Consider the following 57,671-nt stretch of genomic DNA (forward strand, 5'->3'; position numbering starts at 1 on the left):
GTAACGTACCATAAGCTCATCGGGCAGGGACATGGTTTTCCCGTACATTTCCCGGGGCGGCTCATCGATGCCAATGTAGTTCCCCAGGCTCTTGCTCATCTTCTGCACGCCGTCCAGACCTTCAAGAATGGGCATCATGATGGCTACCTGGGGTTCCTGACCGTATTCCCTTTGCAGCGTCCTGCCCATGAGCAGGTTAAACTTCTGGTCTGTTCCCCCCAGCTCGATATCCGCTTCCAGGGCTACCGAATCATAACCCTGCATGAGGGGGTAGAAAAATTCGTGAATGCTGATGGGCAGACCTTCCCGGAAGCGGCGGGCAAAATCTTCCCGCTCCAGCATGCGGGCGACAGTATACTTTGCCGCCAGTTCAATAACCTGGGCAAAAGTAAGGGGTGCCAGCCACTGGCTGTTGAAAACCAGTTTGGTTCGCTCTGGATCTAAAATCTTGAAAATTTGTCTCTCATAGGTGCGGGCATTGGCCAGCACCTCTTTTTCGCTGAGCTGTTTGCGGGTTTCGGTTTTCCCCGTGGGATCGCCGATGCGGGCGGTATAATCCCCCAGAATAATAATCGTTTCGTGACCCAGTTCCTGGAACTGCCGCATTTTTTGAAGCACTACGGTATGGCCAAGATGAATATCGGGAGCCGTGGGATCCAGGCCCAGCTTTACCCGCAATGGACGGCCCGTGGAGAGGGACCGCTTGAGCTTCTGCCCCAGCTCTTCCTCGGAAATGATCTCCGCGGCACCCCGCTTGATGATTTCTAGCTGTTTATCTATACTGAGCATCTTACTTCTCCTTTCCCTTTCCCTTTCCAGGTCCCTACATTATATCAAAACGCAGAGCTCCCTGACAAGGCAGTCTCTTGCCGGACTTGCCGGGGATGGGGGTCAAACTTTGTGCCGGTTATGTTATAATGCTGGTATGAAAGTCAGTAGGAGGCATGCACGTTGGCTAGAAGAAAGAAAAGAAGGTTGAATATCTTTCGCCTGATCATTTCTTTATTCCTGTTGCTCATGATTGCTGGCGGTGTGGCGGCACTTGGGCTGGTTGTCGTCAGCATCAAGGACCTGCCCGCCTGGAGTGAAGAAAAATTGCTCTCCAGTGCATCCACTTCCCTTTACGATCAAAATAAGGAGCTGATCACCAGGGTAGGCGAGGAAAACCGCGTACCGGTAGACCTCAAGGACATACCCAAACATGTCCAGGAAGCCTTCCTGGCCATTGAGGACGTGCGCTTTTACCAGCATCGTGGCGTGGACCTGCGGGGGATCGCGCGGGCGGCCTGGACGGATATTACCGGCGGCCGCATCCAGGAAGGCGGGAGCACCATTACCCAGCAACTGGTCAAGCTGTCTTTCTTGAGCCACGAACGGACTTTTAAAAGAAAGATTCAGCAGGTTATCCTGGCCGTCATGGTGGAAAGGCGCTACACCAAAGACGAAATCCTGGAGATGTACTTAAACAAGGTGTATTTTGGCGAGGGAGCCTATGGCATTCAGTCTGCCGCCGAGACATACTTCAATAAACCAGCCAGGGAGCTTACCTTATCAGAAGGTGCTCTTTTAGCCGGTTTGGTCCAGGCACCCAGCGCCTACAGCCCTTTCCGCAACCCCGAAGGGGCCACCAGGCGACGCAACCTGGTTCTGAACAACATGGCCCGCTACGGGTTTATTACTGCCGAACAGGCGGCCCAGGCCAAGGCCATTCAACTGGATGAGATGCTCAAGCCGGGAAAAGGGCGGCAGTACCCCTATCCCTATTTTGTGGACTATGTAACCGAACAACTGGTCAACAAGTATGGGACAGAACAGGTTTTCAAGGGGGGGCTGCGGGTATACACCACCCTGGACCCGGTAATACAGGAGGCTGCTGAGAAAGCCCTGTCCGACCCGCGCAATTTTCCGGCCTCGGCACGGGACAACCAGGGTATTCTTCAACCCGAAGGGGCTGCAGTGGTACTCGATCCCCATACGGGGTACATAAAAGCCATTGTAGGCGGCCGGGAGCACACCCACCGGCTGCAATGGAACCGGGCAACCATGGCCCCGGGGAGGCAACCAGGTTCCACTTTCAAACCAATCATTGCCTATGGCCCGGCTATTGAATACAAGGGGATGGCCCCAGCCTCGGTAATTGACGACATCCCGGTAAAATACGGCAATTATACCCCCCGGAATTACGACGGGCGTTACCGGGGCCTGGTTACCATGCGTACCGCTATAGCCAAATCCATCAACGTGGTGGCCGTCAGGGTGCTCATGGATCACGTGGGAATTGCCAACGCCCTTAAGTTTGCCCGGGGGCTGGGCATCAACCTCAACCCCAGCACCCACGGCCCCAGCATGGCCCTGGGAGGCCTGCACGAGGGCGTCACCCCTTTGCAGATGGCCGCCGCTTACGGTGCTTTTGCCAACCAGGGCATATACCTGGAGCCCACGGCCATCACCCGGGTGGAAGATGCCAGCGGCCACGTTATTTATGAATACCAGCCAAAACCTGTCCAGGCTATGAGGGCAACCACCGCATACCTTATTACTGACATGCTCAAAACCGTTATAGAAAGCGGCACCGGCACTAACGCCAGAATAGGTCGTCCCGCGGCGGGCAAAACGGGTACCTCAGACCAGGGTAAGGATCTGTGGTTTGCCGGATACACCCCGGAGCTGGTAGGGGTGGTGTGGATCGGCTACGACAAGCCCAGGGCCATGCCCCACGAATTCGGCGGGCGCTACCCGGCCCTTATCTGGCGTCAAATCATGACCCAGGCTCTTAAAAACACACCGGTACGGGACTTCCCCAGGCCCGGGGGGATCGTCAGCGCCACGGTGGACAGCAAATCGGGGCTGTTACCGGGTCCCAATACGCCTCCTTCCGACCTGGTTACCGATCTTTTTGCCCAGGGAACCGTACCCACCCGGGTTGATGATACCCATGTGCTGGTAGAAGTATGTGCCACTACCGGTCAGCTCCCCAATCAGTATTGTCCGGACCGGATCACTAAAGTGATGATCAAACTGCCCTATAACGTACCCAGCTTTGTCGAGGACTATGCCCAGCGGGTACCCACGACGGTCTGCACGCTGCACACAGCCGAAGAACCGGCACCACCTCCGGCGAGCCCGGGTCAACCAGACCAGCCGGGCCAGCCCGGACAACCCGGAGAGGTAATTCCGGCTCCGCCCGGCCAGCCCAATCCGCCGGGCCAGTCCGACACGGGGTTAAACCAGCTTCCGGAACCACAGGGACAAAAGGGAAACGGCCAGGGACCGGTAAGGGTGCTGAGGGAAGAAATTAACCCCGGCCTGGATTGGTTCCGCAATAAAAAGTGGGCCGAATAAGAGAACAAAAAGTCAAGGGGCCGTTGCTGCCGGATAACAGCCGGCCCCCTTACCCTTTATCAAACCAGCTCCACAACGGTAACTCCCGCACCCCCTTCACCATGTTCGCCCAACCGGAAGGATTTTACGCGCCGGTCTGTTTTCAGCTGCTGCTGGATGGCGGCCCGCAGGGCTCCGGTACCCTTGCCGTGAACCAGGTAGACCCGGGATAACCCGGCTAAAGTGGCATCGTCCAGGTACTTCTCCACCTCCTGCAGGGCTTCTTCGGCCCGCAGGCCCCGCAGGTCAAGCCTGGTGGAAATGGAGCGGGTTTTATCCTGTACCAGTGAAGCCACCCGCACCTCCCCCCGGGAAGTCTCATCTTCTGCTGGCAAGCGCAGTTCTGCAAGGGGAACATTGATTTTGATCATACCTACCTGTACCTGTACCTCCCCTGCCTCCGGCAGGGCCACCACAGTACCCCGCTGGTTAAAGCGGGGCAAAAAGACCGTTTGACCCACGCTCACCGATTCGGGAATCACACCCGGCTCCGGCTTAGGGCGAGGAGCCCCGACCTGCAGGCGCTCCTGCATTCCCGCCAGCTTCTCCCTGGCCTCCCGGATGGCCTCCTCCCGTACCCTGGCCGCTTCATCGGCCAGCCGCGCCCGCAGTTCCCTTATGGCCTCCTCTGACTCCTGCCTGGCCCGTTTAACGAGCTGCCGGGCCTCTTCCCGGGCCCGGGCCAGAATGCTTTCCCGCCGCGCTGCCAGCTCATCCCTTAAGGCCCGATACCGTTCTTTCAAGCCTTCTGCCTCCTGCCGCATGCGCCGGGCCTCTTCCAGCTCCCGTTCGGCCTGCTGGCGGGCTCGTTCCAGTTGTTGCATGAGGTCGGCCACCTGTACTTGCTCTGCGGTCATGAAGCTCCTGGCCCGCTCGACCAGGTCCGGGGCAAGACCCAGCCTGCGTGCAATCTCAAAAGCGTTGCTCGAACCGGGCTTGCCAATCAACAGCCGGTAGGTGGGTTTCAACGTGACGGCATCAAATTCCACGCTAGCGTTCTCCACCCGTTCCCGGGCATAAGCAAAGTTCTTTAATTCGCTGTAGTGGGTGGTGGCCACGGTCTTGGCGCCCATTTCATGCAGCCTTTCCAGGATGGCCTGGGCCAGGGCCGCCCCTTCGGCTGGATCGGTACCGGCGCCCAGTTCATCCAGGAGAACCAGGCTGCCCTGGCCGACCTGGTTTAAAATTTGTACAATGTTGGTGAGATGAGAAGAAAAGGTACTCAGCGATTGTTCAATGCTCTGTTCGTCCCCGATGTCTGCAAAGACTTCATCAAAAACGCCCAATTCACTACCCTCGCCGGCGGGGATGTGTAAGCCCGACTGGGCCATCAGGGCAAGCAGGCCGACCGTTTTTAAAGTCACGGTTTTTCCGCCGGTGTTGGGGCCGGTGATAACCAGGGTATCAAACTGGTAACCCAAGTGAATGGATATGGGAACCACGCTGCCGGAGAGCAACGGGTGCCGGGCCTGCCTTAAATTTAGCCTGGGCGCCGGGAGCAACCGGGGCTCCACGGCATCCAGATGCTCGCTGTAACGGGCCCGGGCCATGATAAAGTCCAGCTGCCCCAGGGCCTCCAGGGACAGGGCCAGCTCCTCACCCCTTGCCGCCACGGCGCCGGAAAGCTCGCCTAAAATCCTGGCGATTTCCTGTTTTTCCGCCACCTGCAGGCGGCGAACCTCATTGTTGCTTTCCACCACGGCCATGGGCTCGATGAAAAGGGTGGCGCCGCTGGCCGACTGGTCGTGAACTATTCCCGGAACCTGGGCCCGGTATTCCTGCTTCACGGGCACCACGTAGCGCCCTTCCCGGATGGTCACTATCGGGTCCTGCAGGTACTTCTGGTAGGCAGGGGAACGGACGATACTTTCCAGCTGCTCCTTCACCTGCTGCTGGGCGCGCTGGAGCCGGCGCCGGATGGTGGACAGGGCAGCGGAGGCGTCGTCGGCTATCTCCCCTCCGGGTAGAATGGCCCTGGTGATTTTTTTCTCTAATTCTGTAAAATTACCTATGGTTAAGGCAATTTCTTCGAGGAGAGGATAGCGCCCCGGGCGTTCGGTAAAAAACTTCCTGATGCGCCGGCAGGCTCCCAGCGTTTGGCCTGTTTCAAAGAGTTCCTGGGGTTCCAGCACAGCACCCCGGACAACCCTCTGGAGGTACTGGCGAATGTCATGCCACCCTCCGAACTCGGTGCCGGGCTCAAGACGCAGGAGATCCCTGGCCTGGGTGGTTTGGGCCAGCATGGTATGAATGGCCTGCCTGTCCGTTACCGGGCGCAAGGAGAAGACCCGTTCCCGGCCGAGGGGAGAAATGGTGTACCGGGCCAGGTGTTCCAGCACTTTGTCGTATTCCAATCGTTTTAGTGTGCGCTCATCCATAGTTGATCCCCTATTATCATAGCACTTCCGTCAGTTAATTGCACCCTAGAAAATAAAGGCTAAGGTCTTGCTAAGTTTGGCATCTGCTCGGCTCAATGTCGCTCGCTTACGTGCAGAACGGCAGCGAGTTTCAACTTCTCTTGGTGACTGAAAGCGTCATGGGTGTCTACTTAAAAGTTAAGGGGGGGTTATTCCACCCCCCGGTAGTAATGGCCCCTGGTGAGGCCGGCGGGACTGTATTGCTGCAGGCGTTCCCGCAGCCGGGAAAGCTCGCCGGCATCCCCGGCCGGATTCAAGGACAGGGCCCGGCGGTAGGCGTCCACGGTGACCCGGGCATACTCCGCTCCCCGCCCCCGGGCATCAATGCGCAAAGAGGCCACCCCGATCTCCACGAATTTATGCACCTCATCCACCAGGCACAGGTCCCGGGAATTAAACAGATGCATGCGGCAAAACTGATCCACTTCCAGGGGGAAAACGGCCCCCACCCGGTCCTTCAGGGCACAGCGCCGGCCCTGGCAGGGGCCTGCGCAGTTGCGGCCGGCAGCCAGGCCTCCCAGAAGGCTCCCCAGGGCGCAATACCGGGAAACCATTAACTCCACCGCCCCCTGGACCAGGACCTCGGCGGCAAAATGACCGCCGCTCACCAGGGCGGTCACCTGCTCCATGGTCAATTCCGGGGAAAGGGCCAGCTGGACGGCACCCTGGTCTAAAAGATAAGCGGCGGCACGAAGGTTGAAAACATTAAAGGCCAGGTCAGCATACAAGGGCAGGCCCGTGCGGGCCACCCGGTCAATCAGCCCGAGGTTCCCCGCCAGTACGCCCTTGGCCGGCAGGTTTGCGGCCAGATCCAGCAGCCGCTCCACGGCAGCCATTTCCGGGTCATGGATTATCCGGGGCGTGGAAAGGATAAAGCGAACGCCATGTTTTTTGCAGATTTCCGCCCCCCGGCGGATTTCCTCTTCCCCCACGGGAGGCCCGGATCGAAAACTTTCTCCCCCAAAATAGACTTGATCCGCTCCGGCAAAAACGGCGGCCTCCAGGGAAGCCAGGTCGGTAACCGCTATGGAAAGCAAAGGCCGCTTGCCGGGAGACCAGCCGGCGGGCAGGGCCCGGCCCGTGGCCTTCACCCGGGCCCCCGCCAGCCTGCGCGCAAAGACATCCTCCGGTAAGGGAGGTGCCGGCCGGGCCGATTTGATAATGGCCGCCTCCATCTCCTCTATGGCCCGACGACGGGCCTCGTTAATTTCACCCACGGGCACAATGACATTATCGTCCAGATCGCAGCGCACATCCTTCAAGGCAAAGGGGGTATTCCCCAGGCGGTCGAGCTGTTCTTTTAAAAACCCGGGGGTCAGGGGTCTTTTGACCGCCGGCTGAGCGGGAGTAAGGCCGGTTCCCAACCCGCTGTGCCCGGCACCGTCCTCGACCCGCACCCGGAACGGCTCCCCCAGCCGGACTCTCACGTGGAATGTCACCGGGCTCTTGCGCACCTCCCGGGGGGAAGCAAAAGTAGCCCGGGCCCGTTCCATTAAAAACGCATCGTGGGTTTTGAACAGGCGGTCCTGGGGCCGCACCTCCCGGGGCAGGGAAATCTCCACCACACTACCGGCCGGGGCCTGTTCCACCTGCCGACCCTTCTCCCAGATGGCATGCACTTCCACACCCACCCGGCCGCCCCGGCTCACCCAAACCTCCACCCCGTCCCCCACCCGCAGGGGCTCCTCCAGGGCCACTTCCGCCCGGCCGGTACCGGGATGGTAGCGAACCACCCGGCCGAGAAACAAACCCCGGTTGTTGGGCCGCTTATAACTCATCAGCTCGTATCCGGGACGGTTAAAGAAATAGCCGGTAGTAAAATCCCGGTTGAAAATCTGGGCCAGATCCCTGGCCTCTTCCGGCGTAATGTAAAAATCCTCATCCACCATGGCCCGGTCGATGAGGTTCCGGTAGACCCGCACCACTGTAGCCACGTACTCCGGACGTTTCATGCGCCCCTCAATTTTAAAGGAGTTGATGCCGGCGTGGATGAGATCGGGCAGGTGTTCCGAGAGGTTGAGATCCCGGGGGCTTAGCAGGTACTCCCCAACCTCCCGGGGATCCACCACCGGTCGCCCTTTTTCATCCACCAGGGTATAGCGCAGGCGGCAGGGCTGGGCACAGCGGCCCCTGTTACCGCTGCGGCCGCCGATCATACTGGACAGAAGGCACTGGCCGGAGTAACAAATGCAGAGGGCACCGTGGATGAAAACCTCCAGCTCGGCGCCGGTAGCCTCCTTGATATCCCTGATCTCTTTTAAACTCATTTCCCGGGCCAGCACCACCCGCCGGAAACCCAGGGCCAGGAGTTTTTCCACCCCCGCCCGGTTGTGGACGGTCATCTGGGTGCTGGCATGCAGGGGCAACTCGGGAAGCACCTGCCGGGCCAGGTTCGCCAGCCCCAGATCCTGCACGATCACCCCGTCGGCCCCGGTCTGCTGCAGAAAATGGAGAAAGCGAGCCGCATCTTCCAGCTCTTCATCCGACAGGAGAATATTGACGGTAACGTAGACCTTTACACCCCGGATGTGGGCATAATCAACGGCCCGTTGCAATTCCTCGCGATCAAAATTGGCCGCACCCTGCCGGGCGTTATACAGCTTGCCGCCCAGGTAAACGGCGTCGGCACCATTTTGTACCGCCGCCACCAATGCCTCCCAATCACCGGCTGGGGCCAGCAGTTCGGGTTTAGACGACCGGGTCAAAGGCTGCTCCCTCCAATGCTAAGACCGGCGGCTGAATCTTAAAAGCCCCGCGCAGGGGATGATTTCCACGCCCCTGGCCTCCAGTTCGTCCAGAAACAGGTTCATGCCCAGGGAATCGCTGGCCATGTGGCCGGCAATGATCACGTTGATGTGGTTTTTCTCCGCCTCTTTGCGGTGCTTTTCGCCCATATGCATGACCAGAAGCGTTCCCACCCCGGCCTGGGCCAGCTTGGCGTAGGCATCCTCCGAGCCGCTGGTGCCCCCGGTCATATCCACCATGATCTTGCCGGCACGGCGTTCCCTGGCTCCCACCACAATGGTCGGGCCGGCTTTATATTTTATGGCCTCCCTGTATTCGGGCTGTTCTTTGAGCAGTTTTAAAACATCCCCCAGCGTTTCCGGCTGCTTTTCATCCATCAGCTTCTGCAGGTAGGAAGCCACCAGGTTATCGGCGGCCGTGTGCACGCTCATGAAAGCCAGCCCTAAAATCCGGGCGGCATCCACGGCCCGGTTATGGTTCAAGGGCAGGATGCCCCGCTTGACCTCGGCAATCCGGGAGGACATGATTCCCTCGGCCACGTTAATGGGCACGCCAAAGCGGGCCAGCACATCCTCCTGCAGGTGCATCACCTGGTAGAGGGAGGCCATGGCCTTCCCTTCCGGGTGATGGGAGATGATCAGGTCCACCGGTCGGCCCTTTTCCCCCAGGCGGTCAGCCAGCAAAACTTCCCCCACTTCCATATCAATACCCACCAGCACCCGGCGCACTTCCCTTTCCGGGTCACCCACCAAAACGCGGGTGTCATCGTAGGGGTTGACCAGCCGCTCCAGGTCATATTCCTCTTTCTCATCTTCCTTCATTTTTTCGTACTTTTCCTTTTCCCGGGCCAGGAATTTTTGCACGGCCTCCAGGCCGCGGGGGTCGCTTTCCATACCTTTGGCAATAGCCAGTTCGTAAATTTCCCGGATCTTCATCTGCATCCTCCTGTTCTTTATATTCGGGGTCTTCTATATTTATCTTTCCAATGGCGCTTAACAAAAATCTCCCGGCTTTAATTGCCAATTTCCTTACGGCTATTTTGTGAACCAACTTAAGTATCATTTTAATACCCCAAAAATTCTTGGCAGTTTCTAAACTTCGCCCTGACCGTGGTAATTTCCTGCGTTAAAAAAGCCGGGCGCATAATTAAAAGCGCCCGGCCTGGGAGGTCTTAGCTGTTATGAGGCATCATAGGGGAAGAATCCGCGGCCAAAGAACAACAGGATCAGAATCAGGAAGAGGATGAAGGAGAATCGGCCATAGTAATAGTAACCGGGATCGGGAGCCATATGTTTTCCTCCTTTCTTCTGAGGGTTATCAGCTTTAATACAAGGTATGCACAGCTACTGGTAAAATGTTCCATGACACAGAAGATATTTTCTATATGTATGGCATGTCAATGGAAAGGATTTCATACGGCTCCCGTAAATACAATATCCCGTCGTAGACACCCTCTACTTATTCTTTACGCAGCTCTTCTTTCAGCCGGTGGTATTCTTCAGCAGAAATTTCCCCCCGAGCATAGCGCATTTTTACAACTTCCACTGGATCCGGACCGGTTGTTACCACATTGTTTTTGTTGCGCCGTTCCCACAAATAAAAGCCCAGGTAAATTAAACCTAAAAGAAGGGCCAGGGGGAGGAGCATGTACAGCAACATAGCCAGACCCCAGCCAAGGTTGCCAAGCCAGTTGCCAAATCCATAGTGCATCATTTTTTTCTCCCTCCTTTGCTCATTTTAATGCGCGGGAAGGTATAGCCACCCCCGCGCGGGTTCTGGCTTAGTATGGAAACATCCACTATCAGCAGGCTAACGCCTTTATTATTCTTTCCTTAGAAGCCACCTATCATGCCGTCCATCATGGGACCCATGCCGTATTGGTTATGAAAATCCCTCATGTACTGAAAGTGCTGGCGCCAAGCCCTGGCCTGATCCGGTGTTATCTGACCACTTTGCTCAGCCTGGTCAACCCAGAATGTTAAAAAAAAGCCGGCTAGCGCAATCATTTTTTTGAAACGTAAGCACTGTCCCGCAGATAGAAACGCAAAGGCAAATCAGATCCTTCTTTTATGCCGATGCGGGTGGTGGTGACCACCGGGAGAGGTTTCCCCTCCCCCCGGCAGAGGAAAAGCGGGCCTTTAGTTAAATCGCAACCGTTATGCTCCCGGGTGATGCCCATGGCCTGTACCAGGCGGGCCGGCCCGCTGCATAACTCGGCCAGTTTTTCCCGCCCCCGCCTGGCCCGCATGAGCTCAATCCCCGCCACCGGCTCCAGGGCCCTGATGAGCACCGCCTCCCCCACCCCTTCTTCCCGGGTGACCACGTTAAAGCAGTAGTGCATGCCGTAAATAAAATACACGTAGGCATGGCCGGGCGGGCCAAACATCACCCGGTTCCGCGGGGTCATCCCCCGGGAAGCGTGACAGGCAGGATCCCCCTGCAAATAGGCCTCCGTTTCCACAATCAGGCCGGCCGTCAAGCCTTCGCCGCTGTCATGAACCAGGTAGTGCCCGAGCAACTCCCGGGCCACCAGAACGGTATCCCGCTCGTAAAAAGAGCGGGGCAGGACCAGTGAGAAATCGATTGTCTTTTCCCCCATACTACCCCCTACTGCTTCCCCAGCAGCTTTAATAAATCCGGCAGGTCCAGGGTGTTCACCACATCCTCCGGACCCAGCCAGGCCCGGCGGGCCACGGCCACCCCGTAGGGTATCTCATCCAGGCGCCTTAAATCGTGGGCATCGGTATTCACGGCCAGCTTCACGCCGTAGTCCCGGGCCAGGCGGGCATAGTGCTCGTTGAGGTCCAGGCGGTCGGGAGAAGAGTTGATTTCCAGGATCTTCCCGTATTTTGCCGCCGCTTCCAGGATTCTTTCCACGTCCAGGGCGTAGGCCTCCCGCTCGCCCAAAAGGCGGCCGGTGGGGTGCCCGATAATGTCCACGTGCTCATTTTCGATGGCCTGCAGGACCCGGCTGGTCAGGGTCTCTTTATCCTGGCGAAAACCGCTGTGCACCGAGGCCACCACCACGTCAATTTCCGCCAGAACCTCGTCGGGAAAGTCAAGACCGCCCCTGGCCAGAATGTCCACTTCAATCCCCGTGAGGATGCGAAAGTCCTTCTCCTTTTCGTTCAGTTCCTTTATCAGGCTGTGCTGTTCCTGCAGGCGCTCCAGGGACAGGCCCCGGGCAACAGTAAGGGAACGGGAGTGGTCGGTAATGGCCAGGTAACGGTAACCCTTCTCCTTGGCCCGCTGCACCATCTGGAGGATGGAATTGGCCCCATCGCTCCAGTCGCTGTGTACGTGCAGGTCACCCTTTACGTCCTCAACCTCTAAAAGCCGGGGCGGAACCCCTCCGGCGGCCAGTTCCACCTCTCCCCGGCCTTCCCGCAATTCAGGCGGCACGGGCCATAACCCCAACCGGCGGTAGATGTACTCTTCCTCCCGTGGCAGGGGTGCCCCGGGAACCGGGGGAACGGGGGCGGGAGCATCTTCAAGGACGGGCTCATCATTGCCCGAAGGAAAATCTGCACCAGCCAGTCCCCGCATATCCAAATGATAGCCCCTTTGGGCGGCCAGGGCCTGTAACTGGCGCCAGTGTTCGGCGCTTCCCGTAGCCCACAACGAGGTAGCCCCGTAGGCCGGCAAGCCAACCACGCGCAGTTCCACGGGCACCCCCCACCAGGTCTGGACCCGCATCCTGTCACTCTCCCGCACCAGCACTTCCCTTACCCGGCGATATACCGCCAGGGCGTTCAACAATGGCTCCGGATCTTCAGCCGCGGCCACCAGCAGGATTTCATCGACCGTTTCCTGCCAGCGCCGGATTCCGCCCGCCACTGTTACCTTATACACACCTGGGGTATCCTGAATGTAGGAGGCCAGCTCACCTGCTATTTCCCGGGCCAAAGGCAAAAGGATGCGCCCCCGCCGGCTGCGCACCAGTTCAATGCTGCGCAGGATTTCCTGCTCGGTTTTGACCCCCATCCCTCTAAGAGCCCGTACTTTTTTCTGGCGGGCCGCCTCTTCCAGCTCAGCCAGGGAGGTGACACCCAGCTGTTCGTGTAAAAACCGCGCCCGTTTCGGTCCAATGCCCGGCAGGGCCATCACTTCCAGAATTCCCGGAGGCCATTTCCGGCGGAGCTCCTGCAGTTTTTTCATCTCACCGGTAGTAATTAACTCACCAATCTTGGCCAGGATGTTTTTGCCGATCCCCGGAACCCTGGCCAGGGTACCCCGCCGGTACAGCTCCACAACCGGTTCTTCAAGGCCGGCGATCACTTTCGCCGCCCGGCGGTAAGCCCGGATTTTGAAAAAAACCTCGCCCTCAAATTCCAGAAGATCTGCCAGCTCCCGGAAGGCCCAGGAGATTTCCATGTTTTGCATGTTCCATAACTCCCCAGAAAGCAACGGCTGTATTTAGCTGACCGTTCCAGCATTTTTTACTCCGACATATTTACCATACCAGGAAATTTTCCTTCCGGCAAACCGTAATTGGTTTGTCCGTGTCAAGCTCCAGTAGGTGTCTCGTTCGTATTAAGATTCAGTAGGTAACTCTGTACTCGCCTGCCGTTTTGCACGCGCTCGCTCCGTTCGCCTCGCAGGCCAAACTAACACTCGACCTCGGACTCCGGCGGGGTTCCCGGCCCATTCGGCATCCATGCCTCAGGGGCCGGCCTCGGGCATCCATGCCCTCGGCCCCGCCTCCGCCCTCGGTCTCGCTAAGTTTGGCACCTGCTCGGCTCAAGGTCGCTCGCTTCGTGCAAAACGGCGGCCATTTTATCCGCTGTTAGTGGCGCTGAATGCGTCATGGGCGCCTACTTAGGTTTTTCAGTTGCACCTGGCTAAATTTTTGACACATATATAAAAACTTTACCCGGCCAGGACCTGGTGCTGCAACTCCCACAGGCGGCGGTAGAGTCCATTGTGCCGCAGAAGATTCTCGTGCCGCCCCCGTTCCACCACACGCCCGCCATCGAGAACCAGAATCTCGTCCATAACCTCCAGACCCACCAAGCGGTGGGTGATTACCAGAGTGGTGCGCCCCTGCATTAATGAATAGACGGCATCCATTACCTCCCGCTCCGTTACCGGGTCAAGACCGGCCGTAGCCTCGTCCAGCACCAGGATGGGCGCATTTTTCAGCAGGACCCGGGCAATGGCCAGCCGCTGGCGCTGACCGCCGGAAAGTTTAAAGCCCCCTTCCCCTACACAGGTATCGTACCCCCGGGGAAGGGTTTGAATAAAATCGTGAATTCGGGCCCGACGGGCAGCCGCAATGAGTTCCTCCTCGCTGGCTCCAGGCCTGGCCAGCAGGAGGTTTTCCCGGATGGTGGCGTTGAAAAGGTGGGTGTGCTGGGTGACCACCCCCAGCAGGCGCCGCAGATCCTCCGGGGAATACCTCTTAAGCTCGTGTCCCCCCAGGTAAATGACCCCTTCCCGGTAATCCCAGAAGCGCAGGAGCAGGTTTACTATGGTGCTTTTCCCCGCCCCGCTGGGGCCGACAATGGCCAGGCGCCCCCCTGCCGGCAGTACGAAATCCACCCCGTCTAAAACATAGGGTTCGCCTTCGGTATAGCGGAAGCGCAGGCCCTCCACCCGCAGGCCGTACCCCTCAGGAGCGGGCGAGGTTCCGGGCGGCCCGGCAACCACCGGCCCCGTGTCAGCAAGGGACAAAAGCCTTTTTCCTGCCGCCAGGCTTTCCTCAAGGTGCTGAAAAACCATGGGCAGGGGCAGAACGGCTTCGAAACTGCTCAGGGCTCCCAGGGCCAGCACGGCCAGGTAGATCCCGTCCAGCTTACCCCCGGCCACCAGGGAAATGGCCAGCAACAGGATCGACCACAGGGCCAGGTTCATGGCCAGGCTCAGGGTGGCATTGGAAAGCCCGCCAAGACCGGCCACCCGTCCCTGCAGCTCCAGCAGCTGCCGGCCCAGCGCCCTGACCCGTTTCTTTTGCCGCTCTTCCTGGCCAAAAGCCACAATCTCCGTCATCCCACCCACGACGTCCACCAGATAGGCGTTAAGTTCTGCCCTGACCTCCACCATCCGCCAGCCCAGGCCCCTGCTAAACCTCCTGTTTAAAAGGGGCGCTACCACACCGGCAAACAGGTAAAACCCCAACAGGATCAAGGCCAGCCTGAGCTCAAAGCGGGCCAAAAAGGCAAAGGTTCCCGCCAGCACCATCAGGGCCACCAGCGTCGGCGCCAGCACCCGCAGGTAAAAGCGCTCCAGAGTTTCCACATCGGCCACCATACGGGCCAGGAGGTCGCCGTCGCGGTAATCCACCAGCCCGGCTGGAGCGAGAGGTTCAATGGCCTGGTAAACCCATGTGCGGAGGCAGCCCAGCACCCGGAAGGTGGCATCATGGGTAAGATAACGTTCCAGGTAGCGGCACACCGCCCGGGAAATCCCGCAGACCCGCACCCCGGTGGAGGCCACAAGTAATTCCGATACCGGTGGATGCAGGGCGGCACTGGCAATTAAAAACGCCGCGGTAACCATCAGGGCGACGCTGCTGCCCACGGTTAAAAAACCCAGGATGACCCCCAGGAGCATGGCCTTCCAGTGTGGGGCAATCAAGACCAAAAGGCGGATAAAAACTCCCATCACTGGACACCTCCGTAGGCGCTGACCAGGCGATGGTATACTCCCTGCCGCTTTAGCAGTTCCTCGTGCTGCCCTGTTTCCACCACCCGCCCTCCTTGCAGGACCAGGATGCGGTGGGCCCGGTAAACGGTGGCCAGGCGGTGGGCAATAACCAGCACCGTGCGCCCCGCCATCAGGCTTTCCAGGGCCTGGTGGATCAGTTCCTCCGTGGCGGGGTCCAGGGCGGCAGTGGCTTCGTCCAGAACTAATAAGGGGGCATTTTTGAGAAAGGCCCGGGCTATAGCCAGGAGCTGTGCCTGCCCGCCGCTCAAGCGGATCCCCCCTTCGCCCACCGGGGTGTCATATCCCCGGGGCAGGCCCTGGATAAAGCTGTGGGCACCGGCACGCTTTGCCGCAGCCATCACTTCATCCAGGGATGCCTCCGGGCACCCCAGGCGGATGTTCTCGGCTATGCTCCCGTAGAAAAGGTAGGGATGCTGGGGTACCAGGGCTACATAACGCCGCCATTGATCCGCGGGAATCCGGTCCAGGGGGACGCCGTTCACCGTAATCTGGCCGCCCTGGGGCTTTATAAAACGTAAAAGCAGGCTGGCCACGGTGCTCTTCCCCGCCCCGCTGGGCCCGACCAGTGCCACCCGTTCCCCGGGTGCCAGGTCAAAAGAAACATCTTCCAGGGCGGGATGTTCTTTATCACTATAGGTATAGTACACCCCTTCAAAAGCCACATGCAACCCGGCGCCCGGCGCCAGGTGGACCTCCCCGAAGGACCGTTTCTGAGGCAGGGGAGTCTCCAGAATTTCAAATATGCGCCCGGCAGCACTGGCCCCGGCCATACCGGCATGAAAGTGGGTGCCCAAAAGTCTTAAGGGCAGGTAGAATTCCGGGGCCAGGAGCAAAAGAAACAGGGCCTCTTCATAGGGTATGCGCGCGTAGACCAGGCGCAGGGCTACCGTAACCGCCACCAGGGCGGTACTGATGGTGGCCAGGAACTCCAGCACCAGGGCGGAAAGAAAGGCCACCCGCAATACACCCAGGGAGGTTTTCCGGAAACGATCGCTAATCCGGGCCATGACCCGGGCCTGGGCCTTGCTCTGGCCAAAAATTTTCAAAGTAGTGAGACCCTGCAAAACGTCCAGGAAGTGGGCACTCATCCGGCTTAAAGTTTCCCATTGCTGAAGGGTGAGGGTCTGGGCCCACCCGCCGATCAGGTACATAAATAAAGGAATGAGGGGAGCGGTAAAAAACAGAATAAGTCCCGCCGTTAGATCTATGGGAAAGACAAACCCCAGTATGGCCAGGGGGACCAGAGCGGCCAGGGCCAACTGGGGCAGGTAGCGGGCGAAATAGATTTCCACCGCTTCGACTCCCTCCACCAGGAGATTGACCAGTTCCCCGCTGTGCTCCCCCCGCACATAAACCGGACCCAGGGCCAACAGATGCTCCAGGAGACGCTGGCGCAGGTCGTATTTGATCCGGGCGGCCACCCGGAAAGCCATAACTTCACTCACCCAGGCCAGCACAGCCCGAAAAATAATGACCCCCAGGAGGGCCAGTAGCAAGAGCCATACCCCGCTTAAGTCCTGCCCCTCGAGAAAAACCCGGTTCACCACCCGGGCGAGATATCCCGCCTGTACCACCGCTAAAAGGCCGGCCCCCAGGCCCAACCCTACGGTCAGGGCCAGCAAAAAACGTACTGCCCGGGCCTCCCGCCAGAGCCTTTTATCCACCACTTTTAATTCACTCTCCCCCTCAAGTTGAACGAAAAGGCTCAAACTACCTCTATGTTAATGTTAAAAATAGACGGGGCGGATTTAACTCCGTCCCGTCTGGGCTTTTTTAGGGGCGTTCAGTACTCCAGGTGCTCCTTGCCTACCCGGTGGCGGAATACCCAGTACGTCCAGCCCTGGTATAAAAGCACGACGGGCACCAGGATCAGGGCCACGATAGTCATCATCTTGAGGGTATAGGGGCTGGAAGAGGCGTTGTAAATGGTCAGGCTCCACTTCGGGTTCAGGCTGGAAACCATTACCCGGGGGAAAAGGGCGCTAAAGAACGCCACAGTTGAAAAAACAATGGCCAGACCGTTGCCCACAAAAGCCAGACCGTAACGGCCGGTGCGGGAAAGCCAGTAAGCAGCCAGCAAAAACACCACCGCACCCCAGGAGGCAACCGCAGCACCCGCCCTGCCTGCAAGGCCGATTTGACTATAGCTTAAGAACACCAGGAGAACAAGGGCCGGTACGGCCACGGCTCCTACCCGCACGGCCGCCCGGCGGGCCCTCTCCTCCAGTTCCCCCCTGGTTTTGAGGGCCAGGAACAGGGCGCCGTGGAGGGTAAAGAGCAGGAGCGTCACCAGCCCTCCGGTCAGGGTATAGGGAGACAAAAGATGCCAGAAGGTACCCACGTACTGCATCTGCTCGTTTATGGGCACTCCCCGGATCAGGTTGGTTATGGCCACGCCCCACAGCAGGGCGGGCAAAAGGCTGCCCGCAAAGATCAGCCAATCCCACAGGCTGCGCCAGAATGGGCGGTCATCCTTGCTGCGGAACTCAAAGGCTACCCCCCGCACAATCAGAGCCAGTAGCATCAAGAATAGGGCCAGGTAAAAACCGCTGAAAAGGGTGGCGTACCAGTGGGGAAAGGCAGCAAAGATGGCCCCGCCGGCGGTGAGCAGCCACACTTCGTTGCCGTCCCAGAAGGGGCCGATGGTATTGATGAGCACCCGGCGCTCGCCGTCGTCCTTTCCCAAAAAGGGCAGCAAAATGCCCACGCCGTAATCAAAACCTTCCAGGAAGAAGTAGCCAATAAACAAAACGGTGATGAGAACAAACCAGAGAGCGTTCAAGTCCATAATGACACCCCCTTAACATCCTCCACCGGTGGGATTGCAGGCGTTTCGCCGGGTCCTTCTTTCACCGCTCTGGCGATGAGGTACACGTCCACCACCGCCAGAACTCCATACAGCAAGGTAAAAGCAATCAAAGTAGTTAACACGGCACCGGCGGAAACCGCGGGAGAAACAGCCTCCTCCACCCGCTGGAGCCCGTAGACGATCCAGGGTTGGCGGCCCACTTCAGCCATATACCAGCCGCTGGTGTTGGCAATGTAGGGGAGGGAAATGCTGAACAAGAGCGCCTTTAAAACCAGCGGCTTTGTTTCCAGCCTCCCCTTTTGCCACAGGTACAGGCTCAGAAAGGCGAGCAACAGCATCAACGACCCGGCGGCCGCCATGATGCGAAAACTCCAGAAAACGGAAGTTACCGGCGGTATGTAGTTGCCGGGTCCATACCTGTCTTCGTACGCCGCCTGAATTTCCTTGATTCCCTTGACCTCTCCGCTGAAGGAATTATAAGACAAAAAGCTCAGCAAGTAGGGAATCTGGATCTCAAAGGGGTTGGCCTGTTGTTTCTCGTCAATTACAGCCACCAGGTTCATGGGAGCCGGGTCCCGGCTTTCCCACAGGGCCTCTGCCGCGGCCATCTTCATGGGCTGGGATTTAACCAGGTGCTGCCCCTGGAAGTGTCCCACCGTAACCACCAGAAGGACGCTGATAACGCCGAAAATCAGGCCGAGCCGGAAAGAGCGGCGGAAAAAGTCCAGGTGGTTCTTGCGCAAGAGGTGATAAGCGCTGATGCCCATGACGAAAAAGGCGGCGGTGGTAAAACCGGCCAGAACGGTATGGGGATACTGATAGAGCACATGGGGGTTGGTCAGTAAGGCAAAGAAATCGGTCATTTCCGCCCGGCCGTTGCGGATCACGTAGCCCACCGGTTCCTGCATAAAGGAGTTGGCCACCAGGATCCAGAAAGCCGAGAGGTTGGACGCCAGGGCCACCAGCCATATGGCCGCGGCGTGGAGGGATTTGGAAAGTTTATCCCACCCAAAGATCCATACGCCCAGAAAGGTGGATTCAAGGAAAAAGGCAGCCAGGGCTTCAACCGCCAGGGGTGCACCAAAGATATCACCTACGAAGCGGGAATACTCCGACCAGTTCATGCCGAAATGAAATTCCTGCACGATCCCGGTTACCACTCCCATGGCAAAGTTAATCAGGAAAAGCTTCCCCCAGAACCGGGCCATTTGCTTGTATGTTTCATTACCCGTCCGGACGTAGATGGTTTCCATGATGGCCACCAGCACCGAGAGTCCCAGGGTCAGGGGGACAAAGAGGAAGTGGTAAACGGAGGTAATGGCAAACTGCCACCGGGCCAGCAAAAGCGCATCCATACATTTCCCCTCCCTAATTAATTAACTACTTGCTAACTACTTGCTCTGCCAATAAACCACCTTTCCAATAACGTAAACCGGAACCCTTTGAAGTCCCACCCCCTCCACTTGACGGGTAACCCGGTAAGTCCTAAAAGAAACGATTATATATACTCTTTAAGTATACTTTTGACGTCCCAATTCCCCTTTAATCCATGGTGGTTGAACGTTGAATCTTTGGACACACCGGAAGCAATGGAGCTGCCGACTAATAAGCGAGGTTAATAGTAACCAATTCTATATTATATACCCGACTAGTATAGATTTACTTTATTATAACCTCCCCTGGTAGGTCTGTCAAGTTTTTCCCTAAACTAAAACCGCCTGCCATATAAGGATGGCAAGCGGTCAATCCCAGAGCCAAAGCCTATTTTGCTTTTCTGTCCATCTCCAAAAGTTCGGCCAGCTCGTCGTATTCCTTCTGCAGTTTCATCAGTTCATCGGCAATGTTTAGGGCAGTGAGCAGTGCTGCTTTAGACAACCCCAAGCGAGGGTTGCGGGTAACTACCTGGCGTATTTTCTTATTGACGTATTGAGCCAGCATACACAGGTATTCCTCCGGTTCATCGCCCTTTAAAACATAGTATTCGCCAAAAATCTCCACCTCGACCCGGGTTTCCTGCTTGCCCATAGCCGTTTCCCCCTGGTTTTCAAATTCTTACTCTTTTCGGCGTTGACCGGGGAAACTCCTGCCAGTGCGACAATTTTTCTGTTGTGAATACCTGATCTGCTCGGCTCAATGTCGCTCGCTTCCGTGCAAAACGGCAGTGACGCAAAGCGTCACAGGCGTCTACTTTCTCAACTCAGCTCCCAGCTCTTTAACCAGGGCGGTAGATATGACCTCGGTTTGTGCAGCCACTTCCGCATCGGTCAGGGTGCGGTCGTCAGCCTGGAAAAGCAGGGAAAAGGCCAGGCTGCGGCAACCCTCCCTCACCTGCTCTCCTTCATAAACATCAAACAGTTCCACCGATCGCAGCAGATGGCCGCCGGCCCGGCGAATCACCCGCAGCACATCTGCAGCCGTAACTTCTCGGCTCACCACCAGGGCTATATCCCTCTTCACGGCGGGGAAACGGGGCAGGGGACGGTATTGGGGCGGCTTACCAGCCAGGGCAAGCAACGCGGCCAGGTCCACCTCAAAGGCACACACCCGCACCTCCAGCTCATATGCCTCCAGCACATCGGGGTGCAGCTCCCCCACTATCCCCAGCGTTTTCTCCTGCGCCCTGATCCGGGCGGCGCGACCGGGATGGAAGGCGGGGTTTTCCTTTTCCCTCTCGAAGATCAGGCCGGGCAGGCCCAGTTTTGCGGCCAGCATTTCCAGAACCCCTTTGAGGTAATAGAAATCCAGGGGAGTAGCCGGCCGGTTCCACCCCGCGGCCCCCTCGCCCATGGCCGCCGCGGCCAGCATCGGGCGTTCCTCGGGAAGGGCTTCCCCGCCCCGGGGAAGGAATACCCGGCCCACCTCAAAAATGGCCCCGCTGGTTACCCGGCGGTTGAAATTGCGCTCCAGCACCTCTAAAAGGCCGGGCAGGAGCATGGTGCGCATGACCGATTGTTCCACGGAAAGGGGGTTTTGCAGTTTCAACGTATGGCGCAAGGGGCTGTCCGGTGGCACTTTAAACCGGTCAAATACCGCGGGATTCACAAAACTGTACGTAACCACCTCGGTCAGGCCGCACTCCACCAGCACCTCTTTTAATCGCTTGAGCAGTGACTGCTCCTTTGTCCTCGCTCCCCGGGTGGTGGCCCCAAAGGGCAGGGTGGCCGGTACCCGGTCATAACCGTACAGCCTGGCCACTTCTTCGATTAAATCGATTTCCAGGTTGATGTCCACCCGGTAGCTGGGCACGTTTACCAGCAGGTCCTGACCGGCGTCCTGTACCGTAAAGCCGAGCCGGGCCAGGAGGTCAGCCGTCTCTTCCCGGGGAATGTCCGCCCCCAGTATGTATCCCACCCGCTCGGGACGCAGGATGATGGGCTTTCTGGCCACCGGGGAGGGGTAATTGTCCACCGCACCGGCCACCACATCCCCGGCACCAATTTCCACCAGCAGGGAGGCAGCCCGGTTGGCGGCAGCCAGACATCCTTCCAGATCGATCCCTTTTTCAAAACGGGTTGAAGACTCGGAACGCAGGCCCAGGGCCCGGGATGTGCGGCGGATACTGGTGGGATGGAAGTAAGCCGATTCCAGCAGGACAGTGGTGGTATTCTCCGTGACCTCGGTATCCAGCCCTCCCATGACCCCGGCCACGGCCACCGCTCCACCGGGATCGGCTATGACCAGCATTTCAGGTTCCAGGTGCCGTTCCGACCCGTCCAGGGTAACGATTACTTCCCCCGGATGGGCCCGGCGGACAATGATGTGGCCGTCCCTCAACTTATCGTAGTCAAAGGCATGCAGGGGCTGGCCCAGCTCCAGCATGACATAGTTGGTAATGTCCACGATATTGCTGATGGGGCGGATGCCGGCGGCCCGCAGGCGTTCCTGCATCCAAAGGGGTGATGGTCCCACCCTCACATTGGTGAAGAGACGGGCCACGTAGCGCCGGCAGAGCACGGGCTCCATAATGTCCACCCGCACCCTCCCCTCAAGGGAGCTGCCCGGTATTTCTTGAATTTCCAGCCGGGGGAAACGTAGGGGCTGCCTCAATAAGGCGGCCACTTCCCGGGCTACACCAATCATGGACAGGCAGTCGCCCCGGTTGGGGGTAAGATCCAGCTCAAAAATGACATCATCCAGCCCGAGGACCGGCCGGATATCCAACCCCAGGGGGGTATCTGCAGGGAGGATCATAATTCCGTGTGCCTGGTCGGCGGGCATGGTTTTGGGGTCAAGACCGAGCTCCTGGCCGGAACATAGCATACCCCGGGACTCCACCCCCCGCAACCTGGCCCGCTTGATTACCAGCCCCCCGGCCAGCCGCGCCCCTTCCAGGGCTACGGGAACCACGTGCCCTTCCCGGACGTTGGTAGCACCGGTAACGATCTGCCGGGGCTCCGGCTCACCGGTGGCAACCAGACAAATCACCAGCTTATCGGCATTGGGGTGAGGTTCTATTTTGACAATGCGTCCGGTAACCACGTTGCTGATCTCTTTTCCCGGCTCCTCCAGGCCTTCCACGGCCAGACCGGCCATGGTCAGCCGGTCGGCCAGTTCCGCCGGGCTGATGGGTATATCCACATATTCTTGCAGCCATTTAAACGAAACCCGCAAAGCTTAATCCTTCTCCTTTCAACTAAAACTGGGCCAGGAAACGCAGGTCGTTGTCAAAGAATAGGCGCAGGTCATCTATGCCGTATTTGAGCATGGCGATACGCTCGATACCCATGCCAAAGGCAAAGCCGGTAACCTCGGCGGAGTTATAGCCGGACATTTCCAGAACCCGGGGATGCACCATGCCGCAGCCCAGGATTTCCAGCCAGCCGGTGTGGGAGCATACCCGGCACCCCTTACCGCCGCACATGACACAGGAGATATCCACCTCGGCACTTGGCTCGGTAAAGGGGAAGTAACTGGGACGAAAACGCGTCCTGGTGCTCTCGCCAAACATTTCCCGGGCAAAGACATCCAGCACCCCTTTTAAATCGCCAAAGGTTATCCGCCGGTCCACCGCCAGCCCCTCCACCTGGTGGAACATGGGCGAGTGGGTGGCATCGTCATCCCGCCGGTAAACTTTCCCCGGGGCAATGATTTTCACCGGCAACGCCGGCGCAGTACGCTCCATGGTACGCACCTGCACCGGAGAGGTATGGGTGCGCAGGAGCACCTCGGGACCGATGAAAAAGGAATCCTGCATGTCCCGGGCCGGGTGGTCCTTGGGCAAATTCAGGGCCTCAAAGTTATAATAGTCCAATTCCACCTCGGGCCCCTCGGCAATGGAAAACCCCAGTCCCAGAAAGATTTCCTCGATTTCCTCCTGCACGGTAGTAAGGGGGTGCTTTTTGCCCGGCAAAAAGGGCGTCCCCGGGAGGGTTACATCGATGCTCTCAGCCGCCAGGCGCGCCTGTTTGACCCTGGCTTTAACTTCCGCCGTGCGCTCCGCCAGTTCTTTTTCCAGGACTTCCCGGATGCTGTTGGCCAGCTGGCCGATCCTCGGCCTTTCTTCGACCGGCAGGGCGCTCATTCCCCGCAGCACCCTGGTAAGTTCACCCTTTTTGCCCAGGTAACGGATGCGGATTTCCTCCAGGGCTTCCAGGCTATCCGCCCGGGCTAAGGCTTCCTTTGCCTCGACCGCCATTTTATGTAACTGTTCTTCCAAGACTAGTCCTCCTTTTTACCCTCTTTCTCTCTAAAAGATACTGTCGCATAACTATCGGGACGGCGGTCGTCCCCCGTCGCTCCGTGCTACGGGCCGGACGAAACATCGGCTTGCCTCGGAGCGAACCTGGCAGCGCTGCATATGCGCCGGAAGTCTACTTTCCTCATGAATAGTTTCAGTCTAAGTAGCCCAATCATTATATCGATACTGCTACCAGCGCGATTCGCGCTGCCGGTTCGCTAACCTCGGCAGCGCCGTGTTTCGTATCCGGCCCTCCGCAATGTCGCTCCTTAAGGGACGACCGCCGCCCATCTAGTTTCTGGTTTTGCGACAGTATCTAAAAAAACATAAAAACCGCCCCTTTTTCGGGACGGTAATTGTTCCTTGTCGCGGTACCACCCTTATTGTTTATGCCCGGACTAAAACTTAGATCCACACAATGGAGAATTGAACTGCCATGCGTCCCATAATGTAACCTTACTGTGAAAGGGGTGACCGTTCAATTATATTATTTTCAAACCAGGCCTTTAGTGTACGGCTAACCTCCGGTACAGGATGTAGGCGCGGATTGAACCAGTCGCCTCGAACAGCCTCCAAAAAAATTCGGCGGTTAAAAACATTTAACCACGACCTTTCCCTGTTTTTTGGGGACCCTTCGGTGTTGATTATATCACAAGCCCCCGCTTAAAACAAGGAAGTTTCCAGAAAAATTCGGGAACAGGCTGTTACCGTAGGCGGGCTTTAAAGCCTGGGTGAACTCTGTTGGATGCGGTGCTGTCCTCGTCATAATGGTTTTGATGAACACTTACAAACCCGGCCTGGTCTTGACCGCAGCTCATCCGCTGGCGAACCACTTCATAAAGCATGATGGAGGCGGCTGCCGCTACATTCAGGGACTCGGCCCGCCCGGGCATGGGGACCGTGGCCAGCAAATCGGCGCGGGCCAGCAGTTCCGGAGAAAGACCCCGGGCCTCATTGCCTACCGCCAGGGCCAGGGGACGGGTCAGAGCCACGGCGGGGAGAGGCATGCCGCCTGCGGGAACACCGGCCACCAGCATAAGGCCGGCCGCGTTTAACCGGGTCAACGCACCCTCCCTTTCCCGTACGGCCACAACGGGCAGGTGAAAAAGGGAGCCCATGGTAGCCCGGATGGTCTTCGGGTTGTACAAATCCACCGTCCCGGGAAACAAGATCACTCCACCGGCACCGGCGGCATCAGCACTGCGGATCATAGTGCCCAGGTTGCCCGGGTCCTGAACGCCGTCCACCAGCAACAAAAGGGACGGCCCTGGTGCCAGGATCTCCTCCAGGGTATAGCGGGGCCTTTCCACCACTGCCAGCACTCCCTGGGGAGTTTCCGTATCCGCCAGCTCATTAAGGAGCCCTTCTTCCACCTGTAAGATCTGAATCCCCCGCTCCCGGGCCAGCTCAAAAAGGGCACCGGCCCGTTCCCACGCAGACGGGGTGTAGACGAGCATTTTTACCGGCCACCCGGTATAAAGGGCTTCCTCTACCAGGCGCACCCCTTCCAGGAGAAAATGGCCTTCTTTTTCCCGCTGGCGCCGGCGGGCCAACCGGCGCAGGTATTTTATATGCGGGTTGGTTTTGCTGTGGATCATAATTTAGCCCCCGAGGGTTCTCAGCTTATCGTTGCGCCCCACGACCACCAGGATATCACCTTCATTAATGACCTGCCTGGCACCGGGGGAAATGATAATCTCCTCACCGCGACGGATGGCCAGGACCGTAACACCGTATTCCCTGCGCATGGCCGATTCCTGCAGGGTTTTGCCCACAAACTCGGGGGGAGCCATAAGCTCAATAATGCTATAATCAGGAGAAAGATTGATCTGGTCCAGGATATTTTTGGAGACCAGGGCGTGGGCCACCCGCACCCCCATATCCCGCTCGGGGAAGACCACCATATCAGCCCCCACCCTTTGTAACACTTTGCCGTGAAGTTCGGTAACTGCCTTGGCCACCACCCGGGGAACACCCATTTCCTTGAGCATAACGGTAACCAGAATGCTGGACTGTACTTCCTGGCCGATGGCCACGATGACCACATCAAAATTGCGCAGGCCCAGGGATTTCAGCGCCTGCTCATCCATGGCATCCACACAGACGGCATAGGTAACCTCGTCGGTAATGGCATTTACCCGCTCTTCGTTGGTGTCCACCGCCAGGACGTCATAACCCATGCGGGCAAGGGTCCTGGCCACGCTGGAACCAAACCGCCCCAGCCCGATAACGGCAAATTGTTTCATAATCCACCCCTACCCCACCATAATTTTTTCTTCGGGATATCGAATAGCAGTTTTGCGCCGGCGCTGGGCAAAGGCATAGGCCAGGGTCAGGGGACCCAGGCGGCCGGCAAACATGGTGAAAATAATAGCCACCCGGCCCAGGGGAGTCAGGTCCGGGGTCAGCCCCATGCTCAGGCCGACGGTACCAAATGCAGAAACCGTTTCAAATAAAGCGGCCAGGAAATTACCGCCTTCAGTAACACATAAAAGCAGGGTTACCGTGCTTACCAGCAGAATGGCCCACAGGGTAACCGAAAGGGCCTTATAAACCTGCCACGGGGGGATGCGCCGGCGGAAAATTTCCACATCCTCCTTCCCCTCGCTTAAAGACCAGAGGGTGATTCCCAGAAGGGCAAAGGTAGTGGTTTTGATCCCTCCGCCGGTGGAACCGGGAGAGGCCCCTATAAACATCAATGTAATTATGAGAAACTGGGTGGCTGCATTTAAATGCCCAATGTCCACAGTGTTAAAGCCGGCTGTACGGGGGGTAACGGACTGAAAATAAGAGGCCAGAATCTTACCGGATAAGGGTAAATCACGCAGGATATGTCCCCACTCCAGCAGGCCAAAGAGCAGGGCACCGCAAAGAATGAGCCCTCCCGTTACCCGGAGTACAAGCCTGGTGTGCACCGAAAGACGCCGGGTGCGCGGGTAGTTGTAGAGTTCCATAACCGTGGAAAAACCCAGCCCGCCCAAAATAATGAGAGTGGTCACGGATAGTGTGACTACCGGATCGCTTACGTACCCGGTAAGGCTTCTGAAATCTCCCATCAGATCAAAACCGGCGTTGTTAAAGGCCGAAACAGCATGAAAAATACCTAACCACAGACAGCGGGGGAAGCCGTAGTCAAAGTAAAACCGCAGGGATAATACTAGAGCAAAAAAACCTTCGGTAAGAACGGTAAACAGGAGAACAGCCCGTACCAGCCGGACCACTCCCGCCACCCGCAGCTGGTTTAAAGACTCCTGAATGATCAGGCGCTCTTTGAGGCCGATGCGCCTGCCCATGAGGATAAAAAAGAAGGTGGCCATGCTCATGAACCCGAGCCCGCCAATTTGAATCAGGGCCAGGATCACCGCCTGCCCGAAGGTAGACCAGTAAGTGCCCGTATCCACCACCACCAGGCCGGTGACGCACACCGCCGAGGTGGCGGTAAACAGGGCGGTGAGAAAATCCGTTACCTGACCCGAACGGCTGGATACCGGCAGCATGAGAACAAGGGCGCCGGCCAGAATCAACGTGGCGAATCCCAGCACCAGCACCTGGGGCGGGCTGAGCTTCAATGGAAACCCCTTTTTTGTATACATACGGACCGTTTTACGCCTGAAGCCCAAAGAGATCGACCTTCTCAGTAATTTTATACAAAGGATATTATAGAAAAGTGCTGGTAAAAAGTCCACAAAAAACTAAGAGCATGGTTGCCACCATGCTTAGTTTTTGCGTTGGGAATTTAAAAATACTGCTGGATTATTAAGTTAAGAGCCCACCTTTGATTTGGCCACTTCCACCAGCTTCCCGAAAGCCCGGGCATCATTAACGGCCAGGTCGGCCAGCATTTTGCGGTTGATTTCCACCCCGGCCTTACGCAGGCCGTTCATCAAACGGCTGTAAGTGATGCCATTCATCCGGGCGGCAGCATTAATGCGGGCTATCCACAGCCTGCGGAAATCCCGCTTTCTGGCCCGCCGGTCGCGGTAGGCATAGGCCAGGGACTTCATGACCTGCTGCCGGGCTATCCGGTAAAGCTTGCTTTTCGCCCCCCGGTACCCCCGGGCCAGTTTAAGAATCTTTTTATGTCTTTTACGGGATACCACACTGCTTTTGGCGCGTGGCATGGTCATCTCCTCCTCGAAAATTCTTGAACTTAGTAGGGAAGCAGCCTCTTAAGCCTCCTCATATCCGCGGCGCTGACCAGGGCAGTCTGAGCCAACCGGCGCTTGCGCCGGGCACTTTTTTTACCCAGCAGGTGACTGTGAAAGGCATGCATGCGCTTTACTTTGCCAGTACCGGTCTTTTTGAACCGTTTAGCTGCACCACGATGTGTCTTGATCTTGGGCAAGGAAGGCACTCCTTTCTATTCCTGATTAACTTCTTGCTGAATTTCCTGTTTAGTTTCCTGCTTGCTTTCCTGTTTATTTTCCGGTTTTATATCCTGCCGCGGGGCCAGGATCATGACCATATTTTTTCCTTCGAGCTTGGGCTGTCTTTCAATAATGGATAAGTCCTTAACCTGTTCGGCCAGGCGCAATAAAAGCTGGTGCCCGAGCTGGGTATGCATAATTTCCCGGCCGCGGAACATAATGGTAGCCTTTACTTTGTCGCCCTCTTTTAAAAACCGGGCTGCATTCCTGGCCTTGACCTGAAAGTCGTGTTCCTCGATGCTCGGCCGCAGCTTGACTTCCTTGATGTTTATGATACGCTGCCTTTTCTTGGCCTCTTTTTCCCGCTTGCTCTGCTCATACTTATACTTGCCGTAATCCATGAGCCGGCAAACCGGAGGTTTGGCCTGGGGGGCAATTTCCACCAGATCCAGCTGCCGTTCCTCTGCCAGCCGCAGGGCTTCCCGCACGGGCATGATACCGAGCTGGTTACCCGAGGGGTCAACGACCCTTACTTCCCTGGCCCGAATTTCCTCATTCACCCGGAAGTTTTTGGTAATATTTATGCACCTCCTGGAATTGATAAAAACAAAAACGGGCGCACCCCACCCGCTTAAAACAATGGAACCTATGTCACAACAAACCCCGAGACAGCCTACCAAAGGGCGTCATGGGGTGAGAAGCGGATGGCTTCTTCTTACAGGCAGTTTTATCCTTGCAATTATAGCATGGTTACAAGTTCCCCGTCAAGGGGCCTGAAAACAACCCACCCCTTCATACTTTCCTAGGTACAGTCGCAAAACCAGAAACAAAACAGGCGGCGGTCGTCCCATAAGGAGCGACATTGCGGAGGGCCGGATACGAAACACGGTGCTGCCGAGGTTAGCGAACCGGCAGCGCGAATCGCGCCGGTAACAGTATCGATAGAATGATTGAGTTACTTATGCTATAACTATCCCTGAGGAAAAAAGACTTTCGGCGCATATGCAGCGCTGCCAGGTTCGCTCCGAGGCAAGCCGATGTTTCGTCCGGCCCGTAGCACGGAGCGACGGGGGACGACCGCCGCCCCGGGTAGTTATGCGACAGTATCTCCTAACCAATAGCTTTAGTACGAATTTCCTCCAGAATGCGGGCGACAAATTCCTCCAGGGGCTGGGTCCCCTCGTCGCCCCGGGTGCGGTGGCGAACCGCCACAGTGCCTTCCCGGGCCTCCCTGTCACCCACCACCAGCATATAGGGTATTTTTTGTGCCTGGGCCTCGCGGATTTTGTAATTCACCTTTTCATTGCGGGCGTCCAGCTCTACCCTGATGTTTTCCTTTTCCAGCCGCTCCACCACCTGACGGGCGTAATCGGCATGGCGGTCGGCAATGGGCAGAACCCTGACCTGGACCGGGGCCAGCCAGGTGGGAAAGGCGCCGGCAAAATGCTCGGTCAGGATGCCGATAAAACGTTCAATGCTGCCGAACACCACCCGGTGGATCATCACGGGGCGGTGCTTCTGGCCGTCCTCGCCCACATAGGTGAGGTCAAACTTCTCGGGCATGAGGAAATCCAGCTGAATGGTGCCGCACTGCCAGGTGCGCCCCAGGCAATCCTCCAGGTGGAAGTCAATCTTCGGCCCGTAAAAGGCCCCGTCCCCTTCATTTACTTTATACTTCATCCCCTTGGCCTTCAAGGCCTCCTCTAAGGCGGTGGTGGCCATCTCCCAGATTTCGTCCGAGCCCATGGACTTTTCGGGACGGGTGGAAAGTTCCACCTTATAGTTGAAACCAAAGATGCCGTAGAAATAATCCACCAGGTCAATGACCCCGATGATCTCTTCCCGGATCTGGGAGGGCAGCATGAAGATGTGGGCGTCGTCCTGGGTAAAGCAGCGCACCCGCATGAGCCCGTGGAGCACCCCGGAAAGCTCGTGGCGGTGCACCAGGCCCAGTTCCGCCAGGCGTATGGGCAGTTCCCGGTAGCTGTGCAGGCGGCTCTTGTACACCAGGATGCCGCCCGGGCAGTTCATGGGCTTGATGGCGTATTCCACGTCATCGATGCGGGTGAAGTACATGTTTTCCCGGTAGTGCTCCCAGTGCCCCGACCTTTCCCACAGGGACCGGTTTAAGATAATCGGCGTGCGGATTTCCTGGTAGCCCCGCTTGTAGTGCTCTTCCCGCCAGAATTGTTCCAGCTGGTTGCGCAGGACCATGCCCTTGGGATGGAAAAAGGGAAAGCCCGGTCCTTCCTCCTGGATGCTGAACAGGTCCAGTTCCGCACCCAGCTTCCGGTGGTCCCGGCGTTTGGCCTCTTCAATCCGGAAGAGGTATTCTTCCAGCTGGGACTTCTTGGGAAAAGCGGTGCCGTAAATGCGCTGGAGCATCTTGTTTCTTTCGTCGCCCCGCCAGTAAGCCCCGGCCACGGAAGTGAGCTTGAAGGCTTTCAGCCGGCCGGTGGAAGGAATGTGGGGACCGGCGCACAGGTCCACGAATTCCCCCTGCTGGTAATAAGAAATCACCGCATCTTCCGGCAGCTCATTGATAAGCTCCACCTTGTATTTTTCCCCGGCGGCAGAAAACCGCTCCAGCGCCTCCTCCCGGGACACTTCAACCCTTTTAAAGGGAAGATCTTCCTTCACAATGGCCTGCATTTCCCTTTCAATTTTCTCCAGGTCCGCAGGCGTGAAGGGCTTTTCCGCATCAAAGTCATAGTAAAACCCCCCGGCAATGGCCGGGCCGATGGCCAGCTTGACTTCCGGGAAAAGACGCTTCACGGCCTGGGCCATGACGTGGGCGGCGCTGTGGCGGAAAGCATCCCGCCCCGGCTCATCTTCAAAGGTGTAGAACTCAACGGCGGCATCCCTGTGTAGAGGGTAACTCAAGTCCACCAGCCGCCCGTCCACCGCCGCCACCAGGGCTTCCCTGCCCAGGCGGGGGCTGATGTCCTGTGCTATGCGCACCAAAGGAGTACCGGGTTCGTATTCCCGCACGGAACCATCTTTTAAGGTTACCTTAACCATAACAAGCAGTCCCCCTTCCGCTAAAATTTAACTTCCGATGTCCCTCAGCTTACTTCTGACCCAAAATAAAAAACGCCCCTTTTCAGGGACGAAAAATTCCGCGGTTCCACCCTGCTTGGCAGCCGGACAAAAGCAATATACCGGCCCGCCCGCTTTAAAGGCGATAACGGCACCTCACCGGCCCCGCTTAGTAACCGCTCCCGGCGGCGTTCGGCAGGGCAGCTCCGGGGTGGTTTTCAGTCCCTACCCTCCAGGGATGCTTTCAGCCGCGGCACCCCCTCTCTGGGGATGGGCGTTTTAGGGCCTACTCTTCCCCTTCATCACCGTTGCTTTATGCTTCGTTCGTTATTATATTGGGAATCTATACTTATGTCAACCGCAAGGCACCCAGAAGGTTTCTGGTACAGTGACTATCTATAAAACCAAAAAATGCCCACCTGCAAAAGGCCAATCATAAAACCCAAAAATCCTCCCAGAATTTCGATATGTTTTAGCTCCCGGGAAGCGACGGAGGTGATGATTTTTTCCAGTTGCTCCAGGGAAAAACTGTTAACCTGATCCTCCACTACCTCCGACAAACAAAAATCTACTTTCAGCTTTTCCCCAAAACGGTCTATCAGTCCCTCAACCAGGGGTGGCAATTCCCTTCTGATCTGTTCAGCCAGGGCATCAGAAATAATTCGCCGCAGGGACAGGGGTAAGAAACCGGGCAACCTGTCCATCACCCGGACACGGACTGCCGTATTCACGGAAGAGATCAGGTCCTCGTTTAATTGTTCTGAGCGCAGGTAGTTGAGGAGTCGTTCCTTGGGAAGCAGTTGCTCCTCAATTACCTTGCCGATAACCCTGGCCAGCTCACCACGCCTTTTGGGCACTACCCCCTGGATGGTGTAACCAAGCACACGAACTGGTTTGTAGGGACGAAAAATCAGCCGTACCGCCAGCCAGTTGGTCAGCCACCCGATCAGCGCCCCTACTACCGGCAACAGCACGGCCTGCGTCCAGTGCAAATCCTTCTCACCTCGTTCTGGTCCTCAAAAAACTACATCAGAACAAATATACCAGAACAAAAAAAAACGGGCAACAAACTATTTTTTTTGACATAAGGGGCAACCGGTACATTCCCGTACCCGGCCCCAAAAGACAAGGTTGATCGTTTCCATGACGGTATTTTTTTGCCCGGAATCCTTATTGTGAATAACAATATGTTTGGGCGCCAGGGTAATCAAGGTGCTGATCAGCATGTCCTCATAATTAATTTCCCTATCGGTTAAATCCATAAACAAATTTTCCAGGTAGTCTACCCTGAGAACCTGTTTTTGATCGTCTAAAAGTCTAAACGCCCCACCGGGCAGCCTGAGCACATGCACCAGTTCCACACGGGATTCCTGAATTTCCACAAAATATTTAAGCAGCTGGATAAATTCCTGATACTCCCTCTCCATCAGGAAGTCGTCCACTGCCCTTTCCACGGCCTGCTCCAATTCTTCCACGTAATCCTTCAGCCGGAAACGGATAAAGCCCTCTACGATGATCTGGTTGTTTTGCCGCAAAAAATCTAAAATCCTATCCATAACCTTATTCTTAAACAGGCGCTGGTAAACCGCTTTTTGACCGCCCTTGCCGTAACCCAGGTGACCAAGGGCATACTTGAAAATGTTTTGCCGCTCCTCCTCGTTAAAATAATAATAGTTCTCCCTGATCATGTCTTTGAGCAGCAACTGTTGCCACTGGCCCAAAATTAAATCGGAGAGAGAGCGGGCGATATGGTGGCGAAAAATGGCCTGAATGTCTCCCCTTTGCCCTCCACCGGGCATTACCTGACAGGATACAAAGTTAAACCTGCCGGCCGAGCTTTCTTTCAAACTTACTTTTAACCCCTCTTTTTCTAAATTTTTCATTTCCCGCCCCAACCGGAACTTAATGAGATCTATATGCCGGGCCGTCCCGATGGAGATATCGGTCATCAATTTCACCGTCCTTTCCGTTCTAGTATATGTGCGGCTAAAAACCGGTATACAACCAGCCTTTCCCGTAATGTTGTGGGGAAACTATCTTTAAGCGTTTAAACCCCGGCCATTTATTTAAAAATAAGGATATGACCAGGAAAAAGCAGCTTTCCGTTTTTACAATCGCCGCAACTTACATAGGAACAGTGGTGGGGGCAGGTTTTGCTTCCGGCCAGGAAGTACTGCAGTTTTTCGGTTACTTTGGCCTGCCCGGAATACTGGGACTGGTATTGACGACCATTCTTTTGGCTTTTTTTGGTTACCTGATTTTGGACCTGGGGAGGAGGCTTCACGCGGATTCCCACCTGCCCCTTGTGCGTTATGCCGGCGGGAAATGGATAGGTACGGCCGTAGATTGGGTAATTACCCTTTTCCTGTTTGGCGGCCTGGTGACCATGGGCGCGGGAGCCGGGGCAATTTTTACGGAACAATTGGGGTTGCCCTTTCTTTGGGGAAGCCTTGCAATGATCGTTATTTCCCTTGTCACGGTACTTACCGGGATTGCCGGAGTGGTTACTTCCATCAGTTTCGTAGTGCCGCTTCTTCTGGCCGCAGTTTTTGGGGTGGCTATTTACACCATCGCCACGGACCCGGGTGCCCTCCTTTCCACGCTCCGGGTTTACGCCAATCCGGGGAAAGCACCGGTACCCTTCTGGCCCTTAACCGCCCTTTTATATGCCTCCTATAACCTGGTGCTTTCAGTGGCCATACTTGCTCCCCTGGGCAGCATGTCCGATGCCCGGAGATTGAAAATAGGCGCCATTCTGGGAGGAATTGGCCTGGGAGCGGGGGCCACCGCCATCAATCTTTCTATTTTAACGCATATCGGCCGGGCGGCAAACTTTGAAATACCAATGATCTACGTGGCCGGCACCATTTCACCCCTGGCCCGTATCGGGTATACCATGGTGCTTCTCGCCGAAATTTATACCACAGCAGTTAGCAGTCTTTTCGGCTTCGTAGCCAGGATGGGCAAACAGGGTACGGCAAAGTACCGCTGGATTACTTTAGGGGCGGGAGCGGCTGCTTTCGGCCTGGCGCAATTTGGTTTTTCAAATCTGGTGGGCACGCTATTCCCGACGGTGGGCTTCGCGGGGTTTTTACTCCTGGGTTCCCTGGTATACGGTTTTATTAAGGATAGAAAGGTAAAGCCAGCAGTGGAGGCTAGAGAGGCCGTACTGGCCCGCCAACCCACCCCGGCCATGGCCTTCGAGGTGGCTGAGGAGTTGGCTGGGGAGGGAAAGGATGGTAATGAATCCAATTAGAAGTTACGATTCACCGCTCCAAAAAAATTGAAAAATTACAAAAAGTATCAGGCTTGCTCCGCCAGGGATTTCTGCAGCCGCATTGCCTTACGGTAGTCGCCGTGTAACGGGGTGAAATACGGGGGCGACCAGCGCCGCCCCCTGCTCAGATCCTAAAAGCTTTTGCGTTACTCAATCCCCACCGGCGGTCGGGGACCCTACACGCGGAAGCGTGCGGCTAACCTGTCCAGTTCGCCAGCCAGCGCGGTAAGCTCTTCGGTAGAGGCAGAGACTTCCTCCATTGCCGACGTCTGCTCTTCTGTTGTCCCGGCAACATTCTGCACGCCAGCCGACATTTCTTCCGCAGCGGCGGCCACCTCCTGGACCTGCCGCGCAACATCCTCGATGGCAAGGTTGATGGCCTTGATATTGGCCCCCACCTCGTTGATCACCTTGCTTCCCTCTGTAACCTCCGCCGCCCCGGCGGCCATGACTTCGACCGCCTTCCTGGACTCGTCCTGGACCGTGCTGATCAGCTCGTAGATCTCTTTGGCGGCGTTGGCCGACTGCTCGGCCAGCTTGCGGACTTCCTCGGCGACGACGGCGAAGCCGCGGCCCTGTTCCCCGGCGCGGGCGGCTTCAATGGCGGCATTCAGGGCCAGCAGGTTCGTCTGGTCGGCGATCTGGGTGATCAAATCTACTATCTGGGTAATCTGGCCCGCGGTCTGGTTGAGAGCATTAATGGCGGAAGAAACGTTGGCGCTTGCCTGCTCAATGGCTTTCATCTGCCCGATAACCCGCTCGACACCCCTGGCACCTTCGGCGGCCCGGGCCGCAGCCTGTTCGGCCGCCGCTGAAACCTTCTGCACATTTTCGGTTACCTGTTCGACGGTCGAGGCCATTTCGCTCATGGTGGCGGCCGTTTCGTTCGCCCCGGCGGCGGTCTGCTCGGCCTGGGTGGCGAGCTGGGAGGCCGAGTCGGCCACCTGCTTGGACGTTTGAACTACCTGGCCGATGATCTCACGCAAGTTTGTGCGCATGCGGTTGAAAGCCTCGGCTAAACGAGCAACCTCGTCCCGGGTGCGCACCACCAGTTCCTCGCCCGTGAGGTCGCCTTCAGCGATACGGCCCGCTTCGCGAACAGTGGCCAGGATCGGACGGGTGATCATGCGAGTTATAAACACTGCTATGAGGAGCCCGACGACCAGAGCAAAAACGCCCACAAGGATGACCAGAGAGCGGCCGTGGGCGGCATTGGCCTGCATGTTATCCACGACGTCCCCGGTCTTTTGCTCATTTTCCATAATCAGTTCGACCAGAATCTTTTCAGCGTCGTCGGCATACGAAGCGAAGCTTTGTGTTGCGGCAACTGCTTCCTGGAACTTGCCTTCCTTGGCCAGAGGAATTGCATTGCTGGTAAGCTGACGGTCGTATTCAGTGACCTTGGCGAGCACTTCCTCCAGTTTGGGCCGGGCCTGGGCAGAACAGTTGTTGAGTCGTTTCTCCAGCAGGGTCTGCGTGTTCTCGATATCCTTTTTGTATTCGTTTAAGTATTTCTCGTCACCATAGAGGAGGTAAGCCCGCAGGTCTCTTGATGCTTCCTTGTAGGCGTCGACAATCTGATAGTCAAGACTGAGGCGTACCACCTGCTGATCGACATTGGCGGCATTCGAGATCGTATTCCCCATTATGAGCGACGATTGGATTGCCACGGCAGCCATGAAAAGAAGCAGCAATACGAAACCGCCGCCGATTTTCATCCCAATGGACATTCTCATTTCAAGATCCCCCTCGTATTAAGTTCAAGCAATGGAACTCAGATTGATGATAAGCCACATCGTGCCCGGCCTCTTGACGATGCCCCCAGAATGTTGCCGTTAACGCCCACCACCTCGGGCGTCTCCAGTTCTTTTTCACGGTACGTGTTTACTTCCAAAACGCGATCTACTAATAGGCCGAAGAGCCTGTCCAGAACTTTAACCAGGATGATCCGCGTATGCTGATCTTTGGAAACGTCCGGGGGCTGGTATTCGTCCGTGCATTCCGGGATGGTTCGGAGGAGTTCCTCCAGGGCACTGTCGGGGAAAAACGGGCGGGCTATAGTAAGAATGGGCTGTATGGCGGGAGATAACATGGGACCTCCTGTTCACCTCCTGTTAACCTTCCTTATGGCTGCAAAGAACTTTGGTGTTTTAGGCTAACCTGCTTTGAATGAATTGGGAATTTCCAGGCGGAATAAAAGAGGCAGGAGGTCCCTTGTTTTGTGGACAATCAGGGGAGGGAGGAAAAAAGTTTATTTTATGCGGGTGGATTATGATGCCATCACTAGAAGATAATACGCACATTTGTTCTGTCGCTTTGCGGCAATACGGTTACTTAAATGTGCGAAGACACCGAAGTTTTCTTTCCAGTTAATTTTGTAGTCGTTCATACTTTCTCTTTCCTGTGAAGTAAACTAATATGGAGAGATGAATAACAATTTCTCCAGCATAATAATTAAGGACCCAGCCGGTTAGGGCGGGTCCTGCTCAGAATACACACATTTGCACCTTAACCCGGCAGCTGGCTGGCATAGCGTTGTTCGCCTTAGCCCCTATAGCTTTGCGCCGCCATTTTTCAATGGCTTTGCCTTTAATCGGGACTGCGAAAGGGACTTCTCTATTTCCTCTGATGGTAGTCCGCGCCGGAGCTGTCCAAACCGAAGAACAGGCCGGCAACCGCACGGTTCATATGGCTCACCCGGTTGCCGCTGTTTATCAGGACCGCGAAGCTTCTGGTGTTTTCCGATATGGTGGTAATGAGGTTGTACTGCCTGATAAACCCCCGTTCTATGGCTCTGTGCAAGCTAAGATAGGAAGCTTGTGCCAATTAATCACCATATTTACGTTATCACAAAAAATTGTCGAAATCAAGTTAGTGATTGACCTGTCAAATTGTTCCGAAGCATTCCGGTAATATAAAAACTGGTGGTAACCACCGCCAAGGAACTTTCGCTGATTCTTCTAAGTTAAATCATTGTGCATTGCAATCACTCCCCAAATCTACACAAAGCCTCCCGGGCTGCCTCAATGGCACATATATATACATTTTTTAAAGGGACATTCTTTTCCAGGGCGAGGCGGCGGCAATCTTCGTATTCCGGGCTCATTTGCCAGCCCGAATCACCGCGGCAGGTGGCAACTTTCACGCGCACCGTCCCAAATTCCGTTTCTACACTAATATGTTTCCGGGGCAAACAAAAACGTTTTTCCCGGCGCCTCCGTACGCCCAGGGTGCTGGTTTCAGCAAAGATAAGTTGCATCAATTCCTCTTCTTTCTCCGGCAGGCAAAGTGCAGTCAATAAATTACCCGGGCGGCCCTTTTTCATAATGACAGGGGTCAGCCAGACATCCAGGGCCCCTGATGCCAGCAGCTTTTCCGTCACATAAGCTAGTATTTCCGGATTTAAGTCGTCAATGTTGGTTTGCAGGATGGAGATCTCCTGTTCCGATGCTGGCTGCCGTTCAATTTCCTCGCCGATAAAAACCCGCAAAAAATTGGGAATCCCATAATCGTTAGCTCCCAGCCCGTATCCTATTTGGGCAATTTTCATTGCCGGCAGGGGCCCAAAACCTCTGGCCAGAGCAGCTACAATGGCAGCTCCCGTTGGGGTAACGAGTTCTCCTTCCACCTCCACGGGGCGAATGGGGAAACCCTTGAGAAGTTCGGCGGTGGCCGGTGCCGGAACGGGAAGCACGCCGTGGTGAGTTTGGACAGTTCCGTATCCGGTGGGTAGAGGAGAACAATAAACTTTTTCCACGCCCGCTTCTCGTAAGGCGATTGACGTTCCCACGATGTCCACTATTGAGTCGATTGCCCCGACCTCGTGAAAGTGAACATGAAGGGGCTCAACCCCGTGAACCTTGCCTTCCGCCCGGGCCAACTTTTCAAAAATGTCCAGGGCACAACGTTTGACTTGCGGGTGCAGTCCGCTACCCTCAATGATGCGTCTGATATCTTCCCAGGTCCGGTGAGGGTGGTGATATTGTTCCATTTCCACCATGAACCTGGTGCCCTGAAAACCGTGGGTTTTATCTTGATAAATTTTCAGGGAATAGCCTTCCAGGCCTAAAAGATCCAGCTGGCTTTGTACAGCCGCCAGGGGAACGCCGGCGTCTATTAACGCACCCAGCATCATGTCGCCGCTGATCCCGCTGAAGCAGTCCAGGTAAAGTATTTTCACCTTCGCAGCTCCTTTCCCCTATGAATCAACTTTACGGAGTGGTTAAAATTAAAATAGCCAGGTCTTAAAAAAGCCTCTAAGTTAAAACTTAGACTACTAAGCGATATCAGAATTGCTGAAATGAATGGGAAGGAGAGGTTACCCGCTCCTTCCCCCTGTTCAGCTGTAATTAAACCTCTCTTCAGCCTGCGGCTTCGGTGTTCTCAAATATCTAACACCAGTCCAGATCAAAACGGCGGAGAATATGATACGCAAAGCTCCTTCGGACAGGACATGGGCAAGGGAGCCACCCAGATATGTGCCTATTAGGATACCCGGGATTAATCCCGGCAGGATGCTTGCGCTGACATTCCCCAAACACCAGTGGGTATAAGCGCCGGCTATTCCTACAGGAACCATGGCGAGGAGGGAACAACCCTGCGCGGTATACTGGGTGAAGCCAATTAACAGCACCATGGAAGGCACCATTATCGTTCCCCCGCCGACCCCCATCATCCCGGAGAGGAAGCCGGTAAAAATACCTGTTAATAAGAGAATAAACATTTCTAACCAGCCTGTGGTATGCAGCGATACGTGGGGCAGGTAAGGTTTTAAAAGCAAGAGCAGGGAGACCAGGATTAAAAACCCGCCAAAGGACCTTTTGAGCTTCCATTCGGGAAGGGCATTGGCATAGCGCGCTCCTGCCCTGGCGGTAAATATGGCAGTGGAAGCCAAAAGGCTGGAGGCAAATATATCCACCGAACCATTTAAGGCATAGGTGACAGCCCCCGAAATTCCGGTGAAAACGAGTGCTACAAGGCTCGTACCGTGGGCCTTATGCTGCCCCATCTTCAGGATGCCCACCATAAGGGGGATCATGATCACCCCGCCGCCGAGACCCACAAGTCCCCCAAAGAAACCAGCTGCTAATCCTATCAATAAACTAATCATTTTTGTTACTCCAGTAAAACCTTTACCCTCCTAAATTTGCCTGTTAATCAAGTGAGGTCCAGGTCACACGTTATAAAACATTATAACACCGTTTTTTGTTCATGGTCCTCAAAGTAATCCTCAAGCCTGATCTTTTCAAAATCCGGGATTTTAATTTTTTCGAAACGTTCCGCCGGGGCACCAAGCGGCACAGTTGCATCAATGCCCATTTTATCACTCATACCGTCATCGCTGGAAGGATCGAGTTTGTTTCCATGTGCTCCAGAAATTATGATTACATCTCTACCGGCCTGGCAGCGGGTAGCAATGGCCCACTCCACATCTTCGGAGTTAAAAATATCTACATCTTTATCTACAACCACTACATGCTTAATTTCCGCACTGCTGGCAAAGGCAGCAAACATGGCATTTTTAGCCTCTCCTTCGTTTCTCTTATCGATGGCGATAACAGCATGGTAGCGGCATGCGCCTCCAGGTGTTAAGTGCACTGCCTGAACCGTAGGGACTGCCTGCTTGACGATTTGGAAGAGACCCGCCTCCCGCGGAATAGCTCCCAAAAGCAAATGCTCCTTTGTCGCTGCCACAATGGTCTGATAGATCGGCTGGCGCCTGCAGGTAACAGCATCAATAACAATTACGGGTTTTTTGCTGGCAGGCCCGTAATACTTCGGATACTCACCGAAGGGCCCTTCCATTTCACGCACCCCGGGCAGCAACCGCCCTTCTAAGACTATTTCTGCATGCGCCGGTACTTCTATATCCACTGTTTCACACTTGACTAACTGAAGGGGCTCTCCATGAAGGGCACCGGCAATTTCCAGTTCATCAACCCCAAAGGGTGTAATTGCCTGTGATGCCAGCAAGGTAAGGGGATCTGCACCGATAACCAGCGCCACTTCCAGCGGCCGGTCTTTTTCTTCCGCTTTTTGGTATATATGCCACAGGTGGCGGGGTAAAATTAGGATGCCCAGTTTGTTTGGACCCAGCACCTGAAGCCTGTGGATGGAAACATTACGAACGCCAGTAGAAGGGTCTTTGGTGATAAGAAGAGCAGCAGTGATATACGGCCCGGCATCCTTCTCGTGATGGGTCGGAACAGGAAACATAGAAACAATGTCAATATGATCTCGTATAATAACTTCTTTGACAGGAGCCTGTTCCCTACTAATGAGACGGCACGGCACGGGATTGGCTTGAGCCGCGGCAAATTTAGTCACTACTTCAGCTATGCTTACACCCATAGCTTCGGCAATCATCTGCCTGGTGGATAATATGCCGGCTACTACGGGCATGGAATAGCCTTTCACTTTCTCAAACTTGACCGCCCACTGCCCGTCTGCCTTCTTGGCTACGGCAGCCAGTTCGAAAACCGGGTCAACCTCCCTTTTGATTTTCTTCAGATACCCCCTGGTTTCCAGCGCTTCCAACCAGCTGCGAAGGGTATGGTAACTCACTGTAATCATCCTCTTCCCTTCATAAAGCCTTCCGCAGTATGGCCATGATATCTTTTTCCGTGACCGCTCGCGGATTAAACTTGAGCATACCATGTCCCATGGCATCCTTAGCCATACCTTCAATCATATCCCCGGTTACTCCCACGTCTCCCAACCTGCGCGGCAAGGAAATATCTTCCACCAGCTCGCGTACGGCTTTAACTGAACGCAAAGCCGCTTCTCTTAGACTCAAGCCCTTGACGTTCTCACCCAGGGCAATTGCTATTTTGCTAAACTTTTCCATTCTGGCCATCGCGTTAAACTCCATAACATAGGGCAGGAGAAGACCTATCGCCACCCCGTGGCTCACGTGCGCGTGCCCGCTCAAAGCTGCTCCGATGGAATGGGTAAGGCCCAGCAAGGAATTATTGAACGCCATGCCGGCTAACAGACTGCCTAAAGACATTCTGGTACGTGCTTCTTTATCACTTCCGTCAGCCACCGCGGTTCTAAGGCTTTCTCCAATGAGTTCAATAGCCTTTAAAGCGAGCGCTTCAGCAGGCGGCTGTGCCTTGAGGGAGACATAGGTTTCTATGGCATGGGACAGGGCGTCAATCCCGCTCGCCGCGGTTACGGACGGTGGAGCCGTCATCGTAAGGAGCGGATCAACCACGGCAACTTCCGGTGCCAAAAAGGGACTGGAAATGGTTATTTTCATTCTATTTTCCCAATCCGAGAGAACGGCAAACGTCGTAACTTCGCTACCTGTACCGGAAGTGGTAGGAATTGCGATCAGGGGTGTAACCGGAGCTCTGGGAACCTTGTTTACACCGGCATAGTCCCTGATATGACCGCCGTTCTCTACTATAATTTGGGCCCCCTTGGCCGTGTCAATCGGACTACCCCCGCCAACCGCTAAAATCAAATCACATTTGTTTTCCCTAAAACATGAAGCACAACGATGAATGGTCTCCAGGCCCGGATCCGGTTCAACATCATCGAAGACCACATTTTCTATTCCTGCGTCGCTTAAAATCTTCTCAACTTTTTCCAGAATTCCGGCTTTCCTAACCCCCTGATCCGTAACAATCAGAACACGCTTTGCATTGTAGTTGCGGCACCAGTCAACAATGCCGGACACAACATTGGCCCCAAAACAAACTGTGGTCTTCAGCTGAAACGTAAATGCTTCCATTTTGAACCAATCCTCCCTCTCTCAGTAAGGTCCTAAAAAATAAAATCACCCAGTCCTAATCTTTCCAATGTTTCTCGAGTGGGAATACCGTCCTCATCCCAGCCACGGGCGGCATAATACTCGTCAAGCATCCTGTCCAGGGGGGGTAAATTTTCAGCGGCTCCCCCGCTGCCCCGTTTCTGTTTAAGGATGCGAGGCGGTAGAATATCATCTTTGCGGCTGATGCCGCATTTTACGTTGTAAAAGCGCTTTAAGTTGAAGATCCTTTCTCCTATTTCCATGAGTTTTTCCGGGGTAAAGTCAAAGCCCGCACCTAACTTAACCCATTCAGCCAGATCCTTTATTCCGACACCGCCAAACAACAAAAACTTACATAAGGCCAGCGAGTCAAAAACACTCATGAGATTTTGAGTGAGGGCCACAAGTTTCCCTTTCCCCTCAACGGAAAACCGGTCAAGCGGTTCGCTGAACCCAAATTCAGGCATGGCCACGTTGCGCTCAAAGGCATGGCTGAACCCTTCTAAATGGCATGCCCCCCTGTTTGCAGTAGCATATCCGAGAGCTATGCTATTGTACGCCCTTGGGTCGTGGGCCGGGAAACCCATACCCTTGACATGGATGGCAAATTCTTTTGCTTCCGGACCTAATCCGTTAAGTAAAGTCTTAAATCCCCCGGCCAGGACGGCACCAAAGCCCTTGTTCTGCCCAATCTGGTGAATGAGTTCAATTAAAATCCCGGGGTCGCCCCACCGCAAAACCAGGCCGCCTGTTTCTTCCTTCCCAATAACACCACGCTCAAATGCTTCTATACTGAAAGCAATCAGATTCGCTGCATCTATGGTGTCTATGCCGTAACGGTTGCAAAGTTCGTTGGCATAGCAGATGGCTTCCAGGTTATCTATGAGGCAGGACCCCCCCATTAGACCAAGAGTTTCATACTCGGGACCACCGCCGTTAACTCCCTTATATGGTCCACTGGTAATGTTTACCCGGCGCCCGCAACCTATAGGGCAACCTGCGCAGTGGAAGCGACCGCTGAGCACAGTTTCAACCATCCGTGGACCGCTAATACTTTTTGCTCCTTCCTCCCACTTTCCATCCCGCCAGTTTCGCACGGGGAAATCGCCTATTTGCTCGCAGGGTATTACCAGGCCCGGCGTACCGAACTCACTGAGAGCCCTGGTTTTTTCTTTAATCCTTTTTACAGCTTCTTTTATTTTGGCTTTCAGTTCTTCCTCGAAGGCCAGGGACGGTTTTCTTGTTCCCCGCACTGCAAGAGCTTTTACGTTCTTGGAGCCTGCCACTGCCCCAAGACCGCAGCGTGCCGCCGCCCGCCCTTCTTTACCATCGGTAAAAAGCCCGGCGATTCTAACCAGACGTTCACCTGCAGGGCCAACAGCGCACACCTGGACACCAGGATGTAATTCTTGTAGCCTCTCCGCGGTTTGATAAGTATCCAGCCCCCAGAGTTCCGCGGCATCCCTTATTTCTACCCCGTCTTCGCTTATCCAGAGATATACCGGAGAATCGGCCTTCCCCAGCAATACTAAACCATCGTATCCGGCCCGTTTCAGCTCTCTGCCCCAGCTACCCCCCACACTGGCCTCTCCCCAGATTCCCGTTAGCGGTGACTTGCCGACAACCGAATGTCGCCCCGAAGACGGCACAACCGTCCCTGTAAGGGGCCCCGTAAAAAATCCCAGGACATTATTCTCTCCAAGGGGATCTGTTTGGGCATCAGTATTCCTGGCTAAAGTAACGGCGCCAAAGCCGCTGCCTCCCAGCCATTTGGAAGCAAAATCATCATCAGTTTCCTCTTCCCACCATTTCTTTTCCGCCAAATTTACCCATAAAATCTTACCTGTATAACCATGTTTCATATCCACCAGCTCACCTTAACCTCCCATGGGCTGAAGCATGATCCATGCCTCCATGTCTTTGTCAATCAGGTCATCGCAACCAACTATTTTGTTGCCGGCAAGAATCATTACCTGGTCCCGGCCATATTTATCTATGTTGCTTCGCTCAGCAATCAAAGTAACCAAATCCCTCACGGTACTGTTTCGAGGCACTTCCAGCTCGCTTTCTACAGTACCGTCACAAAACTTAAAAGGTGCAAGCAGCTTAACTTTTACTTTCACAGCAAGATGACCCCTTACCACAACCATTTGGTAGTACAAATACCGGAGGAAAGCAATGACTCATGCAATCCTATCTGGAAGGGAGTCTTTTGCCCCTTAAGTGATGCAGTCGCTAAACCCCAATTGAAACCAAAACCCAATGTCCCAACCTCTGGGGGAAACGAGTAGGAGGGGGCTGCTAACCCCCGTCCTCTCACACCACCTGTGGGTTCACCACTTCCTCCAGCGGGGAGACCCCTTGCGGGGTTTTCATAATAATCCAGACGCAGCTAAAGCAATTATAATACTTTTACCTATCGCTATACTGGTAACTGGAGGGTCTATATATGAATTAGTTCTAATAATCCAAAGCTTATTAAGCAAACCTGCTATAATAGCTGTCACTACTCCAAGCAGTGTTGCCCAAATAATGGCATTAACGGTTCCGTTTCCTTGAATTGCGGCCATACCCGCCACTATGACGATATGGTGCCATGGCAATCCATTAAATCCCATCTGTAAATAGATAAGAAACAACAGCGCCAATCCGAAAGGTATAAGCACATCACCTATTTTAGCCGCAGCTATTCCCCCTGCTAATCCTACTCCACATCCCAGTACTATAAGCAAACTCAATTCTTTACTGTTAGGCCACCAGGTTTCACCTTCTCCACCTTTCCCACGATTAGTTCGCCATTTAGGGTCAAAAAGCAGCCTGGCCAACCAACCTGTAATGACCACAGATAACGCTACATTATCAGTAGGGAGCGCCAAGCCAGTGCCTACGCGTTCCAAAACCATACCGATAACGCCGAATATTCCACCAACCAAAAGAATATCTGCTCTACCAAAACCGGATAAGGGCTTGAGTATATCCAACCCACTTTCCAAAACCCCTTTTGACCACGCATAAGCAGCGGCAGCCGCCCCGCCGGCATATACAATATGTGCACCAAAAAGCGGGTTAAAGGCAATATCCCATACTAATGCGGGTTTACCGGTGACAAGCCCGGCCAGGCCGGCAACCATCAAAACAGCACCCCACAGCGTAATGGCCGGGAGAGCCCCCATGGCTGCTCCCAGTATGCCCCCGCCGAGAGCCCCAATTACCATCATAGGTTCAATACCCATTATGTTCACTCCCATAGTTTAGAAAGGTTTTTGGTAGTACGGGGCCTAAAGCCCCGTACTACATTAAAAATCTTATAGGACGTCATTTCCGTAGTAGGCACAAAGGAAGATTTTCTTGATTTCTTCCACAGTCGGTACTCGCGGATTGGCCGGTGTACTGCCATCTTTCATGGCATTCTGGGCCAGCATATCTACCTTATTCAGGAAGTCTTGCTCATCAATACTAGCATCCTTCAGGCAGGCAGGTATGCCAAGGAGTTTTTGCAAATCCCGGATCGCTTTAATAAATTTGGCCGTACCTTCATACGGATCACTCGAATCATGGCCAAATGCCCGGGCAACATCAGCATAGCGGGCTGCAGCCGCAGGAGTGTTGTACTGTACCACATATGGTAACATGATTGCGTTCGCCCGACCATGTGGTACTCCATATTCTGCTCCGATCTGGTGAGCGGTACTATGGACCAGTCCCAGAGCAGTATTAGTGAATGTAAATCCTGCCATCAGGGAAGCCGTGTGCATTTTCTCCCTTGCTTCTTTGTTGGAACCGTTAGCAAAAGCCCTGGGCAGCCACTCATAAGCCATAGCAGCCGATCTCAATGCAATTGGGTCAGTCACATCAGTAGCGTTTACTGAAACGTACGCCTCGACGGCATGTACGATTACGTCAAAACCGGTATTGGCGGTAACTACCGGCGGCATAGTGGAAGGCAGTTCAGGATCGCAAATAGCAATGTCGGGCGTGACTTCATAGGAGAGGGTGAAATCCTTCACATTGGGTTGAACATCGCGGTTGGTGATTACTGCGGCAAGGGTTACTTCGGTAGCGGTACCACTTGTAGAAGGAATAGCCACATATCTGGCCTTATTTCTCAGCTTAGGAACGCCGGTGAAAGGAACGAAAATTTGTTCCCACGTTACATCAGGATGTTCGTAAAAAATCCACATAGCTTTACCGGCATCAATGGCAGATCCGCCACCTAAACCTACGATTAAATCCGGCTGGTATTCAAGCATTAACTTGGCGCCCTTCTTTACCGTTTGACGGGAAGGATCCGGTTCCACTTCGTCGAAGACGGTGCTTTTAATTCCTGCTTCTGCCAGATAACTTTTTACTTTTTCTACAAAACCGAGCTGCTGCATTACTTTATCCGTTACAATTACGGCTTTCTTTCCATCCAGCTGTTTGAGATATTCTAGACAGCCCCATCCGAAAACAATATCTCTTGGAATTCTGAACCACTTTGAGTAACCAGACATAATAATCCTCCTTTACTAAAATTTGAGAATTTGAACTATCCAGACCATACAACAATAAGTTGATACGTTAGTGTAGATTGTTCATTTAACCATTAATTTCACCTCCCCAATAGGTCTTTCAACCCCCATAGTTGCTAAGACTTAGAAAAGGTTGTTGTTTGACAATACCGTATCCTATTTATAAAAATTTGGCTTTTAGGTTTGTTTGATAATACTAAACATTGTTTGATATTTTACTAATATTAAAGTGTGACTTAAAACATTACTTACAATATTCCTTCCATTACTCCTAAAAATTTTTGCACATTTTTAGAAAACGTTTTAAAAATCCTCACCCTATTCTTTCATCCATGGTGCTCGTGAACCATCGCCCGGCGCCACTTTTCCCGCAACACCCGGGCCAGAGCGCCGGCCAGAATTTCTTTGCCCCAACCTGCTTCCAGCGCTTCCAGCAGGACGGGAGCCGCCAGCCGTACCTCGTCGTGGGGACCGGGTAAAGCCACCAGAGTGGTTAATTCCACCTGACCTACTGCAATGCGCACACCGTCTTTCAAATGGCGTCCCTTTCCGGCGTGGAAATGGAGGATCCAGGGGGTCGCCGCCGCTGGGTCGAGCCGGGAAATGCTCTCCACCATCCAGTCTTTATCCTCCGCACCAACCCCGCCGGTGGTGATCACAAGGCCGTAACCGTCCGCCACTGCCGACCGGAGGCGGCCGGTAATCAGATCCAGATCGTCCGGCAGAATGCCTCCAAAACGCATCCGGTAGCCGTGCTGCTCAAACAGGCCGATCAAATAAGGCGAATTTGTATCCTCAATCAGGCCTTCCTGGACTTCCCGGCCGGAAGCAAAAACCACCCCCCGCCGGGCCACACCGGCCCTTACCTGCTGCGCCAGGCGGGTGGAACGCTCCAGTAATTCCTCCCGCTGTTCCGCATCGGCGGCAATCAGGCCCAATATGCCCCGGGCGTGAACAGCCGCACTGGATGTGGCCCGTACCCCCGGCACGCGATTCAGGGCTGAAAGCAGTTCTTTTTCCCGCCCCACAATTTGTTCAGCCATCACCGTGCGCCGCATGATATCCAGCACCACCACCCGGTCCCGCACATCTACCACCATCACAGCTTCAGCAGGTAATCCCAATACACGGGCGGTAACGGCGGCTATTTCGTTAAGATTTGCCCCTTGAAGTTCAATACCTGTAATCCAGAGCTCGGTTTTTTGCAGCAGGTCGAGTTCCAAGAATAACCATCTCCTGATAAAGCTAAATTAAGGTTAAGATAAATGCCTCACCCGGAAAAATAGCCGCTCAAGAAGCGCCAGCAGTGGCATCCAAAGTATCATGAAATTTTCCCAAAGTTCTTACCCCCCGCTGGCCGCCGGGAAGAAAACAACCTCATCTCCCTCAACCAGCACATACTCTTCTCCCACCATTTTTCCATTAACGGAAACAAAGCGTACCTCATTCAAAGGCAGCCCCAAACGTTCCCGTAACTCTCTGATTGTCTCGCCTTCTTTCAGTTGAACAGGATGAAATTTGCCGAAGGCAGGGTAGGAAAAAGAAAGAATACCCAATAATTTTACCGTCACCTGCATTTCTATCCAGACTCCTTTTTTTACGGGTAAGTTTTCAGTTAACCCGATTGAGGAACGGCGTTGTCCCGCTCACTTTTTTGCCGGTGAGTGCTGGGTTCACCGGGTGCTGTCACCGGTGCTCCGCAAAATCGTTTTCGCTCTGGACAACGCCGTTCCTCTGCAGTTAACGGCAGTTTTATTGAACTTTTACTTTTACGGGAGCTCAGGGCGAATTTATACACAACCGCTATATGTCATGGAGGAACAGCGGTAATGAAGCTACCCTTTAGTTGGTCGCAAATTCCAGGCCCAGCTCCCTCAATTTTTCGGGAGCAGGAAAGCCGGTCTGCCTGTCCCAACCCATGGCCTCATAATACGCATCCAGCATAGCATCCAGATTTTCCACCCTGGCCCCTGCGGAAGGACCATCCTGGATGGCCTGAGAAAACCGCCCGGGCAACTTATCATCCTTGCGGGTGAAACCTTCACGGGCGTTAAAACACCGCTTGAGATTCCAGGAACGCTCTGCTGCCGTCACCAGTTCTGCCGCTGTTACGTCCCACCCGGTGAGAGCACTGACAATCTCGGCGTAAAGCTGCGGCGTGATGCAGCTGCCTTCAGTACCCCACGAGTAGAAGATACATGCCCCCAGGATTTCGCTGATTTCACCCTGTAACGCCACATACCGGTAAACAATGCCTTTTTGAGGCGATTCATCCTGTATCCCTGCTGGCGGCCAGGGCAACCCGAATTCCTTCATGCCGCAATCAAGCTGACCGAAGTCCCAGGTGCTTGCCCAGTTGGGGTGCATATGACAGGCCCCCCGCGGAGAAACGGCATACTGCACAGCAAGCACCTTAGATTCAGAACGGGGCTCGTGAGCCGGCAGTTCAAGTCCTTTCACATGGATAGCCGCTTCTTCGGCAGCAGGACCGAGCTGTTCAGCCATACGTTTTACACCCTGGGCCAGCAATGCCCCAATTCCTTCCCGGTGGGCAATCTTTTCCACCAATTTTACCACTACTTCTCCATCACCCCACCGTAAAGGCATTCCATCCGTGTCCTTATCGGTTAGCAGCCCCTTTTCATAACACTCCATCGCAAAAGCAATGCTCATGCCCGTACTAATTGTATCCAAACCATAAATGTTGCAGAGGTAATTTCCTCTAATAATAGCTTCCAGGTTGTCAACACCACATATGGGCCCCAGCATATCTACAGTTTCGTATTCCGGACCCTCCATGGGAGGTGTAGCAAACTTTCCACCACCCACTGAAGTATAACGCCCACAGGCGAAGCTGCAACCATAACAAGCCCGCCGTTTAATCTGATATTTCCGGTTGAGAGTCTCACCTGAAACCTGATCGGCTTTATCAAAATAAGCCGTCTGGAAGTTCTTTGTCGGCAGGATTCCCAGGCTGTTGTTCAACGATACCAGGCCAACCGTACCCAGAGAAGGAATGCTGCCGAAGGGGTAATTCTTTAACCATTGCTCTGCCTTCTCAACAGCCTCCGCAAATTCCTTCGGGCGGGCCACTTTAATGCCGCCACGGCCATTCACCACAACCGTCTTCAAATTTTTACTGCCAAACACTGCTCCAATACCGCCGCGGCCGGCAGCCCGTCCCCTATCATTCATAAGAGCTGCATACAGAACACCATTTTCGCCCGCCTGACCTATGGTTGCCACAGAGATTTCCGGATCATCAAGTTCGCGAATCAGGGCATCTGTAGTTTCTTCAACGTTAAGCCCCCACAGGTGTTTAGCGGGTTTAATCTCCGCCTCGCCATCGTGGATATACACATAGACGGGCTCTTCTGCCTTACCTTCAATGACCACAAAGTCGAACCCCGCATATTTGAGTTTTGGACCAAAAGCCCCTCCCGACCGGGCCTGATTCCATGTGCCGGTCAAAGGTGACTTGTAGCACACCTCGTAGCTTCCACCGCTGGGACAAAGGGTCCCGGTTACAGCACCAGTGGCCAGCACCACTTTAGCTTCTGGAGCCAGAGGATCAATGCCGCCTGGCATTTCCTGGTAGAGAAGCCTGGCTGCATAGCCAACACAACCCATATACTTGCGCAATTCGTTTTTATCCAGTTCTTCTACCTTGAATTCACCACTGGTCAGGTTAACCCGCAGCAGCTTACCGGCAAATCCATACCACATTAACCAGCACCTCCTATCTGATCCTTACGCCGTGGGCCATAGCCCAAATCTCCCGGCGCATGGCCGCAGCTTTACCTGCATCTTCGTATCGAAGAGCACCATGCGGGCAATGGCTGACACATGCCGGTGAACCGGAGCACAGGTCACACTTGGCCGCTACATCTGTTTCTTCATCAATTCTGAGCACTCCATAAGGGCAAACCTTCACACAGGTACCGCAGCCGGTGCAAATACTTTCATCCACTACCACCGCATCAGTAGTTCCATCCCGCTTAAGTGCTCCGGTGGGACAAACATCTATACATAAGCCGCACTGCATACATACTACGGGCACATCTACCGCCGGCTCCCGGCGTATCACATAAACATTGCTGCGGGAAGGATTTATTTCACCATACTTAGTTAGCGAACACCACATTTCACAACGGTGGCACCCGGTGCACAAGAACGGGTCCACTACCAGTACCTTCGACACTGGCGGTCACCTCCATGACGTAATTATCATAACTGGAAGAGGGAGCAGGAAGAAAGGATAGTCTCGCCTGCTCCCTAATTTACCCCTGGCTCTAATACAGTTTATCCCCAAGACGGCCTTCATAACTTCTGGTCAGCAGTTCTACCGCCGCCTCTCTGGTCATCGGACGCTTGGACCAGCCGTAAAAAGCGGTAATCCACGGGCTCTCAACCATCATTTCGGCTAACTTTGGAATATCTTCCTTCTTACCGAAGGGTGCCCATGTAGTGGGAATACCAACATCTTCGATTAACTGTTTGACCGCGTAGACAGCAGCCTGGGCAGCCTGACGGACACTCATGCCAGCGGTATTCTGACCTAAGGCCACGGCAATGCGAGCCAGTTTCTCCATGCAGTGACCCATGTTATACTCCATCGCATAGGGCAGGGCAACCGCACAACCAACACCATGCGGAACATGGTATACGGAACCCAACGTATGTGCCAGAGCATGACCCTCTACGATTCCCGGATCATTAAAGGCCATGCCAGCCATCATTGAAGCATAAGCCATCTTGACCCGAGCCTCCAGGTTATCCCCTTCGTAAACGGCCACCGGCAGGGTCTCTGCGATGAACTCAATCGCCTTGAGAGCAATTGCATCAGTAAGCGGGTTTTCCTGTTTGGCCATCATCGTCTCGATAGCATGAGAGAGGGCATCGATACCTGAAGAAGCAGTAACTTTGGGCGGCATACTTACAGTCAGGGTAGGATCCACCAGTGCCATATCCGGCAGGATGGTCGGCGTGGAGAAGAAACCTTTAATACCATCTTTAGCAAATGTGATTACAGCATACATCGTACATTCGGTACCTGTTCCGGATGTGGTGGGAACAGCAATAATCGGTGCGCCCTTTTTGGGGAAGGTGGTGTTAACCAGATAATCCTCAGTTTTACCCGGCAGCGCCAGGAGCTGAGCAGCCACCTTGGCGATGTCGATAGCACTGCCGCCGCCAAGACCAATTACGAAGCTGCCACCTTCTTTACGAGCAAATTCAGCAGCCTGGTCACAGACCACATTATCCGGCTCGGGCTTACCCTGGTCAAAAACCGCTACCTCAAATCCGTCCTTCTTCAGGGCCTGAGCTACCCGATCAGCGATCCCCGCCTGAGCCACCCCGGGATCAGTTACAATAATAGCCTTTCCGCTTATACCCATTTCTTTGATATACTGGCCAATATTGTCTATGGCATTTACACCAAACACTACTTTTTGAGGGGTATAGTATTGAACCACTTTGAGCATTGGGAACATAATAACACAACCCCCTTAACCCTGGTATTTTTGCCATAAGATTTAAACTACCATAAGTACTACCAGTGAATTTACTTTTACCTCCAGGCCTCGCTATCTTTTCTCAAAATTCACCCCCTAAGGTTTCTTTTTAAAGCTTGCCAGGTATGTTTGATAATACCAAACCCTATTCTGTTTATAGCAACCAAATACCCCGCTCCTTTGAAAAACGCCGACCCTTCACTTGTTTGACATTAACAAACTCTATTCTGGTTTTCTTATAATTGTCATTGTTCGACATTATTTTTAAAACTCCTGCCATTCTCCCTAAAAATTTATTTTAGAAATTTATGCGTTATTTTAAATGGTGTCAAAACGCATCCGGCAAGATATTCGGGCACAGGGGGCCGGTTTCTTTCCGGAACCGAACCCCCATTGCTGAATGGCCTATCAAACAGTTTATCAACCAGCCACAACCTGTTTATTCTGAGCCATCTCGTAAGCCACGTCAATAATGTAGTCTTCCTGACCGCCTACAATCTTGCGGCGCCCCAGTTCCATTAAAATGTCCCGCGGATCCAGGCCAAACTTCTCCGCCGCCCGGTAGGTGTGCAGGAGGAAGCTGGAGTACACGCCGGCATAACCCAGCATGATGGACGCATTATCGATCACCTGGGGGCGGCGCATCATGGGCTCCAGGACATTGGCAGCATCCATGATCTTATAGAGATCCACATCTACCTCACAGCCAACCTTTTTAAGGGCTGCCGTCAGCACTTCGGTAGGCGCGTTACCTGCCCCGGCTCCCAGGCCGCGCAGGGTCCCGTCTACTACCGTGGCCCCGGCTTCCACTGCTGCCAGTGTATTGCCGATGGCCAGACCCAGGTTGTTATGGGCATGGAAACCCACCGGAATCTTCAGGCAGGAACGCACGTAGCCAACCTTTTCCTTAACCTCCGGCGGGGTCATGGCCCCCGCCGAGTCCACCACATAGACCACGTCCGCACCGTAACTTTCCATCAACCTGGCCTGCTCGGCAATCTTCTCTTTGTCTACGGTGTGGGACATCATCAGAAAGCCTACCACTTCCGCCCCCATCTCTTTGGCCAGGCCCATGTGCTCTTCCGATATGTCCGCCTCGGTAACGTGGGTGGCTATGCGGAAGACCTTTACCCCGGCTTTAACCGCCATCTGCATGTCCTTACAAGTACCGATACCGGGCAGTACCAGGGCTGCCAGCTTTGCCCGCTTGAGCACCGGAGCAACTGCGTGCAGGTACTCCTCGTCTGTAGCCGCGGCAAACCCGTACTGGAATGAATAACCGGCCAGCCCGTCGCCGTGAGAAACTTCGATTACGTCCACGCCGGCCTCATCCAGGGCGGCCGCCACCCTGGCCATCTGTTCCGGGGTGAACTGGTGGGCCATGGCGTGCATCCCATCCCGCAAGGTGGTGTCCATAATTCTGATCTTAGGCACAGCTTTCCACATCCTTCCGACTGTAAATCCCCAGCAGGCGCATGGCCATCAACTCGCCCACCCGTGCAGCAGCCGAAGTCATAATGTCCAGGTTGCCCGCATAAGTGGGCAGGAAGTCTCCCGCCCCGGTCACTTCGATGATCGTAGTCACCTTGTTTCCTTCCACCAGCGGCTCTACCCGGAGCCGGTAACCGGGAACGTACTCCTGAATGCGCCGTACCATGTCGAGCACTGCAGTACGAATTTTATCCTCATCCGGATGCTCCACCAGAGTGTAGATGGTGTTATGCATCATGATTGGGGGCTCGGCTGGGTTAAGGATAATAATGGCCTTGCCCTTTTGAGCCCCGCCCACCACTTCCAGGGCCCTGGCCGTGGTCTCGGTAAACTCATCGATGTTCTGGCGGGTTCCCGGCCCGGCGCTTTTACTTGAAATGGAAGAAACGATCTCTGCGTATTGAACGCCTGCCACCCGGTTAATTGCCGCCACGATGGGCACGGTGGCCTGGCCACCGCAGGTAACCATGTTTACGTTCATGGCGTCCAGATGCTGATCTATGTTAACCACCGGGACTACGTAAGGACCCACCGCCGCCGGAGTGAGGTCGATGGCAATCTTGCCCGCCTCCCGCAGCAGGGGAGCATGTTTGAGATGAGGCTTGGCTCCGGTAGCGTCAAAGACAATCTTGATCTCCGGTTCCCGCAGTACTGCGTCGATCCCTTCGTGTGAGGCTTTAATGCCCAGTGATCTGGCCCGGGCCAGGCCCTCGGATTCCGGGTAAATTCCCACCATCATGGCTACTTCCACGTATTTGCTGCGCAACAGTTTGTACATCAGGTCGGTACCGATGTTACCCGGCCCGACGATGGCTGCCTTTATTTTTTCCAACAGAACGTCCTCCTTAACTTAGAAGATTATGCATTTAAAGATTATGCATCCATATAATGAGGTTGAAGATTAAGCACCAATAAACTTTGCGGTTACCGTGCCCAGGCGGTCGAAAGAAGCGCGGATCACCGAGCCGGGACTCACCGCCACTGCCTGGGTGAACGAACCGGAAAGCACCACCATACCCGGCTCCAGGCTCAACCCGTAGCGGGCCACCGCGTTGGCCAGCCAGGCCACCGCTGCCGCCGGGTGGCCAAGTACCGCGGCTCCCGCGCCGGTAGCAAAGACTTCCCCATCCTTTTCCAGTACCAGCCCGAGCAGGCGCAAGTCCAACCCTTCCACCGGCATTAACGTCCCACCCAGAATAATGGCCGCCGAGGAAGCGTTGTCGGCAATGGTGTCCTGAATTTTTATCTTCCAATCAATAATTCTACTGTCAATAATCTCCAATGCAGGCATCACTCCCGCCGTGGCCCGTAATACATCGGCCACGGTAACCCCGGGGCCGGTTAGCCGCTCCCGCAGCACGAAAGCTATTTCTGCTTCTACTTTGGGCTGAATCAGCCTTGACAGGCGTACCGGCTCACCCTCGAGCAGCACCATGGTGTCCAGAATATGACCGTAATCCGGCTCATAAACTCCCAGCATCTGTTGCATGGCCCTGCTGGTCAGGCCAATCTTCATCCCCACCACCCTTTGGCCCCGGGCACACTTGTGTTCTATTACCTTCAATTGAATCTGATAGGCCGTGGGAATATCAATTTCCGGCCAGGCCGCTGTCAGCGGTTCGATGGGCATTCTAGTTTCTTCCGCCTGCAGTAACCGCCCGGCCCACTCTTCGATTTGCTGCATGGTCTCAACTCCATCTATTTGATATTGAAGAACAATGTTTTGGGATTACCCAAAATTAGAAGGACATTATGTCCGGTACCGCACCCTACGCCGGCCCCAGAACCTCAAAGCGCAGATCAGCCAGTGGCGCATCCAGCACCGAACGCCCTATATCTATAATGTCCACATCCAGCTCTGCGATGGCCGGCAGATCCTCCCTGGTAATTCCCCCGGAAAAAGCAAGACGCACTCTCTGCCGCCATCCACTCCCGCGCAGGTACCCGGCCACCCTGGTCACATCTTCCACACGGCCGGTGTCTACCATTAAGACGGCAGCTCCATTGATTACCGCCTGGGCAGCCTCTTCGGTAATGTCGCCCCACTCACCGCGCAGCTGGATGACTTTTTCACCGGGCAGAGCCGCTACCGCCTGGAGGGTGCCGGAGATACCTCCAAACATACGGATATAGTTTTTATCCAGGTAGATGAAGGGTTCATCCAGGATCCGGGTGGCCACACCGCCCACTGCCGCAGCCCGGCGCAAATTCTGCCGCCAGGGCAAAGGTAGCTTTTTCCATCCTCCACACACCACCCGGATACGGCCGGGAAGCATCTCACGGAACGAACGGGCGGCGGTGGCCACGCCGGAAGCCTTGCCGATCCAACCCAGCACTCGATCTTCGGCTACGGCCAGGGCCAGGGCCGGCCCGGTAAGTGTGAGTACCGCCTGACCGGCCAGCACATTCATACCCTCCCGCACCTGGCTCCGTACCTCCAGCCCCAGAGAACTGGCTTCATTTTCACCTTCGATCAGGCCGGCGACCACCGCCGGCCGGGTAAAGACCACCCCGGCCTGGAAGATACGATTTTCCACTGCTTTGAAAATGGAATAACGAATATCATCGGGAGGGAGAATGTGCTTTTCCATTTGAGCCAACCTCCTGCCAGCTCCTCAACAAATCTTAAATCGAGACGGATCGATGCCCCTCTGCTTCAACCATTTGGGAAGCAGTTCCCCGTCCACTCGACGTGAAACGAGAGGTGCTTTCTGCAGCAGGTATTCACCCAGGGAACGGCTGACGTTCAAAGCTCCTGAAGCACCGTCAAAGGCGAGGATCTTATCCGTACCCGCAACCCGTTTGGCAAAACGCACTGCCGTGTCCAAATCCTCCGCCAGCAACGTATGCCTGGTGTAGCTGAGGTTCTGCGGGTCCCGGTTAAGCAGCTCTGCCTGTTCCCGGCCCACTACAATGGTCGGGATGTGCTCGGTAAAGAAGGCGCTGGGATACCCACCCCAGGCATAGTTATGGATAACTACCTTAATTGCCGGATTTACCGGCGGCACCCCTTCGATCAGCGGCCGCCCGTCTTCACCGTAGAAGGCCTCCGTATACCAGGTGTACGGCGGCAGCGGATCGTCCAAATCGAAAAGGTCCCGGTTAGCCCCGGCAAAGTTGGCGAAAATGACCCCCGCCGCAAATACATATGGCACTGGGCTGGGGAAGTCCAGAATGGTGATGGCCTCGTCAATCTCACCCAGCAGGGTCATCATCTTGCCGTAATCCCGGCAACCCAAATAAGTAACCCGGTCGTTGAGCGCATAGAGGTCGTTGTCCGCGTCCACCCCTACCACCCCGCTGGGCGACATCATCAGAAATACGGCGCAGGCAAATTTCTCCTGGACAAAAGGAGAATCAAAGATTGCCCTGGCCACAAAGTTGGCCGCCCGCGGACCCAGGTTCTGGTGATAAGTGGAGCGGGTTTCTATGCGCGCATAGGACATGCCGAAGGGTTTTACCGCCCGGTCCACCTGACGGTGGAAGTGAACTTCCCGCACGTCACTGTTGTGGGCGTGGATGATCCACCGGGCATCGTATATTTTTTTGATGCCGTAAAGAGTGCCGATTTCGGTCTCGATGGCAACCCCCTCATCCACCGGAGCCACGCCGGCGGCCTTGCCTTCATAGTATTCGTCCAGGCCAAATGCCTTAATATATTCTTCGCTCTCCCGGAAACGCAGCCCCACACCTACCCGCAGGCGTATATCCGTACAGCCCGTGCGTTCCCGCACCACGTCCCGGATGGTCCTGAGCATCTCGGCATATGGCGCTCCACCCAGCAAGGTGAACCCGTGGTGTGAACCCAGCACATTTACCGAGTCACCGGGTTTGATCATGCTCAGATCCACTTTTTCCATCTGCTTCCGGGTGGCTTCCCGGATCATCTCCAGGCCGTTTTCACCCGGGTAAATAACCGGCGCTGCATCAGGAAAAAGATCCCGCACCAGCACGGAAACCATGTCCGGCAACTCTGCGGCCCGCTTGCGGACCAGTTCGGGTGCTACCCCGTACTGGGA

46 protein-coding genes, 1 riboswitch and 1 other annotated feature (2 of these 48 running past the window's edge) are annotated in these 57,671 nt (G+C 55.0%); of the genes, 2 read left to right on the forward strand and 44 right to left on the reverse strand.

All coding sequences use genetic code 11. The annotated features are described in order from the left end of the window. Positions 1 to 789 carry the 5' portion of a tyrosine--tRNA ligase gene (tyrS, locus tag G7K71_RS03430; RefSeq protein WP_166343515.1) on the reverse strand. It extends 438 nt beyond the left edge of the window, so 789 of the gene's 1,227 nt are visible here — the first part of the coding sequence; it begins with the start codon at positions 787 to 789; its stop codon lies off the left edge, out of view. A gap of 162 nt (positions 790 to 951) precedes the next feature. Between tyrS and G7K71_RS03435 the strand changes: the two genes are divergently transcribed. Further along, positions 952 to 3,342, forward strand: a complete 2,391-nt coding sequence (locus tag G7K71_RS03435; RefSeq protein WP_166343517.1) for a transglycosylase domain-containing protein — start codon at positions 952 to 954, stop codon at positions 3,340 to 3,342. A gap of 59 nt (positions 3,343 to 3,401) precedes the next feature. Here the strand turns inward: G7K71_RS03435 and G7K71_RS03440 are convergent, their stop codons facing one another. From G7K71_RS03440 to ytxC, 23 genes are all read right to left on the reverse strand, one after another. Next, positions 3,402 to 5,759, reverse strand: coding sequence for an endonuclease MutS2 (locus tag G7K71_RS03440; RefSeq protein WP_166343519.1), 2,358 nt, complete (start codon positions 5,757 to 5,759; stop codon positions 3,402 to 3,404). 188 nt (positions 5,760 to 5,947) lie between these two features. Continuing rightward, a complete protein-coding gene (locus tag G7K71_RS03445) occupies positions 5,948 to 8,503 on the reverse strand; it encodes a DUF3656 domain-containing protein (protein WP_166343521.1) in 2,556 nt (851 codons plus the stop codon). 18 nt (positions 8,504 to 8,521) lie between these two features. Continuing rightward, the gene (locus G7K71_RS03450) at positions 8,522 to 9,478 is read right to left on the reverse strand and encodes an NGG1p interacting factor NIF3 (RefSeq protein ID WP_166345049.1); all 957 of its coding nucleotides are present in this window, start codon (positions 9,476 to 9,478) and stop codon (positions 8,522 to 8,524) included. A gap of 523 nt (positions 9,479 to 10,001) precedes the next feature. Further along, entirely contained in the window at positions 10,002 to 10,256 is a 255-nt protein-coding gene (locus G7K71_RS03455; protein WP_207712615.1) for an SHOCT domain-containing protein, read from the reverse strand. A gap of 289 nt (positions 10,257 to 10,545) precedes the next feature. Further along, on the reverse strand, positions 10,546 to 11,142 hold the full coding sequence (locus G7K71_RS03460; protein ID WP_166343523.1) for a DNA-3-methyladenine glycosylase: 597 nt from the start codon (positions 11,140 to 11,142) through the stop codon (positions 10,546 to 10,548). An 8-nt stretch (positions 11,143 to 11,150) separates the two neighbouring features. Continuing rightward, entirely contained in the window at positions 11,151 to 12,926 is a 1,776-nt protein-coding gene (locus tag G7K71_RS03465; protein WP_166343525.1) for a PHP domain-containing protein, read from the reverse strand. A 486-nt stretch (positions 12,927 to 13,412) separates the two neighbouring features. Next, the gene (cydC, locus tag G7K71_RS03470; RefSeq protein WP_166343527.1) at positions 13,413 to 15,146 is read right to left on the reverse strand and encodes a thiol reductant ABC exporter subunit CydC; all 1,734 of its coding nucleotides are present in this window, start codon (positions 15,144 to 15,146) and stop codon (positions 13,413 to 13,415) included. Further along, positions 15,146 to 16,876, reverse strand: a complete 1,731-nt coding sequence (gene cydD, locus G7K71_RS03475; RefSeq protein ID WP_166343529.1) for a thiol reductant ABC exporter subunit CydD — start codon at positions 16,874 to 16,876, stop codon at positions 15,146 to 15,148. Before cydD ends, cydC begins: the two co-directional genes overlap by 1 nt. A 116-nt stretch (positions 16,877 to 16,992) precedes the next feature. Further along, a complete protein-coding gene (cydB, locus tag G7K71_RS03480; RefSeq protein WP_166343531.1) occupies positions 16,993 to 17,997 on the reverse strand; it encodes a cytochrome d ubiquinol oxidase subunit II in 1,005 nt (334 codons plus the stop codon). Then, positions 17,988 to 19,373, reverse strand: a complete 1,386-nt coding sequence (locus tag G7K71_RS03485; protein ID WP_166343533.1) for a cytochrome ubiquinol oxidase subunit I — start codon at positions 19,371 to 19,373, stop codon at positions 17,988 to 17,990. The genes cydB and G7K71_RS03485 overlap by 10 nt, the downstream gene beginning before the upstream one ends. 406 nt (positions 19,374 to 19,779) lie before the next feature. After that, complete coding sequence (locus tag G7K71_RS03490) at positions 19,780 to 20,043, reverse strand: cell division protein ZapA (RefSeq protein WP_013821773.1); 264 nt, start codon at positions 20,041 to 20,043, stop codon at positions 19,780 to 19,782. Positions 20,044 to 20,202: 159 nt separating this feature from the next. Further along, positions 20,203 to 22,629: a phenylalanine--tRNA ligase subunit beta gene (gene pheT / locus G7K71_RS03495; protein WP_166343535.1), complete on the reverse strand. Its 2,427-nt coding sequence runs from the start codon at positions 22,627 to 22,629 to the stop codon at positions 20,203 to 20,205. Positions 22,630 to 22,651: 22 nt separating this feature from the next. After that, positions 22,652 to 23,653 carry a phenylalanine--tRNA ligase subunit alpha gene (gene pheS / locus G7K71_RS03500; RefSeq protein ID WP_395858264.1) on the reverse strand — a complete coding sequence of 334 codons (1,002 nt, stop codon included), beginning with the start codon at positions 23,651 to 23,653 and terminating at the stop codon, positions 22,652 to 22,654. A gap of 548 nt (positions 23,654 to 24,201) precedes the next feature. Then, positions 24,202 to 24,294, reverse strand: a complete 93-nt coding sequence (locus G7K71_RS03505) for a YqzL family protein (protein WP_072868310.1) — start codon at positions 24,292 to 24,294, stop codon at positions 24,202 to 24,204. Positions 24,295 to 24,399: 105 nt separating this feature from the next. Then, complete coding sequence (locus tag G7K71_RS03510) at positions 24,400 to 25,293, reverse strand: RNA methyltransferase (protein ID WP_166343539.1); 894 nt, start codon at positions 25,291 to 25,293, stop codon at positions 24,400 to 24,402. 3 nt (positions 25,294 to 25,296) lie between these two features. Further along, entirely contained in the window at positions 25,297 to 25,941 is a 645-nt protein-coding gene (locus G7K71_RS03515; protein WP_166343541.1) for a TrkA family potassium uptake protein, read from the reverse strand. Positions 25,942 to 25,950: 9 nt separating this feature from the next. Continuing rightward, positions 25,951 to 27,288 (reverse strand): TrkH family potassium uptake protein, encoded by a 1,338-nt coding sequence (locus G7K71_RS03520; RefSeq protein ID WP_166343543.1) that lies wholly within the window; start codon positions 27,286 to 27,288, stop codon positions 25,951 to 25,953. 168 nt (positions 27,289 to 27,456) lie between these two features. Next, a complete protein-coding gene (gene rplT / locus G7K71_RS03525; protein WP_166343545.1) occupies positions 27,457 to 27,816 on the reverse strand; it encodes a 50S ribosomal protein L20 in 360 nt (119 codons plus the stop codon). Positions 27,817 to 27,845: 29 nt separating this feature from the next. Then, on the reverse strand, positions 27,846 to 28,040 hold the full coding sequence (rpmI, locus tag G7K71_RS03530; RefSeq protein WP_013821766.1) for a 50S ribosomal protein L35: 195 nt from the start codon (positions 28,038 to 28,040) through the stop codon (positions 27,846 to 27,848). Between the two features lie 15 nt (positions 28,041 to 28,055). Continuing rightward, on the reverse strand, positions 28,056 to 28,622 hold the full coding sequence (infC, locus tag G7K71_RS03535; RefSeq protein ID WP_313884878.1) for a translation initiation factor IF-3: 567 nt from the start codon (positions 28,620 to 28,622) through the stop codon (positions 28,056 to 28,058). Positions 28,623 to 29,172: 550 nt separating this feature from the next. Continuing rightward, positions 29,173 to 31,083, reverse strand: coding sequence for a threonine--tRNA ligase (gene thrS / locus G7K71_RS03540; RefSeq protein ID WP_166343547.1), 1,911 nt, complete (start codon positions 31,081 to 31,083; stop codon positions 29,173 to 29,175). Positions 31,084 to 31,164: 81 nt separating this feature from the next. Next, positions 31,165 to 31,413, reverse strand: a binding site (T-box leader). An 80-nt stretch (positions 31,414 to 31,493) separates the two neighbouring features. After that, on the reverse strand, positions 31,494 to 32,093 hold the full coding sequence (locus G7K71_RS03545; RefSeq protein WP_166343549.1) for a DUF445 domain-containing protein: 600 nt from the start codon (positions 32,091 to 32,093) through the stop codon (positions 31,494 to 31,496). Between the two features lie 78 nt (positions 32,094 to 32,171). After that, positions 32,172 to 33,050 carry a putative sporulation protein YtxC gene (ytxC, locus tag G7K71_RS03550; protein WP_166343551.1) on the reverse strand — a complete coding sequence of 293 codons (879 nt, stop codon included), beginning with the start codon at positions 33,048 to 33,050 and terminating at the stop codon, positions 32,172 to 32,174. A 131-nt stretch (positions 33,051 to 33,181) separates the two neighbouring features. Here ytxC and G7K71_RS03555 point away from each other — a divergent pair, with 131 nt between their 5' ends. Further along, entirely contained in the window at positions 33,182 to 34,357 is a 1,176-nt protein-coding gene (locus G7K71_RS03555) for a hypothetical protein (protein WP_166343553.1), read from the forward strand. 197 nt (positions 34,358 to 34,554) lie between these two features. Here G7K71_RS03555 and G7K71_RS03560 read toward each other — a convergent pair whose 3' ends face one another. The 20 genes from G7K71_RS03560 to G7K71_RS03655 all read right to left on the reverse strand — a co-directional run. Next, positions 34,555 to 36,114, reverse strand: coding sequence for a methyl-accepting chemotaxis protein (locus tag G7K71_RS03560; RefSeq protein ID WP_166343555.1), 1,560 nt, complete (start codon positions 36,112 to 36,114; stop codon positions 34,555 to 34,557). 38 nt (positions 36,115 to 36,152) lie between these two features. Beyond that, positions 36,153 to 36,470: a chemotaxis protein CheW gene (locus G7K71_RS03565; protein WP_166343557.1), complete on the reverse strand. Its 318-nt coding sequence runs from the start codon at positions 36,468 to 36,470 to the stop codon at positions 36,153 to 36,155. A gap of 420 nt (positions 36,471 to 36,890) precedes the next feature. Then, positions 36,891 to 36,976: riboswitch (cyclic di-GMP riboswitch) on the reverse strand. Positions 36,977 to 37,364: 388 nt separating this feature from the next. Further along, positions 37,365 to 38,558: a nickel pincer cofactor biosynthesis protein LarC gene (gene larC, locus G7K71_RS03570; protein WP_166343559.1), complete on the reverse strand. Its 1,194-nt coding sequence runs from the start codon at positions 38,556 to 38,558 to the stop codon at positions 37,365 to 37,367. Positions 38,559 to 38,717: 159 nt separating this feature from the next. After that, positions 38,718 to 39,488, reverse strand: a complete 771-nt coding sequence (locus tag G7K71_RS03575; protein WP_207712619.1) for a sulfite exporter TauE/SafE family protein — start codon at positions 39,486 to 39,488, stop codon at positions 38,718 to 38,720. A gap of 80 nt (positions 39,489 to 39,568) precedes the next feature. Next, positions 39,569 to 40,942, reverse strand: coding sequence for a UbiD family decarboxylase (locus G7K71_RS03580; protein WP_395858244.1), 1,374 nt, complete (start codon positions 40,940 to 40,942; stop codon positions 39,569 to 39,571). Positions 40,943 to 40,961: 19 nt separating this feature from the next. Next, positions 40,962 to 42,116, reverse strand: coding sequence for an iron-containing alcohol dehydrogenase (locus G7K71_RS03585; protein ID WP_166343563.1), 1,155 nt, complete (start codon positions 42,114 to 42,116; stop codon positions 40,962 to 40,964). Between the two features lie 32 nt (positions 42,117 to 42,148). Further along, a complete protein-coding gene (locus G7K71_RS03590) occupies positions 42,149 to 43,996 on the reverse strand; it encodes an aldehyde ferredoxin oxidoreductase family protein (protein ID WP_166345062.1) in 1,848 nt (615 codons plus the stop codon). 15 nt (positions 43,997 to 44,011) lie between these two features. Next, positions 44,012 to 44,257 (reverse strand): MoaD/ThiS family protein, encoded by a 246-nt coding sequence (locus G7K71_RS03595; protein ID WP_166343565.1) that lies wholly within the window; start codon positions 44,255 to 44,257, stop codon positions 44,012 to 44,014. Positions 44,258 to 44,506: 249 nt separating this feature from the next. Then, on the reverse strand, positions 44,507 to 45,367 hold the full coding sequence (locus G7K71_RS03600; protein WP_166343567.1) for a hypothetical protein: 861 nt from the start codon (positions 45,365 to 45,367) through the stop codon (positions 44,507 to 44,509). 72 nt (positions 45,368 to 45,439) lie between these two features. Then, positions 45,440 to 46,627 carry an iron-containing alcohol dehydrogenase gene (locus G7K71_RS03605; protein WP_166343568.1) on the reverse strand — a complete coding sequence of 396 codons (1,188 nt, stop codon included), beginning with the start codon at positions 46,625 to 46,627 and terminating at the stop codon, positions 45,440 to 45,442. A 344-nt stretch (positions 46,628 to 46,971) separates the two neighbouring features. After that, positions 46,972 to 47,868 carry a molybdopterin-binding protein gene (locus tag G7K71_RS03610; protein WP_166343570.1) on the reverse strand — a complete coding sequence of 299 codons (897 nt, stop codon included), beginning with the start codon at positions 47,866 to 47,868 and terminating at the stop codon, positions 46,972 to 46,974. 120 nt (positions 47,869 to 47,988) lie between these two features. Beyond that, entirely contained in the window at positions 47,989 to 48,222 is a 234-nt protein-coding gene (locus tag G7K71_RS03615) for a MoaD/ThiS family protein (RefSeq protein ID WP_166343572.1), read from the reverse strand. A 265-nt stretch (positions 48,223 to 48,487) separates the two neighbouring features. Then, entirely contained in the window at positions 48,488 to 50,371 is a 1,884-nt protein-coding gene (locus G7K71_RS03620) for an aldehyde ferredoxin oxidoreductase family protein (RefSeq protein ID WP_166343573.1), read from the reverse strand. A gap of 13 nt (positions 50,372 to 50,384) precedes the next feature. After that, positions 50,385 to 50,846 (reverse strand): 4Fe-4S dicluster domain-containing protein, encoded by a 462-nt coding sequence (locus tag G7K71_RS03625; protein WP_166343575.1) that lies wholly within the window; start codon positions 50,844 to 50,846, stop codon positions 50,385 to 50,387. 91 nt (positions 50,847 to 50,937) lie between these two features. Further along, positions 50,938 to 52,140, reverse strand: coding sequence for an iron-containing alcohol dehydrogenase (locus G7K71_RS03630; protein WP_166343577.1), 1,203 nt, complete (start codon positions 52,138 to 52,140; stop codon positions 50,938 to 50,940). A gap of 441 nt (positions 52,141 to 52,581) precedes the next feature. Next, positions 52,582 to 53,607, reverse strand: a complete 1,026-nt coding sequence (dmpG, locus tag G7K71_RS03635; protein ID WP_166343579.1) for a 4-hydroxy-2-oxovalerate aldolase — start codon at positions 53,605 to 53,607, stop codon at positions 52,582 to 52,584. Then, complete coding sequence (locus G7K71_RS03640) at positions 53,588 to 54,484, reverse strand: acetaldehyde dehydrogenase (acetylating) (protein WP_166343581.1); 897 nt, start codon at positions 54,482 to 54,484, stop codon at positions 53,588 to 53,590. Before G7K71_RS03640 ends, dmpG begins: the two co-directional genes overlap by 20 nt. Positions 54,485 to 54,553: 69 nt before the next feature. Further along, a complete protein-coding gene (locus tag G7K71_RS03645) occupies positions 54,554 to 55,336 on the reverse strand; it encodes a 2-keto-4-pentenoate hydratase (protein ID WP_166343583.1) in 783 nt (260 codons plus the stop codon). Between the two features lie 85 nt (positions 55,337 to 55,421). Then, positions 55,422 to 56,243 (reverse strand): nicotinate-nucleotide pyrophosphorylase, encoded by an 822-nt coding sequence (locus tag G7K71_RS03650; RefSeq protein ID WP_166343585.1) that lies wholly within the window; start codon positions 56,241 to 56,243, stop codon positions 55,422 to 55,424. A 24-nt stretch (positions 56,244 to 56,267) separates the two neighbouring features. Then, positions 56,268 to 57,671: the 3' portion of a hypothetical protein gene (locus G7K71_RS03655; RefSeq protein WP_166345065.1), read on the reverse strand. 39 nt of this gene lie beyond the right edge of the window; the window shows 1,404 of its 1,443 coding nt (coding positions 40–1,443); its start codon lies beyond the right edge, outside the window — the gene reads right to left on this strand; its stop codon occupies positions 56,268 to 56,270.

Source organism: Desulfofundulus sp. TPOSR (assembly GCF_011393055.1).
Lineage (GTDB): Bacteria > Bacillota > Desulfotomaculia > Desulfotomaculales > Desulfovirgulaceae > Desulfofundulus > Desulfofundulus kuznetsovii.

Coding starts and splice junctions, on each gene's coding strand:
- G7K71_RS03440 (WP_166343519.1), bottom strand. CDS start 5,759: ATGGATGAGCGCACACTAAAACGATTGGAATACGACAAAGTGCTGGAA.
- G7K71_RS03450 (WP_166345049.1), bottom strand. CDS start 9,478: ATGAAGATCCGGGAAATTTACGAACTGGCTATTGCCAAAGGTATGGAA.
- G7K71_RS03455 (WP_207712615.1), bottom strand. CDS start 10,256: ATGATGCACTATGGATTTGGCAACTGGCTTGGCAACCTTGGCTGGGGT.
- G7K71_RS03460 (WP_166343523.1), bottom strand. CDS start 11,142: ATGGGGGAAAAGACAATCGATTTCTCACTGGTCCTGCCCCGCTCTTTT.
- G7K71_RS03465 (WP_166343525.1), bottom strand. CDS start 12,926: ATGCAAAACATGGAAATCTCCTGGGCCTTCCGGGAGCTGGCAGATCTT.
- cydC (WP_166343527.1), bottom strand. CDS start 15,146: ATGGGAGTTTTTATCCGCCTTTTGGTCTTGATTGCCCCACACTGGAAG.
- cydB (WP_166343531.1), bottom strand. CDS start 17,997: ATGGACTTGAACGCTCTCTGGTTTGTTCTCATCACCGTTTTGTTTATT.
- G7K71_RS03485 (WP_166343533.1), bottom strand. CDS start 19,373: ATGGATGCGCTTTTGCTGGCCCGGTGGCAGTTTGCCATTACCTCCGTT.
- G7K71_RS03490 (WP_013821773.1), bottom strand. CDS start 20,043: ATGGGCAAGCAGGAAACCCGGGTCGAGGTGGAGATTTTTGGCGAATAC.
- pheS (WP_395858264.1), bottom strand. CDS start 23,653: ATGGCGGTCGAGGCAAAGGAAGCCTTAGCCCGGGCGGATAGCCTGGAA.
- G7K71_RS03505 (WP_072868310.1), bottom strand. CDS start 24,294: ATGTTTTTAACCGCCGAATTTTTTTGGAGGCTGTTCGAGGCGACTGGT.
- G7K71_RS03510 (WP_166343539.1), bottom strand. CDS start 25,293: ATGATCCACAGCAAAACCAACCCGCATATAAAATACCTGCGCCGGTTG.
- G7K71_RS03515 (WP_166343541.1), bottom strand. CDS start 25,941: ATGAAACAATTTGCCGTTATCGGGCTGGGGCGGTTTGGTTCCAGCGTG.
- G7K71_RS03520 (WP_166343543.1), bottom strand. CDS start 27,288: ATGTATACAAAAAAGGGGTTTCCATTGAAGCTCAGCCCGCCCCAGGTG.
- rplT (WP_166343545.1), bottom strand. CDS start 27,816: ATGCCACGCGCCAAAAGCAGTGTGGTATCCCGTAAAAGACATAAAAAG.
- thrS (WP_166343547.1), bottom strand. CDS start 31,083: ATGGTTAAGGTAACCTTAAAAGATGGTTCCGTGCGGGAATACGAACCC.
- ytxC (WP_166343551.1), bottom strand. CDS start 33,050: ATGACCGATATCTCCATCGGGACGGCCCGGCATATAGATCTCATTAAG.
- G7K71_RS03555 (WP_166343553.1), top strand. CDS start 33,182: ATGACCAGGAAAAAGCAGCTTTCCGTTTTTACAATCGCCGCAACTTAC.
- G7K71_RS03560 (WP_166343555.1), bottom strand. CDS start 36,114: ATGAGAATGTCCATTGGGATGAAAATCGGCGGCGGTTTCGTATTGCTG.
- G7K71_RS03565 (WP_166343557.1), bottom strand. CDS start 36,470: ATGTTATCTCCCGCCATACAGCCCATTCTTACTATAGCCCGCCCGTTT.
- G7K71_RS03575 (WP_207712619.1), bottom strand. CDS start 39,488: ATGATTAGTTTATTGATAGGATTAGCAGCTGGTTTCTTTGGGGGACTT.
- G7K71_RS03585 (WP_166343563.1), bottom strand. CDS start 42,116: ATGGAAGCATTTACGTTTCAGCTGAAGACCACAGTTTGTTTTGGGGCC.
- G7K71_RS03590 (WP_166345062.1), bottom strand. CDS start 43,996: ATGAAACATGGTTATACAGGTAAGATTTTATGGGTAAATTTGGCGGAA.
- G7K71_RS03600 (WP_166343567.1), bottom strand. CDS start 45,367: ATGGGTATTGAACCTATGATGGTAATTGGGGCTCTCGGCGGGGGCATA.
- G7K71_RS03605 (WP_166343568.1), bottom strand. CDS start 46,627: ATGTCTGGTTACTCAAAGTGGTTCAGAATTCCAAGAGATATTGTTTTC.
- G7K71_RS03615 (WP_166343572.1), bottom strand. CDS start 48,222: ATGCAGGTGACGGTAAAATTATTGGGTATTCTTTCTTTTTCCTACCCT.
- G7K71_RS03620 (WP_166343573.1), bottom strand. CDS start 50,371: ATGTGGTATGGATTTGCCGGTAAGCTGCTGCGGGTTAACCTGACCAGT.
- G7K71_RS03630 (WP_166343577.1), bottom strand. CDS start 52,140: ATGTTCCCAATGCTCAAAGTGGTTCAATACTATACCCCTCAAAAAGTA.
- dmpG (WP_166343579.1), bottom strand. CDS start 53,607: ATGTGGAAAGCTGTGCCTAAGATCAGAATTATGGACACCACCTTGCGG.
- G7K71_RS03645 (WP_166343583.1), bottom strand. CDS start 55,336: ATGCAGCAAATCGAAGAGTGGGCCGGGCGGTTACTGCAGGCGGAAGAA.
- G7K71_RS03650 (WP_166343585.1), bottom strand. CDS start 56,243: ATGGAAAAGCACATTCTCCCTCCCGATGATATTCGTTATTCCATTTTC.